Source organism: Candidatus Paceibacterota bacterium (genome assembly GCA_035452965.1).
GTDB lineage: Bacteria > Verrucomicrobiota > Verrucomicrobiia > Limisphaerales > UBA8199 > UBA8199.
Genome location: DAOTCE010000004.1, coordinates 1 through 57,671, shown reverse-complemented (window position 1 = coordinate 57,671; position 57,671 = coordinate 1). Strand labels below are relative to the sequence as shown.

Here is a 57,671-nt window from a genome sequence, read left to right as displayed (position 1 = left end):
GGTGCACAATCCCGCGGGGCTGTTTGCGTCGTTCTTCAAAGAGGCGCTGGCCCGGCGCGGCATCAAGGTCGCCGGCAAAGCGCGGAGCGTGAACTGGCTGGACCGGGAAGCCCAGCCCGTGGACTACGGGAAGCTGGTGGAACTGGCCTCGGTGGCCTCGCTGCCGCTGCGCGACATCGCCCGCGAAGTGCAGAAGCCGTCGCAGAACCTCTACACGGACCTGCTGCTGGCACACGTCGGCGAGACGACTCGGCGGGCCGACACGTCGGCGTGGACGACCTCGGAAGAACTTGGGGTGCGATCGTTAAACCGGTTTCTGGCGGAGGTCGGCGTCCAGCGCGGCGAGACCCTCTTTGAGGAAGGCTCCGGCCTGTCGCGCAACAACCTGACGACGCCCAACGCGACCGTGTCCCTGCTTCAGTTCATGAACCGGCACAAGTGGGCCCAGGTGTATCTGGACGCGCTGCCGATCGCAGGGGTTGATGGCACGTTGCGGAACCGGATGAAAAGCACGCCAGCCGCCGGCAACGTTCGCGCGAAGACCGGCACCCTGCGCTGGGCCAATTCCCTCGCGGGGCATGTCACCACGGCTGCGGGCGAGCGTTTGGTCTTTTCCCTGATGATCAACCGGCTCCACGAAGCCCGCCCCGCGCGCGGAGACCTGGACACCGTCGCTGTCCTGCTCGCGGGCTTTACAGGGCGGACCGACGAATAGGCGGAACTCGCCACTCTGCTGCCGCGAGAAGGTACGGCGCGTTGGGGCGCAAGGTAATCAACTGATCTACCGCCCCGGCGGAAACCATCTCAAAGTCAAGCCCACCAACCGCCCGGGGTTGGCTAGAATTGAACATCCTCCGGCCTGACTTCCAGGCATTCGTCCTGATCTTCCCAGACAACCGCCGCGTAGAAGTCGAGCAGGCGGGGCGCCAGTTGCCGACCGGCATGCACGAGCAGGCGTTCAGCTTCGTCGGCGGCCCCTTCGTAAGCGTGGTCGTAATCCCCGGCAGTCTTGCGCTGGCGGTCGTCCCAATGGGCGACAGCGTGAACGGGAGAGTACTGGGTACCCCAATCATCCAGTTCGCCTCGCAGCGAGGCGGGCAGGTCCTCGAAAGGAACCAGCGTTTCGTTGCAGTGCTGGCAGATTAGGCCCGTATCGCGCACATCGCGCGTGAGCAAGGGCAGCATCGGCGCGCGGCAGCAAGGAGATTCGGAGTAGGCGGGCGGTGTCGCGACGAGGCGCTTGAGCCAGGTTTGGCGCTCGTGAGCCAACTGCGCCGCCAGGCGGTAGGCGCCCAGCAGCGGATGGGAATACCGCCAGGCCTTGCCGGCAAGCTGGCCGAGGGTTTGCGCCAGCCAGCGCGCCAGGGTCAGGTCGTCGAAGTCGCGGAAACCCTGGCCGTACTCTTTCCAAAGCAGGTCCAACGGGGTATTGGCGTTAGCGGCCATTGGCTAGGCAGTCTGGCGAGGTTGGTTAGGATTGTCGAGCGGAGATGCAAGGTTGGTGGGCGCGACAGGGGTCGAACTTGAACGCGATTTTCGCTCACATGCATTCCACCCCTGTAAACAAAGGCGAATTTGCATGTCGCCCAATCTGCCCTTACGCACCAAAATGCAAGGTTGCGCCACTTTCTTATCCGCGCCTTGTCAGCAGCCCTAAGCCCAGGGAGGGGGGGCCCATTAGGCAGCCATGCGGCATGACCAGAGCTGGTCATTGCGGCCCAACGCGTTCATGTGATATTACTGCCTCAGAATAAATGTGGTGTGTTGCGTTCTGAAAAACGCCACGGTGAACCGTTCGCATGCGCGGACGGAATCAGTGCCCAGTTCCTTGCCAAACCGGAAACTCACCCCCAACATCACAATGTAGTGCGCACAAGACAGTAGCTTGAGGTTGTAAGTACTATGAGAACAAAAACGTAGCTTGCCCATGGCTTCGTTTCCATCGTCGGCGCTTCGGCTGCCTTGGCCAGCCCGGATTATGGCCCGGCGGTGGATCGGATGATCACCGGCTGCTCCAAGTGGTGGAGCAGCGGCTACGCGCGGTGGTTCCCTGTCCGTGACGGTTGACGCAGCCACAATCACAGGCAGGAATCTCGGATTGGTGAGCGTTCGAGGACGCGCCACGGCAATACTACCGTTCGACGGCGGTCGTGGCTTGCCCGTGATCGGGGAAGTTGTGGCAATGAGAGCAATGAGACGTTGGAGAGGCGGACTGCTGGCAGATCCAACACTCCACCACTCCGTTTTTGACTTGAATCTGGGGCGGCACATGGCATTTCCCCGCAGATGGTCATTGACAGATTCTTTGCCTTCTGGTCTTCTCTAGTCTAAGAAAATCCATATCAAACAACGTGTGGGCGATTTGACTTTAGGTGGCCAATGAGAAAGGACGTCGAATCGAATTGGGCCAGGAACAGTCAGGGAGCGTTTGCGTTCCCGTATGAGGTTCTGGCCGTCGCCGGGACATGCTGTATCCTGGCGCTTAGCTGGGCCGCAACTGCGCAATCTTCCACCAACCAGTCTCTCCCTGCCGAGTCCCGCCCAGCGGGAGCCACTGACATCGTCGCCACTTACGACGGCGGAGGCATCAGCGCCGCTGATGTGGCCGAGGTGAGAGATGAACCGCACTTCCTGGCCGACGCGGACCAGAACGCGCCCACCAACGCGGTCAGCCTGGACGAGAAGATTGCTCGACACCTGGCTGCCCTGCGCATCCTGGTGAGCGAGGCCCGCAAGCGGGGTCTCGATCGGCCGGTTGATCCGGAGGCGGCCAAGGCGGGCGTGCTGCCGCAGCACCAGCCCTATAGCCAGAGCGGGCCGGGCTGGCTATTGGAGAAGAAGCTGATCGAGCAGCGCGTCCTGGCGCAGGCCCTCACCGACGAGATGAGCCGCAGCGTGATGATCACTGATCAGCAAATCAATGACCAATACCGCACCAACCGCTTCATCCTGCTGGGTTTCGAGACGGTCGAGGCCGGACGGATTGGCATCAGCGCCCGAAAGCACGGGGACAAGGCGCTGGAGCGGGCCAAGGAGGCGCTGGGGCTGATTCGCAAAGGACACGACTTCGCTGCGGTGGCCGGGCAATATTCCGACCTCGATCCCAAGCTCGCGCAGACGGCGCCTTACGTGGCGACGTTCTGGGGCAAAGATATCGGCTTCACCTTGGGGGGGCTGGGCGAGGGCAGGGTGAGCGAGCCGCTGTCGGTGGCCGACGGCTACGAATTGGTCAAGGTCGTGCGCATTCACCTCACTGGCACTCCCAGCCCGGAGGAAGCCAAGGCGAAGCTGCGGTTTATGTTGAACGGAATGGGGGTGCAGGACCGCGTTCAGGAAATGGCCAAGGCGGCGGAAGCCGCGTTCCCCTTCGTTATCCCCTCCACCAACTCGTCGCCCTCAACCCTCAACCCTCAACCCTCAACCAACCTCGCGCTGTTGCGTTGCGGGCAGTTCGTGCTGACGCGGGCGGAGGTTCGGGGCTTGGCGGCGGAGCGCGGCGCCCAGGGGATGGGCGACCAGCAGATGGTCGAGACGCTTAAACAGGAGGGCGGCTACCATATCCAGATGGGGGAAATGGCGCGGAGCCTGGGCTACGATAAGCGGCCCGATGTGCAGCGGGCGTTGCGTTACGAGCTGGACAAGCAACTGGCCGAGAAGGCAAAGCGGGTCCTGCTGCCGGAATTGGCGGCGGAGATGACCTTTCCAGAGGAGCAGGTTCGCGAGGCCTACGACACCAAGTTCACGGCGACCTTCCCCCCGCAAATCCAGTATGACGCCTTGGTGGTACCCCTACGGGTTCCGGCCGGCGCTACAGACGAGGAACGCGAAGCGATTAGGACCAATGTCTTTGGCCGGGCCGAGGAGATCATTCGGCGGGCACAGGACGGCGCCAAGCTGGAGGAAGTTGCGAGCGGCGATTCGACCCTGCAATGGATGCCAGGCCAGAGCCGGGTGGTCAACGAGAACTCGGCGCTGGCACCGTTGGTGGCGGGCCTTCAGGCGGACCAGGTTGCGGCCCTGCCTTACGAGGATTTCGGCGGCTACTGCGTCATCCGCGTCGGCAAGTCCGAGGCGCGGCGCAAGATGCCTTATGAGATCGCCAAGAACTACATCATTAACGACTTCCGCCACGAGGCGATGCGCGATTTTCATCGGTATTTCGAGACATTTCTACTCAACAAGTATCGCTTTACCTTCGGTGCTGCGGCGGCTCGGCAGACGCGTGACGGAGCGGCAGCCACGCCGGCCAAGACTAAGACCAATAGCCAACAATAGGATGACTATGAACAGTGCGTGCAACTCAAGCAGCGGGTCTGGCCTCTTTCCATTACGACTGGTATGGGCTTGCGTAGTTGGCCTCCTGCTGCTCTTGCCGGGCAAGGCGCGGGCCTGGTGGGGGGATTCGTACAAGACCCCGAGCCTTGGCGGGGGTTGGGGGACGGCCACTAGTTGCGGCACATTTTGGTACGCGTGGACTCACAACACCTCCTGCTCCGGTTTGGGCAAGTCGGCAGATTTCAACCCGGGTTTCGTCTGGAATGGAAGGGGTTGGATTCACATGGACTGGGTCCAGTGTGGCAGCTCGTATTCGGACGCCGGCGTGCGCCTGCGCTACCGCAATCAGGCCGGCGGCTTGACCGGCCAATACAGCGAGGTCAACGAGTGCGGCAGCTCCTGTAGCTGGATATCGGTTTTGGACGGGGAGACGGGCAACGTCTATGACTGGAACGGCATAAATCTCAACGGCAACGAATCCTGGACCACTGGATGTGAGAATGTGTGTGGCTATGGCACCACCACTGCCCGCGAGATACATATGTACGGGGACAAGTGGGTCTATCTGAACGACTGGATTGTCTTTGGCGGTTACGGAACTGCCAATCCGGGTGCTATCAGCGATTTGGGGACGCTGGGAGGCAGCGGCTCCTTCCCGTTCGCTGAAGCCGGCATCTATGTGTACGGAGCGATTGATACGTCGCACGGCAACTACTTTGCCAACAACCTCTATGGTGGTAAGACGCCGTATCGTGTGACGACGGGCGATTGCGGCAACGCGGGTTTGGGGAACTACCTCAACTTCAAGGGCAACGCTGGTCAGAACGGAAACAACAACTGCGACTACTGCAATGCGTATGCATTTGCCTGGATGTATACTCCCGGTGGTGCAGGACCTATGTGGGGGGTGGGTTCGGACGACGGTGTCCGCATCTGGCAGAATGGGACCTTGATTTTGGACAACAACGCCTTTCGGGGCACCACGTGGGATCAAGACCGCTTCCTGCCGACTGGGATGGCGGCGGGGTGGAACCGGGTGCTGTTCAAGGTGCACAACGGCGGGGGAGGCTTTTCCGGAGTGATCAGTTTACACGCGGGCAATGACTTTCGGGCGATGGAAGGCAGTGTCAGTCTCCAGAGTGACCGCTACGGTGGCTACAGCGTGGGGTATGAGCAGGATGCGTGGTATCCGCGCATTGACGTGGCCAGTTGTTACGGGGCGAGCAATCCGCAACCCAATGACAACGTCTACGGCAACAACACCACGGTAACGGCCAGCGGAACGGCCTCTGTCACCGGCCCGGTGCCGCTATGGAAAGTGATGCACTGGGAATGGGGCTACAACATCAGCGAGGGCAACTACGCGGATGTCTCGTCCGGTACCACCAGTTGGTCGCACACTCAGACGGGGGTGACCGGCCATCGGCGGTTCCACTTCTTTTCGGTCAGCCGATCAGGCCGGACCTCGCGGCAAACCAACGGGGCCAGCGGTGGAGATACCTGGGCCGACGGTGGGGCCGGGAACTACGTTGATGTGTATGTGGACAATGTGGCGCCGTTGTACCCGAGCTTCTCGAGCGTGTCCGCTGCGAGCACCAGCCAGATCAACCTCGGCTGGGCCATCCCGAATGATCAGGGCGTCGGCATTGCCGCCGGCAGCACCGAGGACCTCGCCGAGGGGGGCGATAATCACTACCGCCGCGGCGACGTCGGGGTGAAGGTTTACCGGGGCGGCTCGACGACCGTTTACGATTGGGGCACCGGGACCTCGGCGAACGACACGGGATTGGAGGCCAACACGCAATACACCTACACGATTGAGGCGCGGGACAACACCAGCCAGAGCCGGGGGGATTGGGCGAACACCACCGGCCAGCAGGGTTCGACGGTTGCCTGGACCTTGTCGGTTGCGCCGGTGGCGGGGAGTGTGACCGCGGACCAATCCAATCCGGCGCGGGTGAACTGGACGGCGGTGGGCGGGTTTGGGGCGGGCAAGGTGCAGTATTATCGCTACGCCTTCGACCAGTCGCCAACGCACACCTGGACGGGGAGCGAGCCGCAGTGGTCGGGCGGGACGGTGGCGACGCTGCCGACCGCCGGCGGCACGTGGTATTTGCACGTGAAGGGTTACAACGGCGCGAATGTGCCCAACGGCGAGTATCACTACGCGGTCACCGCGCCAGCGGCGCCGGTCATCACGGCGCAACCGCAGCCACAAACCGTGTGTGCGGGCTCAACCGCCACATTCACCGTGGGAGCGTCGGGCAGCTCGCCGGCGTACGCCTGGTATAAGCACGCGAACGCGGGTTGGGGCAGCGCCTGGAGTGCCGGGGGCGGGGGCGGGACGTTCGTGGGCAGCTCGGTGGTCAATAACAATGGCGAAGCCAACTGCAACGCATTCAGCAGTTCCGGGGACATCAACACGCCAGGTGGGAGTGCGCTGGGCATTGTAGGGGGCGGCACGGGGGAAGGGGTGACGCGCAGTTTTCCCAGCGCGCTGAGCAGCGGACAACTTTTGCGCCTGGACATGGATAACGGGAACGTGGATAGCGGTCGGGATGTCGGATTCACGCTGCAGAACTCGAGCGGGGCGCCGCTGCTGGGATTGAAGTTCACGGGTGGGGGGGCCAACTACAAGTATTACGATCTGAACTCGGACCACGACACGGGAATCGGCTTTACGCGACATGGGTTGCGGGTGCAGGTGTTGGTGGGGAGCGGGGGCACGTTTGCCCTGTTCATCACCCCTTGCGGCGGCAGCCCGTCGGGCTTTATGGGCACCTTCGCAAACCCGGGCGATCCGGCCAAGGTGCTGTTCTACAACAACAACTCCAGCGGCGGGGATATAGATAAGATCTTCTTCAACACGATCATAGCAGGCACGGCGTGTGATAACGCGGACAACTACAGTGGGGATTGGAACGGGCAGGACAAAGGGGACCAGCAGATCAGCGGGGAGAGCGGGAGCAGCTATGCAGCCACGACTGGCGGCGATGGCGATCAGTATTACGCCCTGGCGTATAACACCGCGGGCAACGCTGCCTCCAGCAGCGCCTCTTTGACGTTGCTCCCGTTGCCCACCGCGCAGTCAATCTCTCGTGCCCGCGGCCAGGGGGCGAGCCTCAAGATCAAGGTTTCCGACCTGACCGTGGATAGCATCCAGAGCCTGGGCACCGCTGCGTACGGAACGGTCAGTAAGACCACCAGCTACATCTTCTACCTGCCTTACGACGCGAACGACCTGAGGTCCGACAGCTTCGGCTACACCGCGGCCAACACCTATTCCTGCACGAAGCAGGCCACGGTCCAGGTTACCGTGACACCTTCGACGGGGCAGGCGCAAACGATCGCTCTGGTGAACGGGAAAGCGACGGTGCATTTTGCGGGTATTCCCGGCTTCAGGTATACGGTTCAGCGGGCCAGTGAAATCCCCCCCGCCGCCCCCGCGAATTGGACCGATTTGATGACAACCAACCTGCCCACGAGCGGACCGGGCGGGGATGGCTTGTTCACCTTTGAGGAGTCGATGGCGCTGTCCCAAGCATACTACCGGCTGAAGTATAATCCGTAAGTGCTGTGCCGTTCCGGGACCGGCGGCGGTATGGGACCAACACGATCACCATCACGATCAACACGATGGTGGCAAGCACGATCACCCTGCGGATTGCGTATTTGGGTGGGGGGAGCAATTTGTTAGTTTTGCGGGGATGGCGGGGTGGAAGCAGGCGCTGCGGTATCGGAAGAGGACAGAATCACGGTTGAGTTCGGCACTGGTCGCACACGGCTTCCAGAAGCGAGTCTGGCGCCAACGGGCGTTGGCGGTTGCAACTGCCTGAATCCGCGCGGGGGCAGCGAGAGTCGTGCCAAGTTATTGCTTGTGCCTTCAGCAGGGGGGATTAGAATTGCGTCATGCCTCAAGGCCTACATTTGTCGCAGCGCTTGACGCAGTCGCTGGTGCTGGCACCGCAACTGCAACAGTCGCTCGCTCTCTTGCAGGCGCCGACGCTGGAGCTCAAAGCGCTGGTGGAGCAGGAATTGCAGCAGAATCCGGTGTTGGAGGAGACGCCCGCGGCGGAGGCGGAGCAGCAGGAGAAGGATGGCCGGGACGCGGAACAGGCGGCGGCCACGGTTGACCCCAGCGAACCGCCGGCGGATTTGAATTTCGACCCCGCCACGGAGAAGGGCACCGCCGAACCGGTGGATGATTTTCAGGCGGAGTTTGACCGCCTGGTGCAACTCGACCAGGAATGGCGCGACCATTTTGCCCAAACGAACCTGCCGATGCGGGCCTCCGCGGAGGACGAGGAGAAGCGGCAGTTCATGTTCGACTCGCTGGTGGCGGGCACGTCGCTGCAGGAGATGCTGCTCGAACAGATGCGCGAATCGGCGTTGCCTCCGGACCAGTGGCCGACGGCGGAGATGTTGATCGGCAATATTGACGAGCATGGCTACCTGAAGACCACTGTCGAGGAGCTGGCAGCTTCCACCGGGCTGGCGGCCGACCAGATTGTCGGCGTGCTGAAGGTGATTCAGAGCTTCGAGCCGCCGGGCGTTGGCGCGCGGGATTTGCGGGAATGCCTGCTGCTCCAGTTGGAACGCGCGGAGCAGCAAAGCACGCTGGAATACCGGATCGTCAACGAGTTCATGGAGGCGCTGGGCAAGCGGCGCATTCCCGAGATTTCCCGCGGGACGGCGGCGTCCGTGGATGAAGTGCAGGAGGCGCTGGAGCGCATCGCCCGGCTGGAGCCGCGGCCCGGCCGCGCTTATTCGGCGGACACCGACCAATACATCCTGCCGGAGGTCTTCGTGCGCAAGTCCGGGGATGACTACGTGGTCACGACCAACAACGAGCATATCCCGCATTTGCGCATCAGCAACACCTACAAGGACCTGATGGCCCATGGGGGAAACTCGGCCGAGGTGCGCAATTATATCCGCGAGAAGATTCGCGCCGGGAAATTCCTGATCAAGAGCCTGCAGCAGCGGCAGCAGACGATCCTGAACATCGCCCGAGAGATTGTGAATCGCCAGCGCGACTTCATGGCCAAAGGCGTCGCGGCGCTTAAGCCGCTGACCATGGTGCAAGTGGCACAGGTCGTGGGGGTCCATGAAACCACCGTCAGCCGCGCGGTCTCGAGCAAGTACATGGAGACCCCGCAGGGGATCTTCGAGATGAAGTATTTCTTCACCGCCGGCATCCAGACGGCCACCGGCGACGGCATGTCCAACACCAGCGTCAAGGACATGATCGCGGATATTTTCAAGGCGGAGGATTCCAATAAGCCTCTCTCGGACCAGGAAGTGGTGCGGATGCTCAAGGAGAAGGGCATCGTGATCGCCCGCCGCACCGTGGCCAAGTATCGCACGGAGCTGAACATCCTGCCGTCCAACCTGCGGAAAGTTTACTGAGCGGGATTGGGCCGCGGGGGCAAAGGGGAAACTCAGCGGCGGCAACGGCCGCAAGCGGCAGGCTGGTTTTTTCTGGAGCCGAAAGTCAGCGCGCGGACGGAGGTTGTGATGTAGAGTTAAGCCGGTATGAATGCTCATTCCGTCCGCATCCTGGACACGGTGATAATCCTGATTGCTCTTGGGGGCCTCGGCCTGGCTCCGCTTCGGGCCGCTGAGCCGTGGTCGGCGAAGGAGTTAAAAGACCCGGCAGCTTTGGCGGCAAATTTGGCGGACGCGAAGGCTCCCCAGCCGGTGATCCTGAACATTGGCTCGGTCGAGCAGATCAAAGGCGCGGTTGCCATCGGCCCGACGGGCGTCCAGGAGAAATTCGACAAGCTCAAGCAGCACCTGGCCAATCTGCCAAGGGACAAGGAGGTCATCATCTATTGCGGATGCTGTCCGTTTCGCCGGTGTCCGAATATCCGGCCCGCGTTCTCGCTTCTCAAAAGGATGAAGTTCACAAAGGCGAGACTGCTCAACCTCCCGACGAGTCTGAAGGACGACTGGATCATTAAGGGCTACCCGATGGAGTAACCTAACCTTCTAAGCGGGCAGGATGCCCGGACGCCGCGCTCGCAGGTGTGAAATGTTCCGGTTAGGGGAGGTGCTTTCCCGTAGGGTCAAACTAAATCGCTTGGGAGACTGGCCTTGGCGAGGACGCTTGGAGTTGTCCGCTGGGGCTGTTGGAGGTCGGTTGAGGCGGTTTGGGGGTCAAAACCGCTGTAAGTCATTGAACTGAATGCGGTTACGCTGGTTTTGAGAGGGGTTAGAGGGGTGAATCTGCGTAACTTCTGGAGCCACAATGGGTTGCGTTATTGAACCTACAGTGTGGATACGGTGTGCATACGGTGCGTATATGGTGAGGTACCCGTTCATCTGTGAGCGCCAATCCCTGGCTGGGGTGGCCGGGGTTCGATGGGCCAGTCGGACGCGGGCTTTGCGCTTCCGCCGCGTCGAGGCTCGACAGCGGGGGCAGGCGTGGCCTAGGCTCTGGGCTCCGTTTCCCTTGCGGGATTAGCATGACGAAAACTGAGAAGCTGTTGCGCGAGCTGATTGCGCTGCCTAGCGTGAACCCGGCATTCGTGCCGGAGCGGGATCGCCACGCCGGCGAGCAGCGGGTGGCTGAGTTCGTGGCCGCTACAGCGGCGCGCGCGGGGCTGGACGTCGAGCTCAGGACGGTTTTGCCGGGTCGTTCCAACGTCCTTGTCCGCCTCTCGCCCCGGGGCAAAGCGCGGCGGCGCGTCGTGCTGGCACCGCACCTGGATACCGTCGTTGCGACCGATGAGCAGTTTGTGCCAGTCAGGCGCGACGGCCGCCTGTTTGGCCGCGGCGCCTGCGACACCAAAGGTTCAGTGGCGGCGATGCTGGTGGCGTTGTGCGAATTGGCGCAGGGACGCCAGCGGCCAGCGGAGATGGAGGTTGTCTTTGCGGGGCTGATTGACGAGGAGCACCGCCAGGCTGGGTCACGCGCCCTGGTGGCAAGCGGCTTGCGGGCGGATCTGGCGATCGTCGGCGAGCCTACTCGTTTGCAGGCGGTAACGGCGCACAAGGGCACCTTGTGGATGACGCTTGAGACCCGGGGCAGGTCGGCGCATGGTTCGTCGCCCGAACTGGGGCGCAATGCTGTCCACGCGATGGCGCGGGTGGTGGATCTGCTGGAAACGGTATACGCCGCGCAGTTGCGCCGGCGGCAACATCGGCTGCTGGGCTGCGCGACGGTGAGCGTAGGGGCTATTTGCGGGGGTCACCAGGCCAACATCGTGCCCGATCGGTGCAGCGTTTTGCTGGATCGCCGCACTCTGCCCGGTGAAACGGAGGCGCGAGTCCGGCGCGAGATCAACAGCTTGCTGCGGCGGAAGCGCCTGGCGGTAGCCTACGTGCACGACCAATTGCCCGAGTGTCTGCCGCTGGAGACCAACGCGCGGCTGCCGCTGGTGGCGCGCTTCCTGCGCAGCTTGGGCCAGCGCAAACCGGTTGGTGTGCGTTACTTCTGTGACGCGTCGGTGCTGGCCCACGGGGGTATCCCCAGCGTGGTGTTCGGGCCGGGCGACATCGCCCAGGCGCATACCGCGGCGGAGTGGATTTCGCTGGCAGCGCTGGAGCGCGCCAAGGCCATGCTGCTGCGTTTTCTGCAATCGTTTGCGTGAATTGGAATTTCCGGCCTTCCCTGAAGACATATGCCGACTGAATGCGTCGAAAGCCGACCCGTAGCCGCGGCTGCCCACCGGGCCTCGTTCTTCCGCCAAAGCGGCTGGCTCATGGTGGCCACCTTCACGGGTGGCATATTCATGACGCTGGTGCATTTCCTGTCCAAAGCAACCGCGTTGCCGGAGGCGGAATATGCCCAGTTTGGGGTGTTTCTGGCGGTGGCGATGTTCATCCCCGCGCTGCCCCTGCAAATGGTGATGGCGCAGCAGACCGCGCGGGCGCTGGCGCTGCACCGTGAGCATGAACTTTCGGGCCTGATCCGCGCCGCGTGGCTGGGGACCTTGGCGGTGTGGCTGATGGCGGCGGTTGTGGTGTTGGTGTTCCAGAAGACCATCATGGTTCAGTGGAAGATTACCAACCCGGCCGCGCTGTGGCTGACGCTGCCGGTGTTGCTGTTCACTGTCTGGCTGCCGATGTTCTACGGGGTGCTGCAGGGACAGCAGAATTTCCTCTGGATGGGCTGGAGCATGATCCTCCACGGCCTGGGCCGGTTTGCGATTGCGGCCCTCCTGGTGCTGGCGCTTCACTTTGGCGCCACGGGCATGGTGACGGGCATGTTCGGCGGCTTGATCTTCGCCCTGGTGATCGCTATTTGGCCGACCCGCTCGCTCTGGCTGGCGCCCGCGCAGTCGTTCGCCTGGCGCAGCCTGCTGAAGCAAGTCATCCCGTTGTTGCTTGGGTTCGGAGCCTATCAGTTTCTGCTCACGGCGGATACCATGTTTGTCAAGGCTTACTTCAGCGGGGATGAATCGGCTTATTATATCAGCGCCGGCACGCTCTCGCGGGCTGCGATGTGGCTGGTTGGCCCGCTGGCGGTGGTCATGTTCCCGAAGATAGTTCACGCCAAAGCCAAGGCCGAGAAGACGGATCTGGTGGGGGTAGTGCTTGCTGGCACGGCGATTTTGGCGGCAGGCGGAGCGATCGGCTTGTGGGTGCTGGGGCCCTGGGTGGTCAGGTTCATGTTCAAGCCGAGCTATGTGCAGGCTGCCTCGGTGTTGCTGCCCTGGTACGCCTGGGCGGTGGTGCCGCTCTCGGTAGCCAATGTGCTGCTGAATAACCTGCTGGCCCGGTCAATGTTCAAAGTAGTCCCTGCGCTGTGCATTCTGGCCGTCGGCTACGCGTTTGCGCTCACGCGTTTCCACGACAGTCCCGTAACGGTCATCAAAACGCTCTGCGTCTGCAATTCACTGCTGCTGGCCATCTGCGCCTGGTACACGTGGGGTGTGAAGGCCCAGTTTCATGGCGATGCGGAAAGGTAGGAAGCTGGCGGCGGGCGAAGGACGCCGGGGCGCTTGAGCCGGTCTGCGCTTGTTACTTGTGCTTCTCGCTGTGGCCGTTAGGCGGCGGGCCTGGAAGGGGTTGGGGAGCGCGAAGTTTGCGGTAAATCCACCCCTCGATCGGACGTAGCGGGCGCAACAACCCGTAGAGCCGCGGTGAATAAATCAGCCAGATCCGCACCGCGGAGAGGAACATCACCAGCGAAGTCCTGACCAGGGTGACTTTGGAGCCGATCTTGTCCGTCCATTCGGTCGGCACTTCGCGTATGCGGTAGCCCGCGCGTTTAAGGGAGTAGAGCAGGTTGATGTCGAAAGCCATGTCGGCGATGCGCAAGGAGGAGTGCACTTTCTCGACCGCCTTGCGCCTCATCACTTTGGCCCCGCATTGGGTGTCCCGGATGTTCATCCAGAACAGGACTTGCACAATCAAATGGAATGCCCGGCTCGCAAAACGCCGTCGGCTGCTCTGCTCCACGTGCAATACCGCGCCCGGCAGCCAGCGCGAACCGATCACGCAGTCCACTCCGTCAATGTGCCTGACCAAATCATGAAACGCGCGTGGCGGAGTGGCGCCGTCCGCATCCACGTAGCCGATAAGTTCGGCCAGGGGCGCCAGCTTCAGCCCTTCGATCAGCGCCCCGCCTTTGCCGATGGGTTCCGGGAATTCCAGCGCGCTAACGGCGGGAAAATCCACGCCGACGCGCCGCACTACGCCGAGCGTATCGTCGGTGCAGCCGTTGAGCACCACCACGAGTTGAAACTTGCCGTGGTATTGCCCCTGGAAATAGCGGGCATAGTCCCGGAGCACCGGCTCGATGCGGTCCGCTTCATTGTAGGCCGGGATCAGGAGCAGGAGGCTGGGCTCGGTCACGCCGATTACTTACCAGAGATCAGCAAAAAGGCAACGGGGTAGTAGGATGACAAAATAGTTCTTATGGCATGCAGCGCTGATTGACCTTCCGGATATTTGCATTACGCTCGCATGGAGTCATGATGCGTCGTGTGACAGGATTCCTGATTTGCGCCATTCCAGGTCTGGTGATGCTGGTTTGCGGTCTCCTGGTGCCGGCGCACTTGCGGGCGGTAGATTCCGGCGTGCTTCAAAGGGCCGGCATTAACACGGCGTCGCTGGCCGACCGGGGACTGACGCTCGTCAGACAGAACAAGCTGGGGGCGGCCGAATTGCTCCTGCGAGCTGCGCAAATGGAAGGACTTCCCGATTGGCACCGGCTCGGTCTGGCGTTAACCAACTCGGCCTTGCAGCATCCCCGCTGGATGGTCTGGGGTGGAGGCGACCCGCGCCTGGAGCGTCTGTTTGCCAGCGATCCCCTCCTTCCCAAGTCCGGGTCTGAGCCATTTACCGACTTTGCCGTTCGGGAAGAGAATCGGGCAGTGGCGTTTGAGTTGCTGCGAGACTCGGCGCTGCCGACCATCCGGGAAGTGCTGCAATGTCGTGCGCTAACTAACACCGCTGTATTCTCCCCTTCGCAGTCCGCCGCCGGACAGGCGCTCGACACAGCTCTTGCCATTTGCGGACTCTTGCTGGAAGGAGGCCATTTGAGCGGGGGGCTGAGTGATGCCGTCTTCCAGTTAGCGGGAGCGAGTAATCTCGGAGGTGATGCGCAGCGACTGGAACAAGTGCTGCTTGATTTGATGTCGTTGGGGCAAAGGCTCAACTGGGGCCAGCTCGTGGAATTCGTCAGCCAGATTCAGGATGTGGAGACGTTACGCCTGCTGGCGAACCTGGTGCGCCGGAACGAAGGGCAGTTGCCGGTAGTTTTCGCGGCGGTGCAGCTTTCCGGCAAACCGGCACAGGTTGCGGCCTACCTGATGAACTTCAGCCAGACCGGGATGAAAGACCTGGGGGCCAGTCTCCGTTTCGGGACGGGCGGCGTTAGCGAGCTTCTGCAGCGTAACCGCCGTTTGCACAGCTACGGTTTCGCGCAGCGATTGGCCGGACAGGCGCCGTTTGGCGTGTTTGGCTCGTTCGCGACAGATTTATGCTGGCGTAAGCCAGGACTGGGGCTGACTATGAAGTGGTTGTTGTACCTGGCGGGCGGGTTCCTGCTGGCCGCGGCCTTGCATTTTGCGCGCCCGGCGGCCTCGGCCTTGGAACGTCCGCTGCAGGTGCGCGGGTTTCATGTGGCCCGCGAGGTTTTATTTGCGCTGGGCTTCCTGCTCGTGGTGTTGCTCCTGAGCGAGCCGTTTCTCGCTCAGGAAAGCCAAAGAGTGGAGCTTCCTTTTCGGCTGCGCCTGCCCACGGTGGGTGGCGTGGCCCCGGCGGGAACCCCCGGCGTTACGCGATCAATTATGAACCAACTGAGTCTATTGACCCTGCTGCTGTTCTTTGTGCTGCAGGCGCTACTATACACGGCGTGTCTGGTCAAATTGGCAGAGATCCGCCGCCAGAACCTGCCTTCGCGCATCAAGCTGAAGCTGCTGGACAACGAAGACCACCTTTTCGATGCCGGGCTTTACCTGGGTTTTGCGGGCACAATCATCTCGTTGATCCTGGTGTCGCTGGGCGTGATCCAGCCGAGCCTTATGGCGGCCTACTCGTCCACCTCGTTCGGCATTATCTTCGTTTCAGTCTTCAAGATTTGCCATTTGCGCCCGCTGCGCCGCAAGCTGGTGCTTGACGCGGAAGCCCCGCCAGCCGTTGCGACCAGGCTAGCCCCGACCACATGAACCGCTCGATTCTAATCGTTATCTGCGACTTCCTGCTGGTGAGCCTGCTGGCATTCTCCGCAGTTGATATCAGCAAGACCACCCGCGAGGGGGTTCCGCGGCAGGTCCAGACGACCATCGCCACCAACAGAGTGGACGACCGGCAGGACCTGGCCGCTGTAATGCGGCTGGCGCTGGAGGAGGAACGCAAAGGGCGCGACGCATTGCTGGGAGAACTGACGCAGACGCGCCAGGCGGCAGCCCGGCAGCAGGCGCAGTTGCGCGAGCGCGAGACGCAGGTGCAGACCTTCCGCGAGGAGCTACAAAAGAAAGATCAACAAGTGCAGGCGTTCCAGCGGGAACTGCAACAAAAGGACCAGCAAACCGCGCAGCTTGCGCAGCAACAGACCAATCTGCTGCGGCAGTATGTTGCCGCTCAGACCAACATCCAATCTCTGAACCAGCAGCTTTTGACCAGTTCGGCTGAAACGCTGATTTCCAGAGAGAAGCTCGCAGCGATGCAGGCGGAGCTTCGCAAGCAAGCGGAACAAGCGGCGGCCTTGCAGCGGCAACTCGGGCAACTGGCCCAGAGCAACCAGTTGGTCCTGAACGAAAAGCAGCGCCTCGCTGGTCAGCTCCAGGTGGTCGAGGCCGAGAAGCGGCTGGTCACTGAACAAGTCACCCGCATGCAAGAAGAGGTGAAAGTTGAGCGCGCGGAGAAAGCCAAATTGGCCGAGGGGGTCAAAACGCTTGCCAGCAAGTCAGAGCAATTAGCCCAGGAAATCCAACTGAACCGTCCGCTGGCTCCCAATACGATCTTTAGCGAGTTTGCCACCAACCGCGTGCAAGCGAGCGTGTCGGGTGTCCGCGCCGGCTTCCTGGGCTTGGAGTCGAACAAGCGGGCGATCACCCAGACTGTGCTGGTCACGGACGGGACGAATACGGTTGCCCTTTGTCATGTGCAGGACACGCCCCTGAGCTTCAGCTACCCGGGCACGGAGTGGGCGGGGCTGACAGGGACACTGGAGCGCAACGCGGCGATTATTCCCATCAGGGCATTGTCATTCTGCCAACTGGACCCACGGGTGGTGTTCATGCCGGTCACCCGGGCGGAGGTCCATGAACTCGGCGGCAAGGTTTATCGTATCTCGTCCGACCCCTACAAGTTCCAGGATGCGGTGCTGGTTGGAGCACAGGAAGGCTACTACGGGGAATGCACATTCCAGATAGATCTGACCACGCCACTCTATGTCAAGATGGACCGTAATTCCCTCAAGGGGCTGTTTGGCAAGTTCAACCCGTCGCGCGGTGACCTTGTGTTCAGTCGCACCGGCGAATTGCTCGGCATCATGGCCAACAGCACTTACTGCATGATGATCAAGAACTTCCATGCGACGGCGACGTTCCAATTTGGGGCCGACGTGCGAAGCCAGGAGACCGGGTCAACGCTGGCGCGGTTATACTCCTTAATAACCCAATTACCCTTTAAGCTTCAATAGGGGTGGGTGGCTCCATCTCCGCGGCAACCCCGACCGCTGCTTGACGGCATGTCCCGCCGTGGCCAAACTCGTCTCATGAAACGACGCGCCTTTCTCAAATCTGTCGCCTTCACTGGAGCCGCCGGCCTCATTCTTCCCCGCACCCGCCTTTTCGGAGCGGACGCACCCGGCAACAAGCTCAACCTCGCCCTCCTCGGCACCTGGGGCCGCGGCGAAGCCCACTTCGACGGCATTGCGAAAGAAAATGTCGTCGCCTTGTGTGACGTGAACGAAAAGCACCTTGCCTTCGCCGCCCCGAAGTTCCCCAAGGCCAAACAGTATGTGGATTGGCGCAAGTGCCTAGACCAGAAGGACGTTGAAGCGGTCGTTTGCTGCACCGCCGATCACACCCACGCCTTCGTCGCCAACTGGGCGATGAACCGCGGCCAACACATCTATTGTGAGAAACCCCTGGCCAACTGCGTCGAGGAAGCCCGCGTGGTCCGCGCTACCTACCTCAAGAAGAAGGACAAGCTGGCAACCCAAGTCGGCACCCAGCGCCACGAGTACGAGAACTTCAACCGCGTTAGAGAACTCGTCCTGGACAAGGCGATTGGCGAGTTGCAGGAAGTCAGCGCGTGGGGCGACCGGCAGCTTCCCAAGCCGGGCTACCTCCCCGCCGCCGGGGATCCGCCCAAAGACTTCCACTGGGACTTGTGGCTGGGGCCTTCGCCCGCGCACCCCTGGAATCCCGAATACTTCTCCGGCAGCTCGGGCATGAATTGCCTCCAATGGAACATGTTCTGGGACTTCGGCAGCGGTCAGGTCGGGGACATGGGCAGCCACACCATGGACATCGCCTGGAACGCGATTGACGCCGGTCTGCCGGTTTCAGCCGAGGGCAAGGGCGACCCCTTCAACCCTGAAGTCACGCCCGTCAAGTTGGAGATGCATTTCGAGATTCCCTCCAATCACTGGCGCCAGGCCATCCGGGTATCTTGGTACCAGGGCGGCGCAATGCCCGAGTCGCCCGTGCCCTATCTCGACCTGAAGAAGATTGACCACGGCGCGCTCTTCGAAGGGAGCAAGGGCTGCCTCGTGGCTGATTTCAAATCGCGCGCGCTGTTTCCGCTGGGCAACCAGGCCGACCTGACCTACTACAAGCCTCGGCCCAAGTCCGCCTTGCTGCCGCCGCTGGGCAATTTCCAGAGGCAGTGGATCAACGCCTGCAAAGGCGACCTGAAAACCGCCTGCGACTTCGACTACGCCGGGAGAATGATCGAAATGATGATGCTCGGCCTGGTAGCGTATCGCGTTGGCCGGAAGATCAACTACGACGGTGCCACCGGGCGCGTCACCGACTGTCCGGAAGCCAACGAACTGCTGGCACGCACCTACCGGCCTGGCTGGACCCTCAATGGATAGGCTCCTGTTTGCCTTAGCGGCGCCCTGCTGAACCTCGCCAAACGGGAAACTTATTATCCATGAATACAATTCCGATTCCATCACGCGCCGCCCTTGCTCGATTCGTTCTCGCGAGCTTGTTGTCGGCGGGCCTGACCGCGTGCCAGAGCGCACCCAAGCCGGCGACCGCGCAGACCTTCCGGGTGATGACTTACAACATCCATCATGGAGAAGGGGTTGACGGCAAGTTGGACTTCCAGCGCATCGCCGAGCTGATCAAACGCGAGCGCGCGGATATTGTCGCGCTGCAGGAAGTGGACAAGGGCGTGGAGCGGACCGCGCGGCGCGACTGCCCGGCCGAGCTGGCGGTGCTAACAGGCATGACCTGCGTGTTCAGCAACAACTTCCACTTCCAGGGCGGGGAATACGGCAACGCGATCCTGACACGCTTCCCCGTCAAGCGCTGGACCAACCAACACTATAAGATGCTCCGCCAAGGCGAGCAGCGCGGACTCCTGCAGGTGGTGCTGGAAGTCCACGGGCGCGAGCTGGTGTTTATGAACACGCACATTGACTTCCGCCCGGACGACACCGAGCGACTCATGAACGTGGCGGAGCTTCTGGAGATCATTCCTGCTTACGGCAAGAAACCGATGATCCTCTGCGGCGACTTCAACGACACGCCCGGCAGCCGCACACACGAGAGGATCGCCCAGGCCTTTGTTGATACCTGGCCGCAGGCCGGCACGGGCGACGGGCCAACCATCCCCGCCGTGCAGCCGCGCAAGCGGATTGATTACATCTGGCTCAGGAAGGGCGGAGTCGTCGAGCCGGTCCGAGCCTGGGTGCCCGAATCCCAGGCGTCAGACCACTTGCCGGTGGTGGCAGAATTCCGGTTCCGGTGAGCTCATCGGGCCGGTAGGCCGGACGCGTGAGCCAGCGCGAGTGTCTGCGGATAGCCGCTCAGGCCGCGCGGAGGTTCACAAGCCGGGTGAAGGCGGTATCCCAAGTGTTCGCGTAGGGGAGCAACACTTCCGTCTTGATGGATTTGCGCACGATCTCGCGCGCCTGCTCAAGCGACTCGACATGACCAAGGGTCAATGCCTGCACAATGATATTGCCGACCGCCGCCGTGTCCGGGGGTGCCATCACCAGGGGACGGCGCACGGCATTGGCGATGAAATGGTTCAGCAGGGGATTGGCGGAGCTGCTCAGAAGGTAAATCCGCGCGACCTGCCGCCCGGTTACCTCTTCCATTTCCTGCAGCGCCTTGCGATACGACAGGGCCACGCTCTCCAGGATGCAGCGAATGATCGGGCCGGGCTTGCGGGGCACGGGCTGCTTGGTTTCCCGGCAGAACGCCTGAATCTTGAGCGGCATATCGCCCGACGACAGAAACCGGGGATCTTCCGGGTTGATCAACGATTCGAAGGGAGGCGCGGAACCCGCCAGGTGTGTGAGCAACGTGTCATCAATTTCACGGTCCTGGTCCTTCCAGAACCGGCGGCACTCCTCAAGAATCCTCAGCCCAACCGTCTGCTTGGAGAAACGCACCGATCCGCCGTAGCCGGGCTCGTTGCTGAAACCCAGACTGCTGCTCTTTTCAGTGATGATTGGCCGGGCAACCTCCGTCCCCATTGTGGCCCAGGAACCCACACGCAGATAGGCCCAGCTCTCCCCAGGCACTATGGGCAAGCCTGCCAGCGCCGCGGCCGTCTCGTGCGAGCAGGTCGTCACAACCAAAGCGTCATCCAGGGCCGTGGACTTCACAATCTCCGGCCGCAGCGGCCCCAGCTCTTTGCCCGCGGAAACGAGCGGCGGAAATAACTTGGACGGCAACTGCGCCGCGCTCAGCAGCCGGGGAGACCAGCTATTGGTCACAGGATTAAAGAGCTGCGTGGCGCCCGCCAGGGATACTTCGAAGCGCGGAATGCCGGAGAGCAGATAATTGAAAGCGTCGGCAATCGGCAGGAGGTGTCCCGCCCGGCCAAGACGCCGCGGCTTCTCCGCCGCCAGTTGGAAGAAGGTATTCGCGAGCATCGGCTGGACCCCAGTCTCCTGATACAGGGATTCCTTTGGAACCAGCGACAAGCCCTTCTGTATCCCTTCCTGGGTACGGGGATCGCCGTAATGATACGCGGGTGTGATCAGCGAACCGTCGGCCTCGAAGAGCAGGTAATCGCCAGCCCAGGAATCGCAACTGATGCTGTCCACGGCCTCCTCATAGGCGCCAACAGACCGCAAGCCGTCGAGCGTCTCCTGATACAGCCGGGGGATGTCCCATTGGAGCGAGTCTTTGTCCCGGACCGGGGTATTAGGGAAGCGGCGCACCTCGCTGACCACGAGCGCGTCCTTGTCGAGAGTTCCCATCATCACGCGACCACAGTCCGGACTTAGGTCGCAGGCGACATAATACTTGCTCATTTGGCCCCGGTTTGCTGCAAGTGCCGTGCCCCATTGAGGCGAAAACTCAGATTTGACGCTCCCCTCAGCTAAGCTCAGAAAGCGCAACGGTTGCCGTTCACTCTCGAGAGTCGGCGCCACAGCCTTTCCCGGCTGCCCTGCCTTGCCCAAGCTCAGCCGGTTCCGAGTCCGCGCCTGTGATGCGGTCGGTGAAAGCCCGTGCGCCCACTGCGTGAAGCGTACCAAAATGGAACAGGAGAGTGTGCAATTCCGGTCCACCAGGTGTTGGGTAGGGCCGCCTCGCCGAGGCGGTCAAACGGTGGCGCTTTCGGCGAACGCGCCCTGCCAGACTCAGGAGTTACGCCGCACAAGGGACCCTCACCGTATCCCCACCGTATCCTCCCCACATCCACACCGTAGATACAGCCTTGACATCCCCAGACGATTCGGTGTAAACCACTGTCGTCAAAGAACTTCCGACAAGAAGCCGCCCAAAAGCACTGCCCGGGAACCCAAATCCAGGCAAGTGCCGCAGTTACAAAGACTTACGGAGAATTGGCTGGAATTGGCCACTTCCGCGCTTTGGCGAACCCACCATACCAACGCGGCTACCCACGGGACCGTAAGTTCCGAAAAGACCTGGCTTAACCACGCGGGAAATGGCATCCCCGCAGAGTAGTGCCCCGGAGCGTCAATGGACCTTGCCTTTCGGCCAGGCGCGACAGCGCGAGCGCGTCCTGCGGCGTCAGAGGCCGCAGGATTAGGCGTTCGGTTTGCAGTGTCGGCTGTTGCCTCACCATACGATTGCTGTTTGATTGATTGCAGGAGCCGTGGCCGGCCACAGGGCCTTCTGGCCATCCTCCAACGCCGCTTCCAGGTAATACTCAACCGCACCCCGAGCTTGAGCAGGAAGCCCAACGCGGTAAGCCTGCCGGGCGCGATGGGTGGCCGCCAGCTTCTTGAATCGGCCCTCGCCCAGGGAACGCCAGTGCAGCTTGAGCCCGGCGCACTTCGCACCCGACAGGACAAAGGCACGGATTTCATGCGGTTCTCTGGCATTCATCAGGGTGCGCCTGGCGGAGACGAAAATCCGCGGACTGCCCCGATAGGCCGTGCTGATGGCAGCTTCCGCCGGCAAGGCCTCCCCGAGAAGTTGCGCAATGGCCCCGTCATGTGCGGACACAACCCGCGCGCGACAACCGCTCTCAATGCTGGCAATGGTCCCGATCTCGCCAGGTGACTTGGCGCAGTTCACGAAGGCGGCGATCATGTCCTCATAACTTCGCGCAACGTCCAACCGAAGGGGAAGGACTTCGCTTCGGACGCAGCTCAACTTCCTGCCAGCCTCCTGCATCGCATTGACTTCCTTCAATTTCGCCGCCAGGCGATCGGCCAAAACCCAGGTTCGCACCCGCAGTTGGGAGGCCCGGATGAAATTGAGCCAATAGTCAAACCGTTCAAGATAGCCGGCGCCGCTGATGCGGGGCCGCAGCGCCTCCAACTCGCGCAGCGGTCCGAAGAACTCCGAGATTTGGGCATCTGTGGTGCTGGCGCCGCCCCGAATCAGCGCGTTAATCCCCAGATGGCCGCCATCGAGCTTCTGTAAAGCCAAGCCTGCCTCGGCGCCGGCATCGCCGCCAAACATGCCCCGCCCCCAATCGATCCAAAAAGCACGCATCCCAGACGTCCGGTCTCCGGCAGCGGCGGCGTTCGCATGGGTCCCGCCCGTAATGTCAAAGTCCCAGCCGGCTTGCGCCAGCGCCGTGATGTTCGGCGATATGGCCGCCGTGCGCCAGTGGATCGCCATCATGCCTTCACATCCGTAGCGGAAGGCATCGGAAGAGTTGGCGAACATCCGCTCCGCCCAGAGCTGCAGGTCCCAGCAGGTGCAGCAATGCGCCCCGGCTGTGTCATCGTCCTCGGCCCAGCCGATGACCCACTTGGGACGGTTCGGCATGGCGCCATACGCCTGCTCCACCGGGTCGCGTCCCAGGCTGGTGTTGATGGACGAGGCCGCCCAACTCTTCGGGGCACGTTTGTCCATCCAGAGCGCGTCATCGCGAGTGCCCAGGCGCCAGCCGCAGGTGGCGAAGCCAAACGGCGCCTGAACCTCCTTGGCCGCTGCCTCAACCAGGCCCAGCTCGCGCTCGACATTGGCCCCGGAGGTAATCTCCCAACCGCTGGAGCCGGGGTCCTGCCCCAGCCAAATCTCCGCCGCCCAGAGCCAGTAATAATCCACCGGCGATTTGCGCATGAGCCGAAGAAAGGTGCCCTCGTAGAGGCGGCGAATGACGGCCGGATCATCTGGTTTCAGGCCCCTGCCCTCCAGCCGTGCCGCCAGCGCTTTCGGGATGCCCAGAGGAAGCTCCGTGCCGACGCAAGTCTTGATGGCAAGACGCCGCGCATGATGGAAGGCTTTTTGCTGAAAATCTCCGTAGCGGTTGAACATCGCCACAGCGGCCTCGCCGGTCCTGGGCCACTCCAGGCAGTCGAGCATGAAGTCCGGGCCATAGTCGTCGCCTTCAAACAACAGGCCGGCGCCGGAGGCGTAGCGGCTGGTTGGAAATGGACTCACCGCCCATCCCCTTCGTGTGGTGACCACGCCCGCTTCATACCCAAACCGGACGTTGCCCTGCGCGTCCACATCTTCGGGCAGCCCGATCCAGACGTTGGCCTCCGGCCCGGCAGCCGGGTTCCAACTCGGGTAGGTATGCAGGCCAATGAAATTCAGCCTTAGCTTCGCCATTTGCGACAAGACGCTCTGGTAGTCCTGCAGATTCCACCAGTCCGGCCCAACCGAGAAATCATGAAACGGCTGGAGCCCCCGCAACGCGAACCGGGGCTTGCCGGTCTCGTTCGGCTCAGGCCAGGCGCCCGTCAATAGCTCATCCGGCACAACGTCTTCATCCAGCGCGAACCGGATGCCCAGCTTCTCGGCAAACCGGTACGCGCCATACAATGCGCCAGCCTCATCGCCGCCCACAATCCACCAGACCCTGCTGCCGCCCGCCATTTCGCACCTCAGCGAGAACTGCTGCGGCCCCAGCCCATTCCCGAGTTCACCACAGAACTTCGCCTCGCGTCGTGACACCACAATACGGTCACCGGTGCTCACCCCTCTCTGCACCGGCAGCAACTTCCCGGTGCGCAGATAGGCATAGCGCCTGACTTCATTCGCGGCCAGCGACTCCAACTCCGAGGCGTCCCGTCTAATGGCAATCACCTTCGGCCCCGCCAGAACGGCCTTGTCAAGACGCGGCGGGTTGGCGAACTGCCTCTCGACCTGAGTTGGTGCCCCTCCGCAAACGTTGATAAGCCATAGGCCTCCCGCAAACGCGAGCGCAGAACTAAGCGATTTACTCATAGTGTTCTCTATCCGATCTTCCGGTGCCCCGGCTGTTCTACCTGAACCAATTGCCATGAGAAGCGAAAACATGCTTAACCGCTGCTGTTAACCGGACATCAAGCAGCGATTACTCGATGGGAGCAGTGCGGCTTCATGTGACGAGGTGGCGGAGCGGAACGGCCGGTCAAGTTGCGCCAGCAACGCTTGATTGTCAGGCGACTGGAATGGAGCAAGGCCGTTCGGGACCAGTCAGCCGCCGCTACGCGGTGTTCAGCCCGGTTCGTCCGGAAGGCGCCTGTCGCGTATCCAAGATGCCCACGCGGAACATATCTGTGCTTGCCAGTGGGCAGGTTTAACCGTCGAATGCACCGAGTTTTCGGCACGTTGACATTATGAACACAAGCAGTCATATCAGCCGACGGACGTTTCTGGCCGGGACTGCCAAATTGGGGGTAGCCGGCCTGGCGGCCGCGTCGGTTGAATCTCTCCTCGGCGCTCAACCCCAAACGGCCTGGCAAATAGGCTGTTACACCCGGGCGTTCGATCAATTTGAATACCCGGTGGCGCTCGATGCCATAGCCGAAGCGGGTTTCAAGCACGTCGGCCTGATGACCACGAAGATTAAGCAGTGGGTGATGATCAAGACCACCACTCCGGCTGAGGAAGTGCAAGCCATGCACCAGGCAGCCCGGAAGCGCGGACTCAACGTGCTGTCAGTCTATGGCGAGGCCCCGGCTACCGATTCCCTCGACGCGGGCATCCGCGGCTTGAAGAAGCTCATTGATCACGCTGCATTCTGCGAGTGCCCGCACCTGATGCTGGCCGGGACGAGCGATGTGAAGCTCTACCAGATCTACTACCAGACCATCGCGGAGTGCTGTGACTACGCCGCCGCGAAGGGCGTTGGCCTCAGCATCAAGCCGCACGGCGGACAGAACGCCACCGGCCCTCAATGCCGCAAGGCCATCGAGCTCGTGGCCAGGAAGAACTTCAGGCTCTGGTATGACCCGGGCAATATCTTCTACTACTCGGACGGCAAGCTCGATCCCGTGGAGGATGCCGCCACGGTGGACGGCCTGGTGGTCGGCATGAGTGTCAAGGACTTCCTCCCGCCCAAGGAGGTGCTGGTGAACATCGGGCAGGGCAAGGTGAACTTCCCGAAGGTCTTTGAGCGGCTGAAGCGGGGCGGTTTCACGCACGGGCCTTTAATTGTCGAGTGCCTCGCGCGCGGCACCCTGGAGAGCGTGATCGCCGAAGCCAGAAAGGCCCGCCTATTCCTGGAGAAACTGACCGGTCAGCAGGCCTGAGAGGGCCGGTTACTCTTCGAAACAGGGCCGCGAGGGATTGCAGACGTCGGGGCCGACCGGGCGGTCATCCGGGCCGGTCTCAGTCAAGGTGCAATTGCACCAGCAGTGGCTGGTCCGCAGCGATTTCGGGTCAGGCTGGCCGGGGGCTTCGTCCGCCAGGGCAGGCAAAAACATGCTCTTGGCGCGAAGTTTCTTGCAGATGGGACCTGTGGTCATGGCAACGTCTTGAGTTGCATCAGCGCCCGCCGAATCAAGGCGCGGGCCAAAGGGATCTTGTAGCCGTTCTCGGAACGAGCCTTCGCCTGTTCGAGGATGACCTCCGCTGCCTTGTCCGCGAGCGGTTCATCCAGGACCTTTCCTTCCAGCAGCTTGTGGGCGGCCGGCACCTGGTGAGGGACATTCGAGATCGCTCCCAGCACAACGCGCGCCTGGCTGATCTTGTCCCCCTCGACCCGGCCCGCCGCGGCGCAACTGACCAGCGCCCAATCGAACTGGGCCTTCTCACTTACCTGCAAGTAGCAACTGCGGCGTTGCTGGACCGGCACCTCGACTTGCAGGATCAGGTCCGCCCGGTCCAGGGAGTTATGAGCGGTGGGGTTGTCCCAGGCCCGGGCATAGAACTCCGCGACGGTCATGCGTTGGGCCTTGTCCCCGCGCTGCACGATCACCGTGGCGTCCAGGACGGCGAGCGCCACCGCGAGATTGGAAACCACCGGGCTGATGCAGGGGTTGCCGGTGAAGAGACTGTGGTATTTGTTCTCGCCGTTCCTGGCGTAGCACGTGTCCCCGCCTTTCTTGAGGCAGTGCACATCCCGGTGGCGGTAATACCAGCAGCGCGAATGCTGCGCCAGGTTCCCGCCGACCGTCGCGACGTTGCGAATCTGCCGCGAGCCAACCTCGGCGGCAGCCTGGTGCAGGCCGCGGAAGGTCTGCTTGAGCCCGTCGTGATCCTCCAGCTCGGCAACGGTCACGTTGGCGCCGATCGTCCAGGTCTTTTCGCCCGGCTCGATCCGGCTGAGGCCCGGCAGCGCCTTGACGTTCACCAGCACCTTCGGCTCGGAGATATAGTCCTTCAGCTCGCCGAGCAAATCTATCCCGCCGCCGATGTAGCGGCCGCCGTCCGCAACCAGTTCACGGGCGCTGGCCGGCGTGAGGGCAGTAGCGTAGGCAAATGGTTTCACGCTGCGCCTCCCGTCTTGCCCAGGGCCGCCAGAACTCTGGCGGGCGTGATGGGCAGGCTGCGGACGCGCACGCCCAGCGCGTTGGCCACTGCGTTGGCAATGGCCGCCGCCGTCGGGATGGTCACCGGCTCGCCAATGCCGATCACCCCGCGCTCCGGCATGTCCATGAGCACAATGTCAATCTCCGGAATGTCCGCCAGCGCCGGGAGTTTGTAGGTCTCGAAGTTCGGGTTCAGCACAACGCCCGTCTGCCGGTCCATGACGCGCTCCTCGTAGAGGGCGTAGCCGATGCCCATGATGATGCCCCCATTGACCTGGCTCTCGCAAGTCAGCTTGCTCACGATCAGGCCGCAGTCCTGAACGCAAGTGACCTTCTTCACCCTAACGAACCCGGTTTCGGTGTCCACCTCGACCTCGGCGAACTGCACGCCGCCGACGCCGCTGGAGGACAGGCCTCTCTGCCATTGGCCGGGCCTCACCAGCGGCTGCAGTCCAAGCCGCTTGCAGGCATCCCGCCAGTTGGGACCGCGCGCGTCCGCCACGCTGGCTTGCCATTGCAGCGCCGACAACGCCCTGGTGCACGCGTCATAGACCGCGGGACAGACAGAAGCCGCGGTAGTGCTGCCGCCACTGTCGTTGCCGTACGGGAAGCGCGTGTCGCCGATCTGCACCTGGATCTGGTCAGGGGCCAGCCCGAACGTCTCGGCTGCCACCAGGGCGACCAGCGTGCGCGTGCCGGTCCCCAGGTCCTGGGTGCCGCAGCGAACTTCGACGCTGCCATCCGGATTAATTTGCGCCTCAGCCCGCGAGCGCTGGTTTCCGCCGCCCCCCCACGTGGCCCCGCCACAACCCACGCCGGTCTTGACGACGCCGGGCGACGTGCCCGGCTTGCGGTATTTCTGGCTCCAGCCAAAGCGTTCGGCGCCCAGCCGGTATTGCTTCTGGCGGACTTCGGACGGGTCATTCTTGATGCGCAGCTCGACCGGGTCCAGGTTCAGCTTCAGGGCCAGCTCGTCGAGAATGCCCTCTATGCCGTAAGACGAAGGCGGGCTGGCCGGGGCGCGGAAAGCGCGCGCCGACCCGGCATTAACCGCCACCGCAGCCTGCTTCACGCGGATGTTGGGCACGCGGTAGATGTAAGGCGCGTGCAGTTCAACGCCGCTGCCGCCGCCCGCGGTCGAGCCGCCGCTGCCGATGCCGGCAGTGCCATAGTTCTCGAACTCGAAGGCCTGCAATTTGCCGTCAGCCGATGCGCCGAGCTTGATCTTCTGGAAGCTGGAGGGCCGGTTGCCGGCCGCCAGCGCCTGATCGAACCGCGTCAGCATGATCTTGACCGGCGCCCCCGCGGCCTTCGACAGGCGCGCCGCCAGCCCGCCCTCGATGCCAGGCCCGAACTTGGCGCCGAAGCCGCCGCCCATATGCTCGGTGATCACGCGCACCTGGTTCTGGGGCACCCCCAGGTTCGAGGCCAGCCCATCCCGGACGCTGAAGACCCCCTGCGTTGAAGACCAGGCGGTCACGCCGGCGTCGGTCCAGGAAATTGTGTGGCCGTGGGGTTCGAGCGGGTGATGCACCTGCACTGCGGTGTTGTAGAAGCCCTCAACGACAGCCGCGCATTCAGCGAACGCCTTGTCCACCTCCCCCTTCTCGTTCACCCTGGGAGGAGAGAGATTTGGGTTCTCCTCCCAGACTCGCGGCGCGGATTCCTGCCGGGCGTCTTCCTCACGCACCACGAACGGCAGCGGCGTGGCGCGAACTTCGATGGCCCTTAACGCGTCGAGGCATGCCTGTTTGCTCGTGCCGGCCACGGCCGCGAGCTCTTCACCATAGTAACGGACCGTGCGTTCGCCTTCGCGGGACAGCAGCGCTGCCTTGATGCCGGGCACCTGGAGCGCCTTCTCCAGGCTTATGCCGGCGATCTTCGCCTTCGGCCATTTGGAGCGGAGTATCATGCCGTAAAGCCAGCCTCCGGGCTGAACATCTGAAGTGTACTTGGCCGCGCCGGTGACTTTGACCGGTCCGTCCACGCGGGGAGCGCGCGAGCCAATGCGGGTTCGCTTTTCAGGCCAGCTTGCCATAGGAAATGACCTCCGTTCTGGTAGTGGTGGACACGCCGGCGGCCTTAAGCGCCGCCTTCATCACGTGCGGATAGGTGCCGCAGCGGCATAGGTTTCCGGCGCAGGCAGTCTTGACCTGCTCAGCCGTCGGGCGCGGATTTTGCCTGAGCAGGGCTGTGACGCTCATAACGAAGCCCGGGGTGCAGTAGCCGCACATGAGCGCGTCTTCGGCCACAAAGGCCTGCTGCACCGGGGTGAGCTTGCCCCCCTCCGCCAGTCCCTCGACGGTGGTGATGGCATGGCCTTGCGCTTCAATGGCCAGTTTCGAGCAGGCGTAGATCGGGGTGCCGTCCAGCAGCACTGTGCAGGCGCCGCAGGTAGCGCGGTCGCAGACTTCCTTGGCGCCGGTCAGACTCGCATGGTTGCGCAGCGCGTCCAGCAGCGTGACGCGCGGTTCCACCTCCAGCTTCAGGGGCTTGCCGTTGACATTGAGCGTAATCGGCACGGGCCCCGGCCCGTGCAGCTTCTCAGTGTCGGCCTTGGACAGTTCCTGGGCCACCGATTCGAGTTGCGCCGTGGCCGCCACTGCCGCGCTGGTGCCGAATGTCTTGAGGAACGAACGGCGCGAGACCGTCAGGCCCTCCCTTGTTTTGGAATCATTCATAGTCAATCCCCGTTGTTGCCATGCTAATCTCCTTGTCCTCCCCGAGTGTGCCCTTTCAGAACTGGTCGGTCCCGGCGCCGCATAAATCGGCACAGGAAACTTGCACATCCTTGTTTGGGCCGGGCTCGCCAAACCTGGCCAGGAACACGCTTCGCTTGCCGGCGTCGAACCATTTGAGTCTCAGCAGTGGCTCCTGTACCCGGGACGTTCGATTGACCGCCACCGCAAAGCTGCTGGTGGTCGTGCGCGGCTTGTACCAAAGCCCTTCGCCGCACGAACCAGCCTCGCAGGACTCGAGCGGAGCCGTCTCCACCGAGACAAAGCTGCCCGCCGAAAAGGCGTAACCACTCTCCGTTTGACGCAGCGCCAAAGGCGCGATGCGGCTCTTCAGCGCGGCGCGCTCCAGCCCCGATGCATTGGCCCGCAGCCAGGCCATCAGCGCCTTGCGCTGGGCCGGCGTCGCCGCCTTCGGCAGATAAACCACGGCCTGGTCCCCCGTCGCGTCCTCCGCCGCCAGATTGTCCGGGGAAGTTTCGAGAACTGCGAGCTGAAGCCCGGCCAGGCTCTCATTGCCAAATCGCCCGTCCATGAAACTCCATGCCCGCAGCATGTAACGCCCCCTCTGGGTGGCCTCGCTGGAAACCACGCAGCCCCCGGCGTAAAGCTCGCACGAGTGCAACTCCAGCAGAGTGCCGCGGGGAATAATTCCCGCCCCAAGGTGTTGGGCAGCCAGCCAGCTCACCCCGATCAAATAGCAGCTAACTCTTCTCATGTCTTGTCTCCGCACTCTCAATCGAGTCTAATTGGTCCCGGCGGTGTGGAGGTGCGCGTGCAGGGACCTTCTCAACCATTGCACCTGAATACCCTAAGTGCAAATTTGTCGGCGACCGCCGTGACAACGGGCGGTACCCAGGAGTGGCGGCCCAAGGATCAAGCGTCGGCGGCACGAACGTCCGCCAGCACGGGAGACGAGACAGCCAAACGGAGAAGGGAGGGCTGATCCTTAGGCCTTGGGCCTCTTCATAACGGCCAGCACGAATTTTGAGCCGCCTTTAACCTTCTCGATATTAAACACCGAAACAAGCTCCCATCCGGCCTCGCCGTGTTCGTTCAAATGCTGGCTAAGCTGGCCAGCATCAAAGTTGGTGCCGGTGAAGAATCCGAAGTCGGTCGCCAACTTCAGAACCGTGTATTCCCATTTTGTCTGCATGAGTAATGCTGCGTTGGTTGGTATTTCAGTTCAGCCAGGCCGGGTGGAGAGTGTGCTCTGCTTTTCCGCAGTGGCCGGGCGGTGGACAAGAAAAGCGCTATTCACTCGGGCCCGCGATCGTCTCCCCAAGCAGCTGTTTCTTCTGCTCTTTTACGTCAAACGTTCCGTAGAACAGCGCGTTCGCATCCATCCACGTGTCCAGCCGCTCCCGGTCCTCCGGGGGCAGCGTCACATCTCCGTGGCCCTGATCGAGCATTTTCGTCAGGGGACTGGCCAGGGCGCCGAATCGTAATGGCGCTGTCATTGGCTCGAAGTTCTGTTCGGGGCGGTTCCAGGCCGTGTAAGAAACGCGGGTGACCAGGGCATTATAGGATTTTGTGAAATCCCCTTCCGGTTCGCTCGTCAAGACCGGTCGCCCGGACTCTTTGCCATCATGACACCGGACGCAATGCCGATCCACGACCGGCTGAACCAGGCGCGGATAGCTGAAGGGGCGCGAACCGTCCGGCCCGGGTTTGATCCTGGAGGGAGTGCGCCCAAGGGCCTGCGCGGGCGCGGCAGCGGAGGCGGATTTCGTTCGATGTTCGTGGCACCCGATGCAGCTCTGATACTCGCCGGGCTGCAAATAGACTAGGCTGCGCATCGTCTGCACTGCGCGGCCCTGGGCATTGAGCGCCTGGAACATTACGGGAGTCCGGGCTGGCACCTCAAACAACGCCGATCCGTCGGCCTCCACCGGCACCGTCCCCAGCACTTGCTTGCCCGGCGCGGCAAACGCGGCGCCGACTCTCGGCGAGTCGGCGTTGGGGGTGGTCTTCAGCAACACCTGGATGATGCGCAGATGCGTGACGGGCAAGTCGTCAGGCAGACGGGGCCAGCTCTGCTTGACGTCGCTCAGGAAGAACGTCCCACTCCCCGCGGCCAGATGGTTGAGCGTTGAAAGCTGCGGGTTGATAGCCGGCACTTCGGGTGGCGGAGTGCGCGTGGATAGCGGGCGGGCCCAAAGACTGGATATCGCGGGATCGCGATAGACCAGCTCCTTATTGCCGAACGCATCGGCAAAGTACAGGCCGAACATGTTCGGAATATTCGCCCCCAGCTCGCCCACCAGTTGGTCGAAGCTGTAGGATACCACGAAGAACTTCTCGGAGAGCGGCCAGGGTGATTTGTAGCAATGACCTGGCCAGCGTCTTTCCTCTTCCGGGACGCTTTGCTCTCTCCAGGGTTCCAACAACGCGGTTGTCCAGTGCCCCTTGATCGGGGTGTCAAAGTCGCAGGCGGTTGCGCCGAGCCCGGCCGCCAACGGAAATTCGGATTCGGGAAACCGCACATTCGGGGTCAGGCGAGTGAGCGGTTCCTTGCCGTCAACACCCCGCGTCGTGTCCAGCAGGATGATGGAACCAGCGCTCATGCCATGGTGCGGGGCCGCCGTTGCCATGATCCGCGAGCTGCCCGGGATGGCGCGCGCCTCCCAGATCCCAGTGGGGTTCCAGGTGTTGTTTCCGTAGTAAATGCGGACGTTGGTGCCGTCGGGAAGCGCCGACCAGAGCTGCTGGTAATGCACCGCGTTGCGGTCCACGTAATCCCAACGCGTGTAAACGACCCGGCCGTCGTTCAGCAGCGATGGGTCCCATTCCTGCGTCTCGTGAAAGGAAATGCTCCGCGCGTTCTGGCCGTCCGCGCCCATGCGCGCGAGGGTGTAAACAAAGCATGGCCCTCGTCCGCACCGGTGGTAGCCGCCGCGCCGGGTCGAGAGAAAAAGCACATCACCGGCGGGCAAGATCACGGGTGAGAAATTGTCAGTGTCACCCCGGGTCAACACCCGGACCTCTCCGGAGTTCAGCGAAAGCTCGTGGATGTGATACCGCAAATGCCTGGTTTGGTCATTGAATTCCCAGGCAGCGGGCGCTTCCTTCACCGGACAATACGCGAAGAGAACTTTTCCCGCATCGCAGGCAAGCTCCGGGGTCATGAAATTGCCCGGCGGGAGGGCGGCAGGTGTGAGGTTGCGCGTGCGCATGCCGGCCCCGGGGTCCTTCAGAACGAACAAGCCCCCGCCCGGACGGGCGCAGTACCCATAAAACTGGGTAAGCTGATGACTCATGATGGACGGAACATGTTTCACAAACAGGAGCGACGAGAATTGGAAAAGGGGGTTGGCCAGAATGAGTTGTCGGCGCAGGCGATGGACTTCGAGCCAGCGAGTCTCCCCGGCGGAGGTATCGTCAGCCGGCGGCAGCGCGGCCGAGCGCAAGGCCTTCCACGCGGACTCCATAGCCGGGCTGAGAGTCCTGTTCGCTGACCGCTCAGCGATGAGGGCGTCGGTCTGACGCACCACTTTCTCAATTGCCTGCCGGTAACTTCTCGGCTCGCGGGGGGTTTGAATCCCGTCCTGCATCCGCCAGTCCCACTCCACCAGGGCTTCAGCGATGGCCGGGTGCGGGTCCGGGGAGGACATGATCGGGTCACGCGAGAAAGGTCGGCGTTCAGGGGCGAAGCTTGCCGGGCCGTCCTGAAACGCGAACTGTGAGAGGCGCACCGCCCCTGGGCCAGAGACAGCTTTGATGACCAGCGCGTTGGTCTTTGCCCCGCAATGCAAGACTTCGGCAGATAACGGCTCAGCTCGAAAGGTGATTCGCTCTACTCCATTGCTGATCAGGGACAACCGCACCTCGTCGCCTGTGTCCAGCGCCGCCGTCAGCCGCCAGGAGTCGGGCACGGAGGCGTGGCCGGTGAGGAGCACTTGGGTGCCATTCTCGCGGTCCGTATAGAACCAAACCCCCGCGACCGAACCCGGTGCCGGCAGGATGGTCTTTCCGTTGATTGCCAGGGAAACGCGGCCAGCCTTCGCTGCTGGCGCGTTCGTCGCATCATTGCGCGATTCGTTTGCCCCAACGGCTGTAACCAGCTGCAGTGCCAGGACCCAGACCAGCGTGGTCTTGAGACGCTTGGTGGTCATGGTTGAGAAACTGCCCAGGCGGAGCTGAACCTTCCGGGACCCCTAGGCCTTGACCGGCTCACCGAGTGCCATCACGTCGTTGCGAATACGAAGGAGGTCGGCCGGCTCGAGGTCCAACTCGCCCGCTTTGGCGTTTTCTTCCAGTTGCGCAGGATTGCGAGCCCCGGCCAGCACGTGGGTGACCCCCGGTTGCGCGGCCGTCCATGCGATGACGAGTTGGGAGAGGGTGCAACGGTACTTGGTGGTCAGGTCCTCCCAGGAGGCCAGCAAAGCAATTACGCGTTGGCGGTTGGCCGGGATGAGCCAATCATTCCAGGCGGTGTTGCTGCGGAATTCCCCGGGGGCAAACTGGCGATCCATGCCGATCTTGCCGGTGAGCAGACCCTGTTCGAGGGACATGTAGGTCAGCGTGCCGATGTGGTTTTGCGCGCAATACGGCAGAATGTCCCGCTCGGCTTCGCGGTGCAGCATCGAGTAGCGGAACTGGTCGCTCGCGATGGCGCCGCACCGCACGTTCTCCCGCAGTTCGTCCAATGAAACGTTGGAAACCCCAATGGCGCGGATCTTGCCTTGTTCCTTGAGCTTCAGCAGCACGGCCATCGTGTCGGCGATGGGGGTGAAGTCAGGGGGCACGCTTGGCCAATGCGTCTGGTAAAGGTCAATGCAGTCGGTGTCCAGTCGCCGCAGGCTGTTCTCGATTTCGATGCGGATGGTATCGGGCCGCAGGCTCCGGTTGACTTTCCGGCCGTCCATCTCGGCAAAGAAGCTGCCGCGTGTGTCTTCCCACCACATGCCGCATTTCGTGGCGACAATCGCCTTATCCCGCCGGCCTTTCAGCGCTCGCCCCACGACCCGCTCGCTGCGGCCCCACCCATAGCCGGGAGCCGTATCAATGAGATTGATGCCCAGGTCCAGCGCCGCCTGGATGGTGCGCACCGACTCCGCATCATCGGTGTCCTTTCCCCATGTTTGCCCGCCGCCCAGCACCCAGGCCCCAAGGCCTACAATGGAAGCGGTCAAACCAGAACTGCCCAGAGATTTCTTTTTCATAACATACTTACAGAAACAGGCCCTTGCTCAAACTGCCGAGCCTCCCGCGTCTCAGACGCGCAGAGGTTACAGTCCGCGTGTTTGCCGTGTCCGACCATCGCACGATCCTGGCGGCAATTGAACCAGACCCCCGCGAACCTTGGCAAGTGTTTGCGGTAGCAGGGGAGGGAACTCCTGAGACCTTAGCGGAGGTGCCGGTGGACAGTCCCGGGGCTGCGCCGATTTGACGGACACCCCTCTCCCGCGGTTTCAGGTTAGTGGCTGGTGTTCAGGCCGATTTGCACGTCGGCGCCGGACTGGTCCGTGATTGCTTGCGGCCCGCGCAAGGTGCAGCCGAAGATAGTCGCCGCTTTCAGGCCCTTCTCCAGCACCACGGCGCGCTTGCCCTGATCCACGAACTCACAACCGTTGACAACCAACCGCCCGCCACTGGCCCGGATGCAGGGGTCGCCCTTGCCCGGCTGGTCCCAGCCGTTGAAGTGGCAGGCGGTGAGCACCAGCGAACTGTCGCCCGCAAGGCGGACATGCTCCCGGGTTGCGGCCGTGCCCCAGAAGCCGCAGTTAGCGAGTTTGACCGGGCCCTGGTTGTGCGGACCTACTTCGATGGTGGACATGAACTGCGCGTTGGCGAATTGAACACCGGCGTGCGGCTGCGAACGATCCACGCGCACGGCAACGGGGCAGATGTCGCTGCCGGATTGAGTAACAACGACGTTGCCGGGCCCGTGGCCAAAGTCGTCAAAGTGGAAGCCGATCCTGGGGAATATAACGAAGCTGTTGCTGATGAACTCCCAGTCGGTCTTGCCGATCTTGAAGCCCACAAGGTTCTTCTCCAAGTACGCCTGGATGTCGCCGCCGGCGAACCTGGGGTTCAGGGCCATGCGGGTCCAGAAATTGGGGTTGAAGTGGACATTTTCGATGCGCCCGATATCGGTGCATTGATCAATATAGACCCCGATCTTGAGCGGGCAGGCGAACACGTTTCGGACCAGGTGCAGCTCGTTCCAGCGGCTGCCGACATCAATCGCCTGGTAGGGATTGGTGAGGGTGACGTCCAGAATCTGGCAGAGCTCGCCATCGGCCCGGATTGACCACGGGTAGGGCGCCACCTCAGCGAGGGATTGTTCGGGATAATGGATGACGAGGTTCCGCACGACGCCGTTGGGCTTAAGCGTAATTAGCGGCTCGCCGTCGGCTTGGCCGCGCCCGGCAACGGCCAGCAGAACCGTGCCGATGGGGTGTTCGCTGTGGGGCACGCCGCCCGACGCGCCAAACAAAGTCACGCCGGGCGGGACGGTCAGCGGCGCCTCCAAGCGGTAGAGACCGGGCGGCACATAGCAGATCGGGCCGTCCTTCTGCGATGCATTCAAGGCTGCTTGCAGCGCTTTCGAGTCGTCGGCCACGCCGTCGCCCTTTGCCCCATGCTGACGGGCGTTCACGCGCGCGCCCGCGGCCACCGCCGAGGCGGCGGCGTGACTGCTCGCGGGCACCAGGCTGGCGGCGCCGAGGAAGCCGGCTGCCAGCGCGGAATGTTCCACGAAACCGCGTCGCGAGAGGCGGGAGGATTGGAAGTGCATAGTTCTTGAGTGGTTAGCCAGGCAGGCGGACGCCCCGGCGAGACGTCCCTGCCGGGACAGTTACAATTTGCGCTTCCGAGCTTGCCGGGCGAGCGCTGGCGGCTTCGCCTTAAGTTCCTTGCCTACCCAGTATTGCTGCCCGGTCTGCAGGCCTGACTGACCCAGCCGCGGCCGGGTCCGCCGTTTGGCGCCCGCGGCAACACAGGCATCCTGCTCTGCGTCGGTCAGCAGCTCGTTGTAGGCCTTCGAGGCGGCCGCCAGGCGCGCCCGCCAGGCCATTTGCCTGGCGGTCTTGGGATCAAACCCTTTGACCCAGAGTCGCCGCCACTGGTAGCCGTTCAACACGTACCACACCCAATCCCCGCAGCGGCCGCTCTTCTGGCCCGTCGCGTCCAGGCATTCCCCCGCCGGACCGCACAACGCACAGCGGCTGCACCAGCCACCGGGCACGATGCCCGGCGCCAGCGCCCGTCTTCTCCGTCTGGCCCTCTTAGCTGCTGCTGTGTTCATGTCAGGGGGCAAGTGAGAGGGAGTGAACCACAACGCCCGGGGCGGGACTGCTCCACCGCAACGGCTTCACTCCGATACAAAGCTTGGCAATCCATCGTGGAACCATGATACCGGGCGACTGCGCCCGCGCAAGGCCTTGGAACGCGCTCTCTTACTCCTGCCCCGCCGGCCCGAAGACGGGCCGGTCCGGCCACGGTGTTACAACGGTGTCACCCCGGCGTTTTCCCGGTGTGGTTCCCATGGGGCCCGACCCCCATGGGAACCACACCGGGTCCCCGCCACATTCCCGCCGGTACAACACCAGCGGAAGACCGACCAGAAGCGAGGATTCACGGCAAATGCAGCTGAATTTGCTGTTTGCGCGCCCGCCCGTAATCGGCGCTGCGCTGGTGAAAAGGCCACGCCCCATTCGTTCCCTGCTCGGCGACCTCAACGCGACTGGGTCGGCGGTGTGTGGTGCCACCCGCGAAGCCGTCACCCGCTGCCGTCGTCCCTTCCTCCGCTTGTCCGCCTGTTAGGAAGACCTCTCTCAACAATCGCCGAATGCTCCTCTCTCCGACCCGTTCCTCATTATCGGCGCCCTGACCGGCACCTGACGCCGCTTAGACATACTGCCTAAACAAGGAGCACCGGCCTCCGCGAGTTACGCAGAAGCCGGCGCGGTTGCCGCATGGTCGTTCTATCGGCCAAGCGTCCTCGTTCGATACAGGCGGCTCGAACTCATGGCCGTGTCCACAACGGTTCGCCTCACGCCGAGCCCATAGCCGGGGACGACCGCAAGCGACTTCCACCCGCTGCCGATGGCCGAATCCGAGTATTCCAGCACGTGGCGCTGGCCTTCGACGGTTGGGAACGACAACTGCACTCCCTTTGGCTGGCGCTCAATCTGGAGGCGGCTCACCACCCTGGAGGGATCGCCTTGGATCGCTATTGTGTGATAATCCCCGCAGCAAATCATCACCACGTTGCTCAAGCCGGTTGGAATCGTCGCCTGGCCGAGCGAGTTGTAACCCCACGCTGCGACCGTGCCGTCAGCACGAAGCGCAACGCTGTGAGCCGCCCCGCAGGCAATCGCCACCACATTGGTCAGGCCGGCAGGGACGTTGCGTTGCCGGTGTTCATTCCATCCCCAGGCCTTGACGGTGCCATCCGCCCGCAACGCCAGGGCGTGCATCCAGCCGGCGGCAATCGAAACGACGTTGGTCAACCCAGCCGGAACAGTCGCTTCGCCAAAACTGTTGTTGCCCCACGCGGCGATGGTGCCATTCGAACGCAACGCCATTCCAAAAGTATAGCCGGCGGCAATTCCCACCACGTTCGAGAGTCCCGAGGGCACGTTGGTGGCGCCGTACGCGTTTGGCCCCCAGGCGGTCACGGTGCCATCGGAGCGAAGCCCCATCGTCCAGTCCACGCCAGCGGAGACGGCCACAAGATCGCTCAACCCCGTCGGCACCACCGCCTGCGTATTCTTGTCAGTCCCCCAGGCAATAACCGAACCGTCAGCCCGCAACGCCGTGCTCGACTCCTGCCCGGCTGTCATCCCGACAACGTTCACCAAACCGCTGGGGACATTGGTCTGTCCGGCGCCGCCCGCCCCCCATGCGGCCATTGTTCCATCTGCTCTTAGCGCCAGGCTATGATTGCCGCCAGCGGCGATTGCCACCGCGCCGGAAAGCTCCGCCGGGACGTTTGTTTGGCCCGAACCATTGCTGCCCCACGCCACGATGTTGTTCACAGTCAGCGAGACCTCCGCGCTGACCGTCCAGCCGTAGTCGTTGCTGATGCGGACACAATACCGCCCTTCATTGGCAGCGGTCACAGGCCGCAACACCAGCGCCGCATCCGTCTGTCCCGCCAGCGGCGCGCCATTCAAGAACCATTGGTAGGCAAAGGGAGACGCGCCAAGGTTCACCACGCTGAAGGCGGCAGTCTGCCCGTACCCCACCCGGAGGCTTTGCGGTTGCGCTGTCACAAGCGGCGCGCCGTTGACAGTCAACACCGCCGCGGCGCTGCAGTTGGTGCCTGCCACGCTGTAAGCCACCACGCGAAAACGGTGCCCGTTCATCCCAATGGCCGTAGGATGGATCGTGAGGTTCGTTCTGTCCGTCCCCGTGAAGCCCGCCCCCTCGACCAGATCTCGCCAGCTTGCGCCGCCGTCGGTCGAGCGCTGCCACTGCAGCATCGCGGTCGGCGCCCCGGTGGCGATCGTGCTGAAGCTTGCAGCCTGCCCGGCGGTGACAGTCGCACTGCCCGGCTGCCGCGTGAACTGCGGCGCCACCAGCCCGGAGTAATTGATACGGAAGACCTTCAGGCCGTCCCCGGCTTGGGATACGTAGACATACTCTCCCACCACCTTCATATCGCTCAGGTAGTTGTCCACCCTGGCTTCACCCACCTTCGTGATTTGCCCGGGATTGCCCACGTCCAGGACTTCGATTCCGCCTTGACTGTTGCCCCAATTGTGCCCTCCGACGAATGCGATGCCGTTGGTTACCTGAACTGACTCCGGCCTGCCGAGGAGGCCGAAAGCACCAGGGAAGACCACGGGCGCGGCCGGGTCCGCCACATCCACGGCGAAAAACGAATAGGGTGACGTTCCACCGATATACGCATAGCGCCCGCGCACGAAGATCACCTGAGCGCTGCAGCCGGTGTCCGTGGTATTGACCGTGATCGGACTGGCGGGGTTTGCCACGTTGACGATATGAAGTCCCACATTGCCAGCGGTCGCGTACACGTAGTCGCCCTGAACATACAGCTCGGGCAGCAGCTGGCTGTCCAGGTCGAAGCAGCTGTTCACGAGATTCGGCGCCGCCGGGTTGCTCACATCGAGAATCATCAAGGCGCTGCTGGCCCCGCTCACATACAGGTAACCGTTCGCGGCGAAAAGGCTGTTCGCACCGTGCGCGATGTTGGTGATCCAGGTCGTGCTGGGCGCGTTTGCTGCGTCATACACGTCGAGGCCAAACCCGCCGCCCCCTGCATAGACAACGCTGCCAACCGCGGTCACATAGCTCACGACTGAATCCCCCGGGTTCGCCACTGTCAGCAGACGCGGCGATTGCGGGTTGCTGACATCCATGATAACCACGCCCGCGTTCTTCACCGCCATGTAGGCGCGGTCGTTGACCACCGCCAGGTCGTGCACGCTGTAGGGCGGGGCGGCCAGCGTGGCGACCGGTTCCAGGGTAACAGAGAAATCCGCCGCGCACGGGGGAACCAGTGCAGTCAGAACGAGTGAGGCAAGTATTCTAGTTTTCATAGTATTTGATGAGTGCAACGGGAAAGGGGGAGAGAGGTTACACTCAGCGCGCGTTTTTATTGCCGGGCGGCGCCCGGTCCGGCTAGCGCGCAGCCGAATCTTGCGGCACCGACCAGACCGCCCGCGCGAAACTGAACCAGCTCAACGGCGCTTTCTCCGGCGCAAACGCCTCGGTCGAACACCACTGGGCGGGATCGTACTCCAATACCGGCGGAATGTTGGCCACCTTGCCGCGGCGCTTGTTCAACACCAACTGGCTGGCACGATCGGTTCTCGCCCGGTCAATGTTGACGATCCACCGCCAAACATCGCTATCGGCCCTCAGGGCGTTTGCCTGGAGCGGGATTCCCGTGCGCAGTCCCGCTTCCAGTAACTCTCTGCTGACAAGCACAATTCCGATGCGTTGCTGGGCAGAGACATCCGGAAGCCGCCCCAGGGCAAGCATATGCGCGAGCCTGAGCGTCAGCGAAGAATATGCTTCAAGCGCCGCCGAATCCCGAATCCACGTCTTCCATGTCGGCACCCCGCCCGTCCGGCCTGTCGTGGCGAGGTCCAGGAATCGAATGTTCTGCCTGTCCGTCGAGGTGTCCATGCCCTGTTGCCCAAGACAGCCTTGGTTTTCCCACCCCGCTACGAGGATAACGTCGCCAATGAGCACGTCCTGGTACTCCCGACGGTGCTTCTTCGTCTCCTCGATCGCTACGGTCCAAACCGGTCCCTTGGTCTGGAACTCGGGTGTCGTCAAATTAATGTTTGTTCGCCAATTGCCGGAACGATCAACCTGAACTTTCCACTGCCGGACCAACCGACTGGTCCCTTGCACCCTGAACTGGATGAACAACAACTTGCCCACCGGCCCACGCCCCTGCAGCAGGGTGTTCGCGCTCCGCTGCAAGACCATGCCATCGCCGAAACACGGCGCCAGGGCAATGTCTGATTGGCTCAGGCAGGCAAAGGTTGAGCCAAGCAATAGCGAGAAGATGAAGGAATGCTTCCGGTTCATGGCGGCTACTTGGGCGTGTCCTGCAACAGCCACGGGTCCTCGAGGAAGACTCGAAAGCCGTTACGATCCTGGCACTCATCTCTGTTCTCCGGGGTTTCAACGGCTGACTCGGTCCGGAGGTGGGACAAATCATCGATCTCGCCGTCAAACCAGGAGCCCCCGCAAAGCGCGCCGTCGGCGCACCACTCGGCTGCGTTGCCCCCCACATGGTAATAGCCCAGGCTGTTGGCAAAGTTCGGCGCGTCAACCGGCGCGGTGCGGGCAAACCCGTCGTCGTGGTTTGTAAGCACCGGCCAGCACTGCGGCCAGTCCGATCCCAACACCTCCACGCCGGAATAATTCCCCGTCGGCTCCGCACCTTGGGGAAACGCGCTGCCGCCAGCCAACGCGCGCCATTCCTTGACGGTCGGCAGGCGATAGACCTGTTTGGCCAGCAACCTCCCCAGCCGCCGCTCCCGATGCGTCAGCCATTCGCAGAAATTAGCCGCGTCCTGCCAATTCACCCCCACCACCGGACAGTTGTCCCCCCGGCAGAAGCCCGGCGCCGGATTGTCCCAGGAAAAGCCGCTCGCCCTCCACCCGTTGCTGGTAACCGACTGCATGGCGGGCGACGGATTGCCCCGCGCTGCGCCGTCACTGGCAAAGGCGCGAAAATCTCCCACGCGCGTCTCCCACTCGCATGCCCACATCTGCAGTGGTACCACCCATCGGAAGATCATCCCCAGCGAATTGGTGAATGAGCGCCCGCCCAGCGGCACTGATCTAGCCTGGAGTGGGATTGCAAAACGGTTCTTCGCCGGGTCGTCTACCACCGGATAGAAGTAATTCGTGATGCGGCAGTCCGCGTAGCCGTGCAAGCGCGCCGTGAAGGGAATCGCGCCGGACCTGAACCGCTTGCTGAACGGCGCCGTGCCACTTGTCTCGTCGCCTATGCTGAACTCCTTTGGCCAAGTCACATCCGCGCCCGCCGGATCACTCTCCACCGTCAGCGCCGCATAAGCGAATCGAAAGCTGACGCTTTCGGAACGATTACTCTCGATCTGCACCGGCGATTCCAAACGCCATACCCGGTTGTCCTTGTCGACGTGAGCCAGATTGACCCGGTAAGCACCCGCTGGGAGCTGCACCTCGAATGTCCTGCCTATCAGAATGCGGTCAAGGTTCGTGCTCGGTCCCTGGCCTGTGATTTCGCAGCGAGCCCATTCATTTTCATAGAGAGAGTCCGGCAGGAAGCGCACAGTGAGAGTCCCTTGCGGCGCGGGCTGCGTTCGTGCGTGGTTCGGGAGCGAAATCGTGGCTGCGTCGGGGGCCGGCAGTCGGGTTTGTTCTACCTCCGGCACTTCCCCGTTTCCTCCGGCCTGGCTGGTGCTCAATTCGATCTGCTTCACTCCTGGCGACCCAAGAACACGAGTGCGGAGTTGTCCCCAGTCCTTCCACCATGCCGCGGCGCAGGTCGCGAGCGCCGCCAACAGCAGGAGCATGATCCACGCGCCCGCATTCGATTCCTTCCTCGGCGGCTCCTCCGGCCAATCTTGTTCCGATCCGGCCAGGCCCTGCCATCGGCCCAGGGTCGCCTGCCCGTTGAGATAGCGCTCCAGATCCTCGGCCAGCGCCAGCGCCGACTGATACCGTTCCTTCTGGTTCTTCTTGAGGCACTTCAGGCATATGAACTCCAGGTCCGGCGGCACCGCCAGGTTCAGTTTCCGCGGCGGCACCGGTTGGCACTCCAGCGACTGCTTCAGTGTGTCGGCCAAGGTGCTCCCCATGAACGGTGGCCGGCCTGTCAGCAGATGGTACAAAACCGCCCCCAGTCCGTAAACATCGCTGCTGGGCCCCGCCGTGCCGCGGCCCGCCGACAGTTGCTCCGGCGGAAGATATCCCGGCGTGCCCAGCACCGCTCCGCTCATGGTAAGGCTGGATGCTGCCATAAGCGGGCGGGCCAGTCCGAAGTCGGTGATGCGCGGTCGATCGTCCGCCCCGATCAGGATGTTCGACGGCTTCAGGTCCCGGTGCAGCACCCCCTGCTCGTGCGCGTGATGCACGGCCCGGGCTGCTGCTTCAACGTAGCGCGCTGCCTGTTCCGGCGGCAGGGGCGCCTCGCGCGTCATCTGCTTCAGGTCTGTGCCGGAAACGTATTCCATCGAGAAGAACGGCTGGCCGTCATCCTCTCCGATCTCGAACACCGGCACGATGTTCGGGTGTTGCAGCTTCGCCGCCATACGCGCTTCCCGCCAGAACCGGCGTTTGAAGTCCTCGCTGGCGTGAACTCCCCCCGATAATGTCTTGAGCGCCACGATGCGGTGGAGACTCCGCTGCCGCGCCCTGTAAACCACCCCCATCCCGCCACGCCCGATCAGCTCCAGCAGCTCATAATCTCCTACATCGGGCAACTTCTTTTCTGACGCTGGTTCGTTTTCGGGGGGCGGGGCTTGTGCGTCCGCGTCATCCGCCAAATCCGGCAAGGCGAATTCGAGTGCACAACGAACACAAACTCTTCCCGGGGCGTCCAAAGGGATTGACGCTCCACATCGAGGACAGGCCCGCAGCTTCTGAGAATCAGGCACCATTGCCGAACACCACTAGTCAACCAAGGATGCCACGACAAAGCAAGCGCATCCGCTCTCGCACAACCATGGCGGCGTGAACCGGATTGCGCGAAGTGCCTCGCCCCTCACTGGGCGAACAGTTCAATGAGATACCGCAACTCTTCCTCCAACTCCCGCTCGTTCGACACCGTCTCTCTAACCTCATCCCGGATCAGCGCTCCCAGCCGCGAGCGTAGCCGGTGCGCGGCGACTTTGACGGCCCCTTCGCTCATGCCAAACCGCTGCCCAATCTCCGCATACGTGGCGCCATCCGGCTCCGCGTTGAGCATCGGTTGCAGCGCCGCGAAAAGTTCCCCTTTGCCTGATTCGCGGCACTCCTGCTCGGTCCGACTCAAAGCGCGCGCGACAACCGCGTTCGCCCACGCGCGATCGAATTCAATGTCTGGACCCGTGTGATGGTCCGGGGGTTCGACCACCGGCTGCCCATCTTCGTCCTCCTCGTCCAGCGACTTCACGCACACCCCACCGCCTCGCTTCAGCGCTTGCTGCCGGTCCCATTGGTCGTGGAGGTAATTCTTGAGGGAACATAACAGAAACGAGCGGAACTTTCCCTTTTCCCGCTCCACATTGTTCAGGAAATCCCGCCGCAACAGATCGGCGAAGAAGCCTTGCACGTAGTCCGAAGCATCGTGGTGGCCGTAGCCGAGGCTGCGCAAGTGCGTGAGCAGCGGCTCGCGATACATCGCGCACAACTTGGCAAGTCCCGGCTGCATCTTCCCTTTCGCCTGGAGCACGACGCTCCACAGGGTGTTGGGGAAAAGCTGGCGCTTGTCGGGGTGAAGACCTTCTGTGGCTTCTGAAAAGGACATTTGTCAGAAGCTAAACACACGTGCGCAATCGGCAATGCCAGAAACCGCGGCGGCAGCGTTTGAGCATGGCGAACCAGGGCCGCGGCCTGATGCTCTTGCATGGCCGGCGGGAGGGGACCACTGGTGGCAGCCCGCTCGCTGGGCGCCGGGATTAGCCGGCTGGCTGTTCGTGAACGAGATCAGACTGGAGGACGGGCTAGGGTGTTCTAACACGCGGCCTGCCGCTGCTGCAGCCGCTGGCGCGTGTAGGGAATCAGGCCGCCCGCGTCAATGATGACTTGGCGGGACCTGGGCATCGGCTCGATTGCGAACCGCTTGCCGCTGGCCAGTTTCACGACTGCCTCGGGCGTCAGCTCCAGTTCCTCTCCTTCGGCGGCTTCGACGTCGGGGCAGACGACCATGCGCAAGCCCAGGTTGATGGCGTTCTGCAGGAAGATGCGCGCGAAGCCCTTCGCCACGATGATCAGCTCATGCCCTTTGAGGCATGACACGGCCTGCTCACGCGAGGAGCCGCAGCCGAAGTTCTTCCCGCCGACGATGACGCTGCCCGGCGGTATTTGCCTGGCTTTGAGCTTCGCGTTGAAACCCGCTTCGTCCGCGAACGCGAATTGCGGCGTTTCGGTGGGCAGGACGGTGGCCATGTAGCGGCCCGGGTAGATAACGTCGGTAGAAACATCATCGCCGACTTTGAAGACAACGGTTGGCATAGGTGAAACGTGTGGCGTGGTTCGTTGGCTGGCTACTTCTTGCGGGGATTGGTGATGACGCCGGTGATGGCGGAGGCGGCGGCCACGGCTGGGGAACAGAGATAGACCTCGGAGTTCGGGTTGCCCATGCGGCCTTTGAAGTTACGGTTGGTGGTGGAGAGCGCGACTTCGCCGTCGCCCAGCGCCCCTTCGTGGACGCCCAGGCAAGGGCCGCAGCCGGAGTTCATGACCACCGCGCCGGCTTGCATAAAAGTGCCGACATAGCCCTTGCCCAGGGCTTGCCGGAAGATCTTGGCAGAAGCGGGGAAGATCAACATGCGCGTGCCGTCCGCGACCTTTTGCCCTTTGAGGACCTTCGCGGCGATGGCCAGGTCGTCGAGCCGCCCGTTGGTGCAGGAGCCAATGACGACCTGGTTGACCTTCTTGCCGGCCACCTGATCAATCGGCTTCACGTTGTCCACGGTGTGAGGGCAGGCGATCTGGGGCTGCAGTTTGGAGACGCTGATCTCGAGGACGCTCTCGTAGGCGGCGTCCGGGTCCGGAGCCACAGGCTCGATCGGGTCAGTCACACCAGCTTCCTCGCGCAGATAGCGCGCCGTTTCCTCGTCGGCGGGGACGATGCCGGCGGTCGCGCCGGCCTCGACAGCCATATTGCAGAGCACCAACCGGCCCGAGGTGGACATCCTGCTGATCGTCTCGCCGTGGAACTCCAGCACCTTGAAGTTCGCGCCCTGGGCGCTGATCCTGCCAATGAGGTGCAGGATCAGGTCTTTCGGCCCGACGAACTTCTTGAACCGTCCTTTCACGACCACCTTGATGGTTGGAGGCACCTCGACGTTTAGCACGGTGCCGAGGGCCCACACGCTCGCCATCTCGGTAGCGCCGATCCCGAACGCGAATGCCCCCAGCGCGCCATGGCTGGTGGTGTGCGAATCCGTCCCTACCACGACGCGGCCGGGGCGGACGTAGCCGTTCTCGGGCAGAATCTGGTGGCAGATGCCGCCGACGTCGCCGCGGATGTCGTGGAACTTGCCGATGCCCTGGGCGCCGACAAACTCGCGCACCTTCTTCTGGTTGGAGGCGGTCTTGGGAGATTCCGCCGGCACGCGGTGGTCAAAGATCACGGCGACGCGGCTGGGATCCCAGATTTTGGGCTGCAGCGAGGTGCCCTTGTAGATTTCGAGGAACTGATTGATGACCAGCGCCGCATTCTCATGCGACATGGCCAGGTCAACTTTGGGCTCCACCACGTCTCCGGCCTTCACGGAAGGGAGGCCGGCGGCGCGGGCGAGGATTTTCTCAACAACAGTCATAGCTACTTAAATGGGTTAAGGGGTTAAACGAGTCAATCGGTTGTACTCATCAATTGGGGGGTTCGACCAGGATCGTGTGGCCGCGGACGTCAGTCCGCGCCAGACTCCAGGACTTGCGCCGGCTGACGTCGGCGGAGACGAAATTGAGAGCGGGCCAGTTCAAATAACGCGGGCGTCCTTGAGGCGCATGATTTCGTCCGCCGAATAGCCCAGCTCGCCCAGGATTTCATTCGTGTGGGCGGAGAGGCGAGGCGGCGGCGCGTTAATGTCCCCGGGCGTCTTCTCAAACTTCGCGCTCAGGCCGAAGAGTCTTAGCTCGCCGACGCCGTCAACGGCGATCTTCTGCAGGGTCTGACGGTGTTGTGCCTGAGGCTGATTCAGGGCGGCCTCCAGTTGCAGAATCGCGCCGGAGGGCACGTCATGCTGATTCAGCAGTTCGACCCAATAAGCGGTTTCTTTTTCCTTCAACTTCACTTCGAGCAGAGGGGTAAGGGACTTGCGGTTCTTCTTGCGGTTGTCGCGCTCCTGGAAACGCGGGTCGGTCTTCAGTTCCGGCACCCCGAGCAGGTCGGCGACGGCTTCCCACTGCTCCTGCTTGTTGGCGGCGATGTTGATGTAGCCGTCCTTGGTGACGAAGGTGCCGGAGGGCGCGGCGGTGAAGTTGTCATTACCCAGCAGGGCCGGCTGCTGCTTGCCGATGAGCAGGTTGGCGGCGACCCAGCCCATGAGCGGCATGATGGAGTCCAGCATCGCCACGTCTATGAACTGGCCCTGGCCGGTTCGCTCGCGATGGAACAGCGCAGCGAGGACGGCAAAGGCGGCGTTGAGTCCACCCACCGTGTCGCACACCGGAAAACCGGCGCGCAGCGGGTTAAGACGCTCGTCCCCGTTGACCGCCATCACTCCGCTCAGTCCCTGGATTATCTGGTCGTAGGCGGGCTTCAGAGCGTCGGGCCCGGTCTGGCCGAAACCCGAGATGGCACAGTAGATGAGACGCGGGTTGACCTGGATGAGCACGTGATAGTCGAGACCCAGGCGCTTCATGACGTCGGGCCGGAAGTTCTCGACCAGCACATCGGCGGTGGCCACGAGCTTCTTGAAGACCTCGCGGCCTTCGGGGCTCTTGAGATTCAGGGTGAGCGACTTCTTGTTAGAATTCTGCGCCAGGAAGCTGGTGCCCATAAGCTCTTTGTTGAGCTTGGGGACGTTGCCGAGCTTGCGCGCGAGGTCGCCGTCCAGCGGATTCTCGATCTTGATGACTTCAGCGCCGAGCAGGGCGAGGTGCAACGTGGCGAACGGTCCGGCCAGGACGTTGGTCAAATCCAGCACGCGAATGCCTTCCAGCACCCTGCGGGGTTTGTTGTTCGAATTGCTCATAGTTAGCGGGAGGCCGCGGCGGCCTGGGCCAGCCCGATCTTATAGACCATCCCGGGCATTTCGCGCCCGAAGAACGCGCTCAGGTCGCGCGCCAGCGCGACGAGCTGGTCCTGGTTGACTTCCTGGCGCAGGCCCAGCCGATGCAGGAAATGGACGAGGTCTTCGGTGCTCACGTTGCCGCCCGCCACCTTGGTGAACGGGCAGCCGCCCAGACCGGCCACGGAGGATTCGAAGCACTGCACGCCTGCGTTCAGGGCGGCCCAGCAGTTGGCCATGCCCAGGCCGTAGGTGTTGTGGAAATGGCAGGTGCATTCGGCGTCGGGCGCCGCTTTGAGGATTGCGCCGAAAAGCCGCTCGACCTGTGCCGGCATGCCGTGGCCGGCCGTGTCGGCGAGGCTGATGTTGCGGAACCCGGCGCTCAGGAACTGCTCCGCGATCTTCAGTACGCGCTCCTCCGGCACCACGCCTTCAAAGCCGCAGCCAAACGCCGATTGGACTGACAGTTGCACTTTCTTGCCCGCGCCGACGGCCTCTTTGGCCATGGCGATGATACGGGAGGTAGCGTCGGCGACAGACATCCCCGTATTCTTCTGGCTGTGGGTTTCGCTGGCCGAAACGCCCATGCAGAACATCTCGACGCCGCAGGCCATGCCCCGCTCCAATCCCTTCTCGTTCAGCACGAGTCCGGACAGGATTGCGCCGGACGTCGTGCGCCCCGGCGCGGAGAAATGCCGGAAGAGCGCATCGGTGTCGGCCATCTGCGGCACCTTGCCCGGATGCACAAACGAACCGAGTTGGATGATGTCCACGCCGGCGGACAGCAGGAGCTCAGCCCAGCGAATCTTCTGTTCGAGCGGCACAACCTGCTTCTCGGCCTGCAACCCGTCGCGCAGGCCGACTTCGTGGAGGATGACCGGTCGTGCTTTCCGGCCGGGGGGCGTGGTCGTCATAGCTTGTCCGCGATCGCCTCCGCCATCTGCAAGGTGGTGGTGGTTCCGCCCATGTCGTAGGTGCGGGCGTGGCCTTCCTTGATGACCTGCGCGACCGCGTCTTCGAGGGCTGCCGCCTTGCTGGATTCGCCAAGCCAATCGAGCATCATCCTGGCGGCCAGGATGGTGGCGATGGGATTGACCTTGTACTGGCCGGCGTATTTGGGCGCCGAGCCGTGCGTGGGCTCGAACACCGCCAGCTTGGCGCCGATGTTGCCCGAGCAGCCGAAACCAAGGCCGCCAACCATCTGGGCGCAGAGGTCGGAGATGATGTCGCCGTAGAGATTGGGCGCGACCAACACGTCGTAGTTGAATGGATTCTTGAGCAGCCACATGGTCATGGCGTCAATGTTGGCGTCGTCCATCTTGATCTCGGGAAAGTCCCTGGCCACCGCTTTGGCGGCTTCAAGGAACAGGCCGTCGGTGGCGCGCACGACGTTGGCCTTGTGCACGATGGTGACCTTCTTGCGCTTATGCTGGCGGGCGAAATCAAAGGCGGCGCGCACAATGCGCTCGGAGCCCGCGCGGGTGTTTATCTTGCAGGAGACGGCGTATTGATCGAGGGGGAGCCTGGCAAACGGCGCGAACGGTTTGGCCAGCTTGCCGAGAGTTTCGGCCAGTTCCTGCGGCACGGGCGCGAACTCGACCCCGGAATACAGGTCTTCCGTGTTCTCACGGAACACTACGAGGTCTATCCCTTCCTTGAAGTTAAGCGGGTTGCCCGGGTAGCCCTTGCAGGGGCGCAGGCAGACGTAGAGATCGAACAACTGCCGCATGCGCACGATGGGGGAACGGTAGCTCAGCCCCTTGTCTCGCAGCGCGGGCGCGAGTTCGGCGGCAGCGGTTTTGGCGGGCTTGGAGGTGATTGCGCCGAACAGGGCCGCGTCAACGTTCTTCAGCAGCTCGACCGTGCGCGGGGGAAAGGCGTCGCCTTCCCGGCACCAGAAATCCCAGCCGATGTCCGCGGGGATGTATTCGGCATCGAGCCGGAGCCGGTTCAGCACGATCTTGGCCGCCTCGAGGACGTCCACACCGATGCCGTCGCCTGGCAGCCATGCAATTCTGTATCGTGGCATATAGGAGGTGTTTCGCCGCCCATGTAACTGCTTTAGCCCCGGCGCGTCAAGAAATGGAAAGCGCGGCGGTTTGAGGCGCAGCCGGCAATGGGATTGCGGTCCAACGGTCGCCGGCTGCCGCATTCACCAATGGAGATCGCGAGAACGGAGATACAAGAGCAGACGCTCCGATTCGTCACTCTGGATGATGTTCGCACCCCGGCTGATTGCCCAGCCCCAACCGCCGGCCGGGTCCGTCAGCGACCTGGCATCGGTATGTCCCGCCGCCAGGCTGTCCCACAGGGTGTTGATCCACACCCGGGCGCCATGCCGCTTGATTCTGGCCGTGATCTCCGGTGAGACGATGGGATCGTCGTCGGAAACGAAGACCAGTTCGAAGGCGCAAGGTTTGGTCAGGCGGATGTAAGGTTCGAGTTGCGCCCAGCCCTGGACCTTGTCCTTCTCCCAGCCCTTCTTGTGGAGAATGATGGGCATGAAGAACACGGGCGGGTCGAGGTGGGCAAAATCAACCTCGCACCGGGCGGCGCTGTAACTGGATTTGAAGATGGCCTGCCGGATGGTGCCGGTCTTCTTGAGGACCGCACAGCATTCGGGAACGATGATCCAGGCCTTGTCGAGGTTTACCATGCACTTGTCCTTGGCCAGCAGCATGACTTCATCGAGGGTCGGCATGCGGTGGTCGGTGACGGGGGCGTTGGTGCCGCCGACGCCGAGCCGGAGACGGAGTTGCCTGATTTCGGCGAGCGTCATGTCGCTGATGGCGCCGGTGCCGTCCGTGGTGCGGTCCACCTTGGAATCGTGGCACATGACGAGGTGGCCGTCCCTGGTTTTGCGCACATCCACTTCCACGATATCAATGCCCTTCTCAATGCAGTCGGCGATGGCGGCCAGCGAATTCTCCGGGTATTTCTCCCACGCGCCGGTCGAGCGTCCCGACAGGCCGCGGTGCGCGGCGACCAGCACCTTGGTGCCTGCGGGCTGCTGGAACTCCGCGTAAATGCGGTTGAAGCTCGATGGCACAACTTTGGCCGAACCTGGCAAGGCCAGGCCGACCACCGATGACGCCAGCGCCAGCAACAGCATCCGGCGCGAAAGCACTCCTCTGGTCCACTGTGAGAGTTGGTATGTGAGCATATTCATTTCGTTGATTTCATTCCTTTGTCTTGACTCGCCATAACGTTGCCGCCAGCACCACCGACAACACCGAAGCGCCGATCCAGAAGGCGATCGCGGCGTCGAAGTCGTAGTGTTTGACCTCAGTGGCAATGGCTTGTCCTTGTTCATTGAGTTTGGTGACCGTCTCCACGGTAAGGCCCCGCTGAATCAGCAGCCCGCTAACCCATTCCTGCATCGCATTGCCGAGATAACTGACGATGCCGATGAACCCCATGGCCGCGCCGGCGGCCCTGCGGCCGACAATGTCCACCGCGAACAACCCGCCCAGCACCGCCAGCAAGCCGCTAAGGGTGAAGCCGAAAAGCAGGAACGCCGCCGACAACACTACCGGATGACCCGGCGGCGTAAAGAAAATGGCCGCCAGCGCGATGACTTCGAGCAGACCGAAAATAAGCGTCACCGGCGGGCGGCGCGCGTTGAAGAACTTGTCGGAGACGAAACCATAGACCACGCAGCCGACCAGCCCCGCTCCTGTGTTTAATCCCAGCATTAGCCCGGCTTCGACCATGGTGTAATTCCGGTGTTCCTGGAGGTAAAGCATGCCCCAACTGTTGATGGCGTAGCGGCTGACATACATGCAGGCGCTGGAGAGCCCCAGCACCCACATCGCCGGCATCCGCAGTGCCTGGAACTGGTTCCGCCCGACCTCGGACGGCGCGCCGGTGTTGGGCGTCGGGGCGGGATGGTCATTGCGCCAGTCCGCGACCGGGGGCAGGCCCATCGTTTCGGGCCGGTCGCGGAGCAACAGCAGGATGCCAAACGCGACCAGTATGCAGAAGACCCCGGGGCCCGCGAAACCCGCCCGCCAGCCCAGGTTGGCGACCAGCAGCGAGTTGAACACAAACGTCAACCCTTCACCCAGTGAATGTGAGCTGCTGAAGATGCCGTAGTAACGGCCGCGTTCCCGGGCGCTGAACCAGTTGGCCAGCGAGACCCCGCTGCAAGGAGAGCCGGCGCCCTGGAACCACCCGTTCAGCCCCCACAGAATCGCCCAGGCCCAAGGGGAGACAAAGCCGAGCATGGCCAGGTTGATCAGCGCCGACATCAGCACCATGGCGGCAAAGAACCGGCGCACGTTGGCATAGTCGGCGAGGAAGCCGTTGACCAGCTTGCCCAGCGCGTAACCAATGGAGAAGCCCGAGCCGATCAGCCCCAGCCATTCGGCCGTGAATACCCCTTCGTCCAGCAGCGGCTTTTTCATCACCGCCAGCGGCAGGCGGCAGGTGTAGCCGAAGCCGTAGCCACAGGTGATCGCGAACATAACCGACAGCCGGTTACGGCGGTACCACTGGTTAATGCGCTCTGGATCCGTAATCCGCGGCGCGTCGGCGCCGGCAGCGAACCATCGCAGCGGATTCCAACTCCGCCCGGTTGATTCACGCCCGGCACTGCTCAAGTTCGGAGGCCCCATCGAATGCTTGGAAACTTCGTATCAGACTTCAATCCGCGAAGCAACGCGCAAACCAAGTGCGTGAATTCGCAAATCCACTGACGTATGGCCTGCCCACAGCGCAGAATCCAACCTGGCCTGCATCTGGCAAAATGATCTCACCGGGAAGGCGGGCTCAAGAGCTGCGCCACAAGCCGGGTGTATCCAGCCACGCCCGCCAGCTTCCGCCTATGCCCCTGGGCTGAGGCAAATTAAGCCCAAGCCAACCACGGCGTTGGGACGGTGCCAATGCGGCGGGACCCCGGTGTGGTTCCCATGGGGGTCGGGCCCCATGGGAACCACACCGGGGTCTAACGGGTTTCACAGCGTTGTCGCACTGGGGCAGCTATCCGGTCCGGGAACAGGGGATTGAGGCACTAAGCGTGAGCCGGCGCGGCTGCGTAACCGTGGGCTTTGGCAGGCCATACCAGGGCGAAGAACAGCATGCCAACGGCAGCCACCGCCACCAGGCCAGCGAAGGCCGCGTTCCAGCCGTGGTGTTCGACCAGCCAGCCCAGGCCCCATCCCGAAACCAGGGTGCTGGCATAGGAAAAAATGCTGGTGAAACCGATCGCTGTGGCCGCGAGCCGCTTGGTGGCCAGGTTGGCCACCACCACCCCCACCAGGGCCTGGGGGCCATAGATAAAGAACCCCGCCAGGCACAGCGGCAGGGCGCCCACCCACGGGGAATGAGTTGGCAGCTTCCAAAAGACGAGGATAGACAGTCCCGCCAGTGCCATCCAAATCACGCATACTCGCGCGCCCCGGCCCCCAAACACGCGATCCGTCAGCCAGCCGCTCAGCAGCATCCCCAACACGCCTGACACCTCAAAGCCAGCCACCATCCAGCCCGAATGCGTCAACTTCACACCCTTCATTTCAGTCAAAAGGGTCGGGCCCCAATCCAACACCGCATAGCGGACGATATAGACGCAGAAACTCCCCATCGCGAGCAGCCAGATGTATTTGTTGCCAAAGACCTGTTTGAGCAGTGCCGAGGAGAAGCTCCTCGAATCTGAGCCCTGCGCGGTGCCTTCGACTTCCGGCAGCCCCAGGGAAGGCGGCGTGTCCCGCAGCATCAGGAACAGGAAGATCGAGCACAGGATGGCGAGGCCCGCCGGCACAAAGAAGCAGAGCCGCCAGCCATAAGCCGCCAGGTAGCCGCACAACACCACCACCAGCCCCGCCCCAATGGAGTGCGACGTGTTCCAGACCGAGAAATTGGTGGCCAGCTCTTTGGGCGAAAACCAATGCGTCATCAGCCGGGCGCATGGAGGAAATCCCATGCCCTGAACCCATCCGTTGAGCATCCATAGCAAGCCCAGCGTGAGGACGGCCGAGCTGAAGCCGAAGAAGATGTTCACGATCGCCGAGAGGATTAACCCCACGGTCATGAAGGTGCGGGCGTTGCAGCGGTCCCCCAGAAATCCGTTGGCGAACTTGGAGACACCGTAAAGCAGCCCGTGTAATGTAAGAAAGAGGCCGAGGTCGGCCTTGCCAATGCCCAAGTCGCTCCCCAGCCCGGGCATCGCGATGCTCAGATTCTTGCGGACGAAGTAGAACATCGCGTAACCGACGATCGTGGAGACCAGAATGCGGCGCTGCCAGTAGCGATACTGGGCTTTGATCTCCGCCGGATCCTGCAACATCACTGCCGCAGGCGGCGTCGGCGCAAAAATCCTGAAAACCGCCGACAATGGCGCCTGGCGCCGGACAGATGAATCGTGCGATGCCGACATTGAGTTACAGCCCGGCCATCAACCCCGCGGGAAGACGACGGAAAGTGCGGCCAGCAACGGAAGTCACCCGCGCATCCTGCCCGACACCGTTGGGTGCGTCAAGAATGAGTAACGGGCCGACAGCGCTCCAGTGAGTTGTGCCAGGAGAAGTGTGCCACACGGGGCGTAACTGTGCCAAGTTGGCACTAATGGCACACATTCTACCGGAGGGCAGAAAACCAGGAAACGTTACAAGCGACTGTGGATATTGCACTTACGAATAACGCACGCCAATGGCACCGGCACTGCTTGGAGGAAAAAGGCTTTTTGTATCCAGGAGCTTTATATGGCAAAAGTAATTGGCATTGATTTAGGCACCACGAACTCATGCATGGCAGCCATGGAGGGCGGGGAACCGGTCGTGCTGGAGAATTCAGAGGGGCGGCGTGTAACGCCATCGGTGGTGGCGTTCACCAAGTCCGGTGAGCGGCTCGTGGGGGATGCCGCCAAACGGCAAGCGGTTACCAATTCGAAAAATACCGTCTATTCCATCAAGCGGTTCATGGGGCGCAAGTACACCGAAGTCGAGGAGGAACGCAAGCGCGTGCCCTACAAGGTGGTCGCGGCTGCAAATGGCGACGCGGTGGTGGAGGTGGAGATTGAGGGCAAGCCCAAACAATTCACCCCGGCGGAAATCTCGGCGATGGTGCTGGCCAAGTTGAAGGCCGACGCGGAGATGCGGTTGGGCGAGAAGATCACCCAGGCGGTGATCACGGTGCCGGCTTACTTCAACGACTCCCAGCGGCAGGCCACCAAAGACGCCGGCCGCATCGCCGGCCTGGAAGTCCTGCGCATCATCAACGAACCAACGGCGGCTTCGCTGGCCTACGGGTTGGACAAGAAGAAGGACGAGAAGATCGCGGTGTATGACCTGGGCGGCGGCACGTTCGACATTTCAGTGCTGGAGATCGGGGACGGCGTCTTCGAGGTCAAGGCCACCAACGGCGACACCCACCTGGGCGGCGACGATTGGGATGGCCGGATCATGGATTGGATCCTGGACGAGTTCAAGAAAGAGCACGGCATGGACCTGCGCAAGCAAGCCGACGCGCTCCAGCGGATCAAGGAGGAATCGGAGAAGGCCAAGATCGCCCTGTCCAGCTCCCAGGTGTACGAGATCAACCTGCCGTTCATCACAGCGGACGCGAGCGGGCCAAAGCACATCAGCATGAAGCTGACGCGCGCCAAGATGGAGCAGCTTTGCGACGACCTCTTCGAACGCACGGTTGCGCCGGTCAAGCATTGCCTGGGAGACGCGGGCCTCGACGCGCGCGCCATCAATGAGCTGGTGCTGGTTGGGGGCATGACGCGCATGCCCAAAGTCGTGGACACCGCTCACGGGCTGGTGAACAAGGCCCCCCATCAGGGGGTGAACCCGGACGAAGTGGTGGCGATCGGCGCGGCGATTCAGGCCGGCGTGCTCAAGGGTGAGGTCAAGGATGTGCTGCTGCTCGATGTCACGCCGCTTTCGTTGGGCATTGAGACGCTCGGGGGCGTGTTTACAAAACTCATCGAGCGCAACACCACCATTCCCACGCGCAAGTCAGAGATTTTCTCCACCGCCTCGGACAATCAGCCCGGCGTGGAGATTCACGTCCTGCAAGGCGAACGGCCGCTGGCCCGGGACAACAAGACCATCGGCAAGTTCCATCTGACGGATATCCCACCCGCGCCGCGAGGCGTGCCGCAGATCGAGGTCGCCTTCGACATAGACGCCAACGGCATCCTGCACGTCAGCGCCAAGGACCTGGGCACGGGCAAGGAGCAGAAGATCACCATCACGGCCAGCAGCGGTCTGACCAAGGATGAGATCGAGAAGATGCGCAAGGAGGCCGAGGCGCACGCTGAGGACGACAAGAAGCGCCGCGAGGAGATCGAGCAGCGCAACGAAGCGGACAACGCAGTGTACCGGTCCGAGAAGATGCTCAAGGAGAATGCCGACAAGATTTCCGGCAGCGACAAGAGCAAGATCGAGGACGCCATCAAAGAAGTGAAGGAAGCGCTGAAAAGCTCGGACGCGTCCGCCATCCGCTCCACCAGCGAGAAGCTGAATGAGGCTTGGCAGGCGGTATCGGCGGAGCTCTACAAGGCGGCGGCGGAAAAGGCGCGCGCCAGCAAGGCGCAAGGCCAACCTGGCCCGGAGGCCGGCGGCGACGCCAAACCCGAGGAGAAAAAGGGCAAGGACGAAGGGCCGATCATTGACGCCGAGGTAGTGGACGACAAGAAGTAGATTTTCCCGCAGCGGGTGCGGCGGGATTTTGATTCAACGCAAAACATCATAAACCAAAAGAGAAACAAACTATGGCATTAAACGTAAAACCTCTCGGCGACCGGGTTCTGGTAGAGCCGGTTGAAGAGAAAGAAGTGAAAAAGGGCGGAATCATTATCCCCGATACCGCCAAGGAAAAACCACAGGAAGGCATCGTCCGCGTGCTCGGCACGGGCAAAAAGGACGACGACGGCAAGAAAGTGGCGTTCGAAGTCAAGGTCGGCGACCGGGTGCTGGTCAGCAAGTACGGCGGCACCGAAATCAAGATCGACGGCAAGGAGTACAAGCTCCTCAGCTCGGACGACCTCCTGGCCATCCTTGAATAAGGCTCAACTTCTGAGGCTATCAACCATCAACAATTGACTATCTACTAATATGGCAGCTAAACAATTACTCTTCGACGAAGCCGCACGGCAGGCCGTGCTCCGCGGGGTGAGCAAGCTCTCCCGCGCCGTAACCGCCACCCTCGGCCCCAAGGGCCGCAACGTCGTGCTCGACAAGAAATTCGGCTCCCCCACGGTGACCAAAGACGGCGTCACCGTTGCCAAGGAAATCGAGCTGGAAGATCCTTATGAAAACATGGGCGCCCAGATGGTGCGCGAGGTCGCCAGCAAGACCAGCGACGCCGCCGGCGACGGCACGACCACCGCGACCGTCCTGGCCGAAGCCATCTACCGCGAAGGCCTGAAGTTCGTGACCGCCGGCGGCAACCCGATCGGCATCCAGCGCGGCGTCATGAAAGCCGTCGAGGCCGCCGTGGCGCACCTCGACAAGATCACCAAGAAGGTGAAGGACAAGGAAGAGATCAAGCAGGTCGCCACCGTGTCCGCCAACTGGGACACCACCATCGGCGAGA

Annotated in this window: 41 protein-coding genes (1 of these 41 running past the window's edge); 15 read left to right on the top strand and 26 right to left on the bottom strand. The window is 62.5% G+C overall.

Going from position 1 to position 57,671, the window contains the following annotated elements; all coding sequences use genetic code 11:
- Positions 1-715, top strand: partial view of a D-alanyl-D-alanine carboxypeptidase/D-alanyl-D-alanine-endopeptidase gene (dacB, locus tag P5205_05290; protein HSA09769.1) — the final stretch only. Its footprint begins 860 nt before the window's first position; the window shows 715 of its 1,575 coding nt (coding positions 861-1,575); its start codon lies beyond the left edge, outside the window; the stop codon is at positions 713-715.
- A gap of 122 nt (positions 716-837) precedes the next feature.
- Here the strand turns inward: dacB and P5205_05285 are convergent, their stop codons facing one another.
- Positions 838-1,446 (bottom strand): hypothetical protein, encoded by a 609-nt coding sequence (locus tag P5205_05285; protein ID HSA09768.1) that lies wholly within the window; start codon positions 1,444-1,446, stop codon positions 838-840.
- Between the two features lie 933 nt (positions 1,447-2,379).
- On the opposite strand from P5205_05285, the gene P5205_05280 reads away from it, so the two are divergent.
- The 6 genes from P5205_05280 (at position 2,380) to P5205_05255 (ending at position 13,190) form a co-directional block, all read left to right on the top strand.
- The gene (locus P5205_05280; GenBank protein HSA09767.1) at positions 2,380-4,275 is read left to right on the top strand and encodes a hypothetical protein; all 1,896 of its coding nucleotides are present in this window, start codon (positions 2,380-2,382) and stop codon (positions 4,273-4,275) included.
- 7 nt (positions 4,276-4,282) lie between these two features.
- A complete protein-coding gene (locus tag P5205_05275) occupies positions 4,283-7,846 on the top strand; it encodes a hypothetical protein (GenBank protein HSA09766.1) in 3,564 nt (1,187 codons plus the stop codon).
- Between the two features lie 338 nt (positions 7,847-8,184).
- Positions 8,185-9,684, top strand: coding sequence for an RNA polymerase factor sigma-54 (gene rpoN / locus P5205_05270; protein HSA09765.1), 1,500 nt, complete (start codon positions 8,185-8,187; stop codon positions 9,682-9,684).
- A 126-nt stretch (positions 9,685-9,810) separates the two neighbouring features.
- A complete protein-coding gene (locus tag P5205_05265) occupies positions 9,811-10,257 on the top strand; it encodes a rhodanese-like domain-containing protein (protein HSA09764.1) in 447 nt (148 codons plus the stop codon).
- Positions 10,258-10,742: 485 nt separating this feature from the next.
- The gene (locus P5205_05260) at positions 10,743-11,870 is read left to right on the top strand and encodes a M20/M25/M40 family metallo-hydrolase (protein ID HSA09763.1); all 1,128 of its coding nucleotides are present in this window, start codon (positions 10,743-10,745) and stop codon (positions 11,868-11,870) included.
- Positions 11,871-11,900: 30 nt separating this feature from the next.
- Positions 11,901-13,190, top strand: coding sequence for a hypothetical protein (locus P5205_05255; GenBank protein ID HSA09762.1), 1,290 nt, complete (start codon positions 11,901-11,903; stop codon positions 13,188-13,190).
- A 52-nt stretch (positions 13,191-13,242) separates the two neighbouring features.
- On the opposite strand, the gene P5205_05250 is transcribed toward P5205_05255, so the two are convergent.
- Positions 13,243-14,079: a glycosyltransferase gene (locus P5205_05250; protein ID HSA09761.1), complete on the bottom strand. Its 837-nt coding sequence runs from the start codon at positions 14,077-14,079 to the stop codon at positions 13,243-13,245.
- Between the two features lie 119 nt (positions 14,080-14,198).
- On the opposite strand from P5205_05250, the gene P5205_05245 reads away from it, so the two are divergent.
- From P5205_05245 to P5205_05230, 4 genes are all read left to right on the top strand, one after another.
- Entirely contained in the window at positions 14,199-15,896 is a 1,698-nt protein-coding gene (locus P5205_05245; protein HSA09760.1) for a hypothetical protein, read from the top strand.
- Positions 15,893-17,374 carry a hypothetical protein gene (locus tag P5205_05240; protein HSA09759.1) on the top strand — a complete coding sequence of 494 codons (1,482 nt, stop codon included), beginning with the start codon at positions 15,893-15,895 and terminating at the stop codon, positions 17,372-17,374. The genes P5205_05245 and P5205_05240 overlap by 4 nt, the downstream gene beginning before the upstream one ends.
- Before the next feature lie 75 nt (positions 17,375-17,449).
- The gene (locus P5205_05235) at positions 17,450-18,778 is read left to right on the top strand and encodes a Gfo/Idh/MocA family oxidoreductase (protein HSA09758.1); all 1,329 of its coding nucleotides are present in this window, start codon (positions 17,450-17,452) and stop codon (positions 18,776-18,778) included.
- A gap of 59 nt (positions 18,779-18,837) precedes the next feature.
- Positions 18,838-19,662: an endonuclease/exonuclease/phosphatase family protein gene (locus tag P5205_05230; protein ID HSA09757.1), complete on the top strand. Its 825-nt coding sequence runs from the start codon at positions 18,838-18,840 to the stop codon at positions 19,660-19,662.
- 58 nt (positions 19,663-19,720) lie between these two features.
- Here the strand turns inward: P5205_05230 and P5205_05225 are convergent, their stop codons facing one another.
- Positions 19,721-21,181, bottom strand: coding sequence for an FGGY family carbohydrate kinase (locus P5205_05225; GenBank protein HSA09756.1), 1,461 nt, complete (start codon positions 21,179-21,181; stop codon positions 19,721-19,723).
- 772 nt (positions 21,182-21,953) lie between these two features.
- Complete coding sequence (locus P5205_05220; GenBank protein HSA09755.1) at positions 21,954-24,524, bottom strand: hypothetical protein; 2,571 nt, start codon at positions 24,522-24,524, stop codon at positions 21,954-21,956.
- A 374-nt stretch (positions 24,525-24,898) separates the two neighbouring features.
- Between P5205_05220 and P5205_05215 the strand changes: the two genes are divergently transcribed.
- Positions 24,899-25,813: a sugar phosphate isomerase/epimerase family protein gene (locus tag P5205_05215; protein HSA09754.1), complete on the top strand. Its 915-nt coding sequence runs from the start codon at positions 24,899-24,901 to the stop codon at positions 25,811-25,813.
- A 9-nt stretch (positions 25,814-25,822) separates the two neighbouring features.
- Here the strand turns inward: P5205_05215 and P5205_05210 are convergent, their stop codons facing one another.
- The 22 genes from P5205_05210 to P5205_05105 all read right to left on the bottom strand — a co-directional run bounded on the left by P5205_05210 (position 25,823) and on the right by P5205_05105 (position 54,417).
- On the bottom strand, positions 25,823-26,029 hold the full coding sequence (locus P5205_05210; GenBank protein ID HSA09753.1) for a hypothetical protein: 207 nt from the start codon (positions 26,027-26,029) through the stop codon (positions 25,823-25,825).
- The gene (locus P5205_05205; GenBank protein ID HSA09752.1) at positions 26,026-26,994 is read right to left on the bottom strand and encodes an FAD binding domain-containing protein; all 969 of its coding nucleotides are present in this window, start codon (positions 26,992-26,994) and stop codon (positions 26,026-26,028) included. Before P5205_05205 ends, P5205_05210 begins: the two co-directional genes overlap by 4 nt.
- Entirely contained in the window at positions 26,991-29,072 is a 2,082-nt protein-coding gene (locus tag P5205_05200; protein ID HSA09751.1) for a xanthine dehydrogenase family protein molybdopterin-binding subunit, read from the bottom strand. The genes P5205_05205 and P5205_05200 overlap by 4 nt, the downstream gene beginning before the upstream one ends.
- On the bottom strand, positions 29,056-29,715 hold the full coding sequence (locus tag P5205_05195) for a (2Fe-2S)-binding protein (protein ID HSA09750.1): 660 nt from the start codon (positions 29,713-29,715) through the stop codon (positions 29,056-29,058). The genes P5205_05200 and P5205_05195 overlap by 17 nt, the downstream gene beginning before the upstream one ends.
- A 55-nt stretch (positions 29,716-29,770) precedes the next feature.
- Complete coding sequence (locus tag P5205_05190; GenBank protein ID HSA09749.1) at positions 29,771-30,487, bottom strand: DUF1326 domain-containing protein; 717 nt, start codon at positions 30,485-30,487, stop codon at positions 29,771-29,773.
- 231 nt (positions 30,488-30,718) lie between these two features.
- Positions 30,719-30,925 carry a DUF4177 domain-containing protein gene (locus P5205_05185; protein ID HSA09748.1) on the bottom strand — a complete coding sequence of 69 codons (207 nt, stop codon included), beginning with the start codon at positions 30,923-30,925 and terminating at the stop codon, positions 30,719-30,721.
- A gap of 97 nt (positions 30,926-31,022) precedes the next feature.
- Positions 31,023-33,884, bottom strand: a complete 2,862-nt coding sequence (locus P5205_05180; protein HSA09747.1) for a hypothetical protein — start codon at positions 33,882-33,884, stop codon at positions 31,023-31,025.
- Positions 33,885-33,926: 42 nt separating this feature from the next.
- The gene (locus P5205_05175) at positions 33,927-34,934 is read right to left on the bottom strand and encodes an aldo/keto reductase (protein ID HSA09746.1); all 1,008 of its coding nucleotides are present in this window, start codon (positions 34,932-34,934) and stop codon (positions 33,927-33,929) included.
- A 254-nt stretch (positions 34,935-35,188) separates the two neighbouring features.
- Positions 35,189-36,511, bottom strand: coding sequence for a glycosyl hydrolase family 28-related protein (locus P5205_05170; GenBank protein HSA09745.1), 1,323 nt, complete (start codon positions 36,509-36,511; stop codon positions 35,189-35,191).
- 60 nt (positions 36,512-36,571) lie between these two features.
- Positions 36,572-37,021: a hypothetical protein gene (locus P5205_05165; protein ID HSA09744.1), complete on the bottom strand. Its 450-nt coding sequence runs from the start codon at positions 37,019-37,021 to the stop codon at positions 36,572-36,574.
- A 679-nt stretch (positions 37,022-37,700) separates the two neighbouring features.
- A complete protein-coding gene (locus tag P5205_05160; GenBank protein HSA09743.1) occupies positions 37,701-40,283 on the bottom strand; it encodes a hypothetical protein in 2,583 nt (860 codons plus the stop codon).
- Between the two features lie 82 nt (positions 40,284-40,365).
- The gene (locus P5205_05155) at positions 40,366-41,286 is read right to left on the bottom strand and encodes a hypothetical protein (GenBank protein ID HSA09742.1); all 921 of its coding nucleotides are present in this window, start codon (positions 41,284-41,286) and stop codon (positions 40,366-40,368) included.
- Between the two features lie 5 nt (positions 41,287-41,291).
- Positions 41,292-43,676, bottom strand: a complete 2,385-nt coding sequence (locus tag P5205_05150; protein ID HSA09741.1) for a bifunctional serine/threonine-protein kinase/formylglycine-generating enzyme family protein — start codon at positions 43,674-43,676, stop codon at positions 41,292-41,294.
- A 281-nt stretch (positions 43,677-43,957) separates the two neighbouring features.
- Positions 43,958-44,701 (bottom strand): sigma-70 family RNA polymerase sigma factor, encoded by a 744-nt coding sequence (locus P5205_05145; GenBank protein HSA09740.1) that lies wholly within the window; start codon positions 44,699-44,701, stop codon positions 43,958-43,960.
- 206 nt (positions 44,702-44,907) lie between these two features.
- Positions 44,908-45,408 carry a 3-isopropylmalate dehydratase small subunit gene (gene leuD / locus P5205_05140; protein ID HSA09739.1) on the bottom strand — a complete coding sequence of 167 codons (501 nt, stop codon included), beginning with the start codon at positions 45,406-45,408 and terminating at the stop codon, positions 44,908-44,910.
- A 32-nt stretch (positions 45,409-45,440) separates the two neighbouring features.
- Complete coding sequence (locus tag P5205_05135) at positions 45,441-46,721, bottom strand: 3-isopropylmalate dehydratase large subunit (protein HSA09738.1); 1,281 nt, start codon at positions 46,719-46,721, stop codon at positions 45,441-45,443.
- A gap of 159 nt (positions 46,722-46,880) precedes the next feature.
- Positions 46,881-48,098, bottom strand: a complete 1,218-nt coding sequence (locus tag P5205_05130; protein HSA09737.1) for a CaiB/BaiF CoA-transferase family protein — start codon at positions 48,096-48,098, stop codon at positions 46,881-46,883.
- 2 nt (positions 48,099-48,100) lie between these two features.
- On the bottom strand, positions 48,101-49,048 hold the full coding sequence (locus tag P5205_05125; protein HSA09736.1) for a hydroxymethylglutaryl-CoA lyase: 948 nt from the start codon (positions 49,046-49,048) through the stop codon (positions 48,101-48,103).
- Positions 49,045-50,163, bottom strand: coding sequence for an isocitrate/isopropylmalate dehydrogenase family protein (locus tag P5205_05120; protein ID HSA09735.1), 1,119 nt, complete (start codon positions 50,161-50,163; stop codon positions 49,045-49,047). The genes P5205_05125 and P5205_05120 overlap by 4 nt, the downstream gene beginning before the upstream one ends.
- A gap of 123 nt (positions 50,164-50,286) precedes the next feature.
- Complete coding sequence (locus tag P5205_05115; protein HSA09734.1) at positions 50,287-51,297, bottom strand: glycerophosphodiester phosphodiesterase family protein; 1,011 nt, start codon at positions 51,295-51,297, stop codon at positions 50,287-50,289.
- A 16-nt stretch (positions 51,298-51,313) separates the two neighbouring features.
- Positions 51,314-52,600 (bottom strand): MFS transporter, encoded by a 1,287-nt coding sequence (locus P5205_05110; protein HSA09733.1) that lies wholly within the window; start codon positions 52,598-52,600, stop codon positions 51,314-51,316.
- A gap of 545 nt (positions 52,601-53,145) precedes the next feature.
- Complete coding sequence (locus P5205_05105; GenBank protein ID HSA09732.1) at positions 53,146-54,417, bottom strand: MFS transporter; 1,272 nt, start codon at positions 54,415-54,417, stop codon at positions 53,146-53,148.
- Between the two features lie 415 nt (positions 54,418-54,832).
- Between P5205_05105 and dnaK the strand changes: the two genes are divergently transcribed.
- The 3 genes from dnaK to P5205_05090 all read left to right on the top strand — a co-directional run.
- The gene (dnaK, locus tag P5205_05100) at positions 54,833-56,776 is read left to right on the top strand and encodes a molecular chaperone DnaK (GenBank protein HSA09731.1); all 1,944 of its coding nucleotides are present in this window, start codon (positions 54,833-54,835) and stop codon (positions 56,774-56,776) included.
- 71 nt (positions 56,777-56,847) lie between these two features.
- Complete coding sequence (locus P5205_05095) at positions 56,848-57,141, top strand: co-chaperone GroES (protein HSA09730.1); 294 nt, start codon at positions 56,848-56,850, stop codon at positions 57,139-57,141.
- Positions 57,142-57,190: 49 nt separating this feature from the next.
- Positions 57,191-57,671: TCP-1/cpn60 chaperonin family protein (locus tag P5205_05090; GenBank protein ID HSA09729.1), on the top strand; the 481-nt coding region annotated here is incomplete at its 3' end.

What these genes read in the sequence shown, in the direction of transcription:
- P5205_05160 (HSA09743.1), bottom strand. Translation starts at nt 40,283, where the DNA reads ATGAAAACTAGAATACTTGCCTCACTCGTTCTGACTGCACTGGTTCCC.
- P5205_05280 (HSA09767.1), top strand. Translation starts at nt 2,380, where the DNA reads ATGAGAAAGGACGTCGAATCGAATTGGGCCAGGAACAGTCAGGGAGCG.
- P5205_05245 (HSA09760.1), top strand. Translation starts at nt 14,199, where the DNA reads ATGATGCGTCGTGTGACAGGATTCCTGATTTGCGCCATTCCAGGTCTG.
- P5205_05265 (HSA09764.1), top strand. Translation starts at nt 9,811, where the DNA reads ATGAATGCTCATTCCGTCCGCATCCTGGACACGGTGATAATCCTGATT.
- P5205_05145 (HSA09740.1), bottom strand. Translation starts at nt 44,701, where the DNA reads ATGTCCTTTTCAGAAGCCACAGAAGGTCTTCACCCCGACAAGCGCCAG.
- P5205_05105 (HSA09732.1), bottom strand. Translation starts at nt 54,417, where the DNA reads ATGTTGCAGGATCCGGCGGAGATCAAAGCCCAGTATCGCTACTGGCAG.
- P5205_05215 (HSA09754.1), top strand. Translation starts at nt 24,899, where the DNA reads ATGAACACAAGCAGTCATATCAGCCGACGGACGTTTCTGGCCGGGACT.
- P5205_05225 (HSA09756.1), bottom strand. Translation starts at nt 21,181, where the DNA reads ATGAGCAAGTATTATGTCGCCTGCGACCTAAGTCCGGACTGTGGTCGC.
- P5205_05120 (HSA09735.1), bottom strand. Translation starts at nt 50,163, where the DNA reads ATGCCACGATACAGAATTGCATGGCTGCCAGGCGACGGCATCGGTGTG.
- P5205_05220 (HSA09755.1), bottom strand. Translation starts at nt 24,524, where the DNA reads ATGAGTAAATCGCTTAGTTCTGCGCTCGCGTTTGCGGGAGGCCTATGG.
- rpoN (HSA09765.1), top strand. Translation starts at nt 8,185, where the DNA reads ATGCCTCAAGGCCTACATTTGTCGCAGCGCTTGACGCAGTCGCTGGTG.
- P5205_05285 (HSA09768.1), bottom strand. Translation starts at nt 1,446, where the DNA reads ATGGCCGCTAACGCCAATACCCCGTTGGACCTGCTTTGGAAAGAGTAC.
- P5205_05155 (HSA09742.1), bottom strand. Translation starts at nt 41,286, where the DNA reads ATGAACCGGAAGCATTCCTTCATCTTCTCGCTATTGCTTGGCTCAACC.
- P5205_05255 (HSA09762.1), top strand. Translation starts at nt 11,901, where the DNA reads ATGCCGACTGAATGCGTCGAAAGCCGACCCGTAGCCGCGGCTGCCCAC.
- P5205_05260 (HSA09763.1), top strand. Translation starts at nt 10,743, where the DNA reads ATGACGAAAACTGAGAAGCTGTTGCGCGAGCTGATTGCGCTGCCTAGC.
- P5205_05275 (HSA09766.1), top strand. Translation starts at nt 4,283, where the DNA reads ATGAACAGTGCGTGCAACTCAAGCAGCGGGTCTGGCCTCTTTCCATTA.
- P5205_05190 (HSA09749.1), bottom strand. Translation starts at nt 30,487, where the DNA reads ATGAGAAGAGTTAGCTGCTATTTGATCGGGGTGAGCTGGCTGGCTGCC.
- leuD (HSA09739.1), bottom strand. Translation starts at nt 45,408, where the DNA reads ATGCCAACCGTTGTCTTCAAAGTCGGCGATGATGTTTCTACCGACGTT.
- P5205_05185 (HSA09748.1), bottom strand. Translation starts at nt 30,925, where the DNA reads ATGCAGACAAAATGGGAATACACGGTTCTGAAGTTGGCGACCGACTTC.
- P5205_05115 (HSA09734.1), bottom strand. Translation starts at nt 51,297, where the DNA reads ATGCTCACATACCAACTCTCACAGTGGACCAGAGGAGTGCTTTCGCGC.
- P5205_05180 (HSA09747.1), bottom strand. Translation starts at nt 33,884, where the DNA reads ATGACCACCAAGCGTCTCAAGACCACGCTGGTCTGGGTCCTGGCACTG.
- P5205_05165 (HSA09744.1), bottom strand. Translation starts at nt 37,021, where the DNA reads ATGAACACAGCAGCAGCTAAGAGGGCCAGACGGAGAAGACGGGCGCTG.
- P5205_05175 (HSA09746.1), bottom strand. Translation starts at nt 34,934, where the DNA reads ATGAAAAAGAAATCTCTGGGCAGTTCTGGTTTGACCGCTTCCATTGTA.
- P5205_05240 (HSA09759.1), top strand. Translation starts at nt 15,893, where the DNA reads ATGAACCGCTCGATTCTAATCGTTATCTGCGACTTCCTGCTGGTGAGC.
- P5205_05095 (HSA09730.1), top strand. Translation starts at nt 56,848, where the DNA reads ATGGCATTAAACGTAAAACCTCTCGGCGACCGGGTTCTGGTAGAGCCG.
- P5205_05200 (HSA09751.1), bottom strand. Translation starts at nt 29,072, where the DNA reads ATGGCAAGCTGGCCTGAAAAGCGAACCCGCATTGGCTCGCGCGCTCCC.
- P5205_05125 (HSA09736.1), bottom strand. Translation starts at nt 49,048, where the DNA reads ATGACGACCACGCCCCCCGGCCGGAAAGCACGACCGGTCATCCTCCAC.
- P5205_05210 (HSA09753.1), bottom strand. Translation starts at nt 26,029, where the DNA reads ATGACCACAGGTCCCATCTGCAAGAAACTTCGCGCCAAGAGCATGTTT.
- P5205_05235 (HSA09758.1), top strand. Translation starts at nt 17,450, where the DNA reads ATGAAACGACGCGCCTTTCTCAAATCTGTCGCCTTCACTGGAGCCGCC.
- P5205_05135 (HSA09738.1), bottom strand. Translation starts at nt 46,721, where the DNA reads ATGACTGTTGTTGAGAAAATCCTCGCCCGCGCCGCCGGCCTCCCTTCC.
- P5205_05170 (HSA09745.1), bottom strand. Translation starts at nt 36,511, where the DNA reads ATGCACTTCCAATCCTCCCGCCTCTCGCGACGCGGTTTCGTGGAACAT.
- P5205_05195 (HSA09750.1), bottom strand. Translation starts at nt 29,715, where the DNA reads ATGAATGATTCCAAAACAAGGGAGGGCCTGACGGTCTCGCGCCGTTCG.
- P5205_05130 (HSA09737.1), bottom strand. Translation starts at nt 48,098, where the DNA reads ATGAGCAATTCGAACAACAAACCCCGCAGGGTGCTGGAAGGCATTCGC.
- P5205_05110 (HSA09733.1), bottom strand. Translation starts at nt 52,600, where the DNA reads ATGTTCGCGATCACCTGTGGCTACGGCTTCGGCTACACCTGCCGCCTG.
- dnaK (HSA09731.1), top strand. Translation starts at nt 54,833, where the DNA reads ATGGCAAAAGTAATTGGCATTGATTTAGGCACCACGAACTCATGCATG.
- P5205_05230 (HSA09757.1), top strand. Translation starts at nt 18,838, where the DNA reads ATGAATACAATTCCGATTCCATCACGCGCCGCCCTTGCTCGATTCGTT.